The organism is Leisingera sp. CC-HEC093 (assembly GCF_059429195.1).
In genome coordinates this window covers 1064496-1122166 of record NZ_JCAIJR010000001.1, presented here as the reverse complement: position 1 = coordinate 1122166, position 57671 = coordinate 1064496, and the positions used below count along the sequence as shown (strand labels likewise).

Genomic DNA, 57671 nt, shown 5'->3' with positions numbered 1-57671 from the left:
CATCTTGTTCATGTCATAAACCTTGGGATAAGGCGCGACGCCCGGCTCGGAGGTGGTGAGGGAACCGCCGTTTTCGACCGTTGGCTCCCGCCCGGCAGCGGCAATTTCCGCCAGCAGGTCTTCACGGTTCAACCCGAAATCGGAGATCAACTGCGCCTCTTCCTCGGCGGTGATGGCGCGGCTGCGGGAGGCCTCAAGAACCGGCAGCGCCTGATCTGGAATCGCAACGGTGCTGACTCGGACCCCGACGCCGTGCAGCACCGCGTTCACGTCCTCCACGCCGATCGAGGCCGGGCGGCCGTCAGTGTATTCCAGTTTCAGGATGCCGGCAGTGTCCTCTGCGCCGGCAAACCCTTGGGCGGGCAGCCACAGAGCGGCCGCGGCAACGGCAAGTTTCGAAAGCAGTTTCATGATGGAACTCTCCAGTTCTGTTCCCGGGGAAGCGGCCCCGGTCCGGTTGCAGGGTGGTCGGATCAGGCGGGAAGCGTGGTACTGTCCCGCCGGTGCGGCTGGCTCAGATCCTGGTCCGGACCGGCAGAGATGATCCCGTGCGGGTTGATGTGCCGGTGGCTCAGGAAATAGTGCTGGCGGATCGCCTCCATATCGATCGTGCCGGCCAGGCCGGGCACCTGAAAGAGATCGCGCAGATAGGGGCCGAGATTGCGGTATTCGGCGATCCGTTTGCGGTCGGTTTTGAAATGGGTCGCATAGACCGGATCAAAACGGACAAGTGTAGTGAACAAGCGCCAGTCCGCCTCGGTGATCCGCTCCCCGGTCAGATAGCGTCGGGTGCCGAGCAGGGCGTCCAGTTCATCCAGCTTGCCGAACAGGGCGGTGATCGCCTCGTCATAAGCCGCCTGGGTGGTGGCAAAGCCTGCGCGGTAGACGCCGTTGTTGACCGGGGCGTAGATATCGGCGCTGATGCGGTCGATGTCCTGCTGCAGCTCCGGCGGATAGAAGTCCGGGACGGCATTTGTCTGCTCGTCAAAGGCCGAATTCAGCATTCGCATGATGTCGCCGGAGTCATTGCTGACAATGCGGCCGGTCTTCTTGTCGAGCAGCACCGGCACCGTGACCGGGCCGGTGTGGCCGGGATCTGCCCGCTGATAGACCTGATAAAGGTACTCATCTCGCGGCACACCTGCTGCCGGGTCATAGGCCGCGGTGTCGATCTGCCAGCCGTCAGGGCCTGCCAGAGGCACCATCTGGGTGACGGTGATGATCTCCTCCAGCCCTTTCAACGCGCGCAGAATCGTGGTGCGGTGGCTCCAGGGGCATGCCTTGGAGACATAGAGGTGATAGCGGCCCGTCTCAGCCGGGAAATCCGCATCTGCCCGCGGCTCGATCCAGCCGCGGAAGCCGCTGCTCATGCGGCGGAACACTCCGTCGCCCGGTTTCGGCTTTTCGGTGAGCACACCGTCGATCAGCATCTTTGCCATGGCACGTCTCCTTGATGACCCTGCAAAGGTAGGCGGTTTCCAGGTGTGAGATAATCCAGTTAAAGTGAAACCTGATGTTGAGAAAAACTCACCCCGTCCGGAGAGGAAGGAAAATGGAAGGCATGGGAGATATCCCGGTGGTCGTCGCGGTTGCCGAAACGCAAGGGTTTGCCGCAGCGGCGCGGCGGCTGGGGGTGACCAAATCAGCTGTCAGCAAGCGGATCACGCAGATCGAGAAGCGGCTGGGGGCGCAACTGTTTCACCGCTCCACCCGCAATGTCAGCCTGACCGAGGCGGGCGAGCATTTCTATGCCCATGCGGTCCGGGCGCAGGAGGCAGCGCAAGAGGCCGAGGACAGCGTGCTGGCGCTGCAGGAGGCGCCCAAGGGGCGGCTGAGGGTGAATGTGCCGATGGCCTTTGGGCGGCTGCATGTGGCGCCGCTGATCTCCGGATTTCTGGCGCGCTATCCCGGCGTGTCGGTAGACATGGTGATGGATGACCGGGTGGCCGATCTGTTCGCCGACGGGTTCGACCTCGCGCTGCGCGGCGGGACGCTGGCGGATTCTGCGCTGGTGGCCCGCAAGATCGCGCCATTGCACAACGTCCTGGTTGCCGCCCCGGCGTATCTGGAACGCCAAGGCGCGCCGGAAACGGTCAGCGATCTGCGCCGCCACAACTGCCTGCAATATTCCTACAGCCGGGATTTCCAGGAGTGGGTTTTCAATTGCGGCGGCGAGGTGGAGACCTTCCGGCCCGGCGGCAGCTACAGCGTCAATAACGGCGAAGCGCTGCGGGAGGCGATCCTGGGCGGGACGGGGATCGGCCGGCTGCCGACCTTCACCGCCGGTCCGGACCTGGCGGCGGGGCGGCTGGTGCGAGTGCTGCCGCACTGTCTGCTGCCGTCGCAGACGCTTTATGCCATTTATCCCGAGCGCCGTTATCTGCCAGCCAAAGTAAGAGTATTCATTGATTTCATCCTGGAACACCTTGGCGGCGAGACCCCGCCTTGGGACCAATCCGCCTGCGTGTAAAGGCAGCCACTGTGCTGCACACTCTACTCAGGGGGGGGAGCCCACTCGTATAAGCACGACGGCCAATGTCCGATTTCGGGCATCTGGACCAAAGTTCCGTGCTCGCAAAGAAAGGCCGCTTCCCCGAAGGTTTTCGATGCGGGCCGCGGCGCGACGATGGCGGCTGGAAAGGTGAAGACCACGTGGAAATACGCGACCGGCAGCAGATCCTCTGCGCGCGCCTTCATCCAGTCGCGGGCAGCCGGTCCCTGGCACTTTGAGCTATGCCTCCCCCCGCAAAATTGCGCAGAATGCGATGTTTGCGAAGCGTGGACCGCGAATTCAAACGAAACGGCACATCCGGCCCTTACCGGACGGTTGCGGTCAGTATCTGTGTCGCTGGTTGCGCGGGCGCAGCTGTGGTGCGTCGGCAGTACCATTTCGATTTCCTGAATATTTGAAATTTTAGATCGAACATCTGCGAAATGATTCAGATCAAGGTTTTGAACGCTCTACTTTTACATGGTGGCGCTGGCAGGGCTGTGCCGGGCAAGGCAAGACTTGGATCTGACATCAGACTTTGACTGTCATCCGGCATTGCTGGGCTAAGCTGCCACAGTCTGCACCAGTCTATTGCGGGCGTTCCGCGTGGTGTCAGTGCAGAATACACAAGCCAAGGAGGACGCTTATGTCCGAACAGCCAACCAAAGCCGAAGAGCGGAACACCTTTCTGTTCCTCGCGGTCATCCTGGCGCCGGTTCTGGCAGTGGGAATCGTCGGCGGATATGGCCTGATGATATGGATCTCGCAGATCTTCCTGGGACCGCCCACAGGTTGAGGGCCCAGGCCAATGCCAGCACATGCCAGCACAGCCCCTTCGCGCCGCGCCTTCCTGACCGGAAAGGTAGCCCGCCCCGATCCGGAATTCCGCCCGCCCTGGACGGATGAGGCCCGGGTGCAGACTCATTGCAACAGTTGCAACGCCTGCGTGGAAAACTGCCCGGAGAACATTATTGAATTCGACAGCCGGAACCGCCCGCGCATCAATTTCCGCGGCGGCGAATGCACCTTCTGCGCCGCCTGCGCTGAGGCTTGCCCGGAACCTGTGTTCGACCTGGAGCCGGCCGCAGCCTGGCCCGTAACGGTGGAGATCACCAGCAATTGCCTGAATGCGGCAGGTATTGCCTGCCAGCTGTGCACCGACATCTGCGACCCGCGCGCCCTGCGGATGGACCTGTCGGTCCGCCCGGTCGGCGCCATCCAGGTGGACGCCAGCACCTGCACTGGCTGTGGCGCCTGCTTGTCCACTTGCCCCAGCAACGCCATCGCAATCAGCGACCCCCGCCAGCAAAGGATGTCCGCGTGACAGAAGAAATCCATATCTCCAGCCTGCTGGTGCGCAGCAACCCGGCGCAGATGGAGGCCGTTCTGGCCGAAATCAAATCCATGCCCCGGGCCGAGATCTCGCAAACCGGCCCCTCGGGCAAAATCGTCGTTCTGTTCGAAGCGGACAGCGACCGCGCCATCGGCGATGCCCTGGCCAAAATTCAGCTTCTCGACGGCGTCGCCAGCGCGGCGCTTGTCTTTCATCAAGCCTGCGACGCGCAGGACCTCGCCATTGAAGAAGGAGTCTTCCAATGACCGGCCCCAAGACTGGCCTGACCCGCCGTGACGCCATCAAGGCGCAGGCCGCCGCCGCCGCGGCGCTTGCCGCCGGCCTGCCGGTTCCCGCGGCAGCGCAGAACCTTGTTACCGACGCCAATGTCACCGAACTGAAATGGTCCAAGGCGCCCTGCCGCTTCTGCGGCACCGGCTGCTCGATCATGGTTGCCACCAAGGCCGGCCGCGTGGTCGCCACCCACGGCGACACCCAGGCAGAGGTCAACCGCGGCCTGAACTGCGTCAAAGGCTACTTCCTGTCGAAGATCATGTATGGCGCCGACCGCCTGACCCAGCCGCTGCTTCGTAAAACCAACGGCGAATATGACAAGGAGGGCGAATTCACCCCGGTCAGCTGGGATGAGGCCTTCGACATCATGGCCGAGAAATGGAAAAAGACCCTGGCCGAGAAAGGCCCCGAGGGCATCGGCATGTTCGGCTCCGGCCAGTGGACCGTCTGGGAAGGGTATGCCGCTTCCAAGCTGATGAAGGCGGGCTTCCGTTCCAACAACATCGACCCCAACGCCCGCCACTGCATGGCCTCTGCCGTGGGCGGCTTCATGCGGACCTTCGGCATCGACGAGCCGATGGGCTGCTATGACGATTTCGAGAACGCCGATGCATTCGTGCTGTGGGGTTCGAACATGGCCGAGATGCACCCGATCCTGTGGACCCGCATCACCGACCGCCGCTTCAGCCATCCGCATGTCAAAGTGGCGGTGCTGTCCACATTTACTCACCGCAGCTTTGATCTGGCCGACATCCCGGCAGTGTTCACCCCGCAGACAGACTTGGTGATCCTGAACTACATCGCCAACTACATCATTCAGAATGATGCGGTGCATAAGGATTTCGTCGCCAAACACGTCAACTTCCGCCGCGGCAACCAGGACATCGGTTATGGCCTGCGCCCGGAACACCCGCTGGAACAGGCGGCTGAGAACAACGACAAGGTAGGCGGCTCCGAGCCGATGAGCTTTGAAGAGTTCGCTGAATTCGTTTCCGAATACACGCTCGAAAAAGCTGAGGAAATGTCCGGCGTCCCGGCAGAGACCCTGGAAAAGATCGCCAAGCTGTATGCCGATCCCGACACCAAGGTCATGTCGCTGTGGACCATGGGGGCCAACCAGCACACCCGCGGTGTCTGGGCCAACAACCTGCTTTACAACATCCACCTGCTGACCGGGAAAATCTCCACCCCCGGCAACTCGCCGTTCTCGCTGACCGGCCAGCCTTCTGCCTGCGGCACCGCGCGCGAGGTGGGCACCTTCTCGCACCGCCTGCCCGCCGACATGGTGGTCAAGAACCCAGAGCACCGCGCCTACGCCGAAAAGATCTGGAAGCTGCCTGAGGGCACCGTTCCGGGCTGGGTCGGCTCCCACGCGGTGAAGCAGAACCGCGACCTGAAGGACGGCAAGATCAACTGCTACTGGGTGCAGGTGAACAACAACATGCAGGCTGCCCCCAACATGATGGAGGAGGGGCTGCCGGGTTACCGCAACCCCGACAACTTCATCGTGGTGTCGGACGCCTATCCGACGGTGACCGCAGAGGCCGCCGACCTGATCCTGCCCGCCGCCATGTGGGTCGAGAAGGAAGGCGCCTACGGCAATGCCGAACGCCGCACCCAGTTCTGGTACCAGCTGGTCAACGCGCCAGGTGAGTCGAAATCCGACCTGTGGCAGCTGGCCGAGTTCTCAAAACGCTTCACCACCGATGAGGTCTGGCCTGCCGAACTGCTGGACGCCAACCCGGAATACAAGGGCAAGACCCTGTTCGAGGTGCTGTTCGCCAACGGCAAGGTCAACAAATACGAGCTGACCGAGAAGGCAAAGGAATACGGCAACCACGAATCCGAGGATTTTGGCTTCTACCTCCAGAAGGGCCTGTTCGAGGAATACGCCGAGTTCGGCCGCGACCATGGCCACGATCTGGCTCCCTTCGACCGCTACCACGAGGAACGCGGCCTGCGCTGGCCCGTCGTCGACGGCAAGGAAACCCGCTGGCGCTTCAAGGAAGGCTCCGACCCCTATGTGACCCCGGGTTCAGATTACGAATTCTACGGCAAGCCTGACGGCAAGGCGGTGATCTTCGCACTGCCCTACGAGCCGCCGGCGGAAAGCCCGGATGACGAATACCCGATGTGGCTGGCCACCGGCCGTGTGCTGGAGCACTGGCACTCCGGCTCAATGACCCAGCGGGTGCCGGAACTCTATCAGGCAGTGCCCGACGCGCTCTGCTACATGCACCCGGACGACGCCAAGGCCCAAGGGTTCCGGCGCGGCACCGAAGTGCGGATCATCTCGCGGCGCGGTGAAATTCGCACACGCGTGGAAACCCGCGGCCGCAATAAGCCGCCCAAAGGCTTGGTCTTTGTGCCCTGGTTCGATGCGCGCCGGCTGATCAACAAGGTCACGCTGGACGCCACCGATCCGATCTCGAAACAGACGGACTTCAAAAAATGCGCAGTCCGTATCGAAGCAGTGTGAGGCCCGTCATGAAACATCTCCGTCTCGCCATCCTGGCTGTTCCGGTCTTTCTGGCCTCGGCAGTCTTTGCCCAGGACGTTTCCCAGAATCAGGTCGCCACGCTGCGCAACACTGCGCCGCTGGGCGAACAGGGCGAAGCCACCCAGATCCCCGGCATCGTCAACACCGACATCCGCCAGGTGCGCAACTACCCGGATCAGCCGCCGCTGATCCCGCACAAGACCGACAACTATCAGGTCGATCTGAACTCCAACAAATGCCTGACCTGCCATAGCCGCACCGCGGTGGAGGTCAGCCAGGCGCCGATGATCTCGGTCACCCACTTCATGAACCGCGAGGGCCAGACCCTTGGCGCGGTCAGCCCGCGGCGCTATTTCTGTACCCAGTGCCATGTGGTGCAGACCAACGCCCGGCCGCTGGTCGAAAACGAGTTCGTCGATGTCGACAAGGTGCTGGACTACGTCCACTCCAAACAGGGCGGGTCTGACTGATGTGGGGTTTTCTAAAACGTCTCTGGTGGATCATCAGGCGGCCCAGTGCCTATTTCTCGCTCGGCTTCCTGACCATGGGCGGCTTTGTGATGGGGATCATTTTCTGGGGCGGCTTCAACACTGCGCTGGAAGTCACCAACACAGAGGCCTTCTGCACCAGCTGCCACGAAATGCGCGACAACGTGTTTGAAGAGCTGAAGCCGACGATCCACTATTCCAACCGCTCCGGCGTGCGGGCGTCCTGCCCGGACTGCCACGTGCCGCACAACTGGACCAACAAGATCGCCCGCAAGATGCAGGCCTCCAAGGAGGTCTGGGGCAAGATCTTCGGCACCATCAACACGCGGGAGAAATTCCTGGAGCACCGGCTGGAGCTGGCGCAGCACGAATGGGCGCGGCTTGAGGCCAATGACAGCCTGGAATGCCGCAACTGCCACTCGGATGAGTCGATGGATATCACCCGCCAGTCCAAGCGGGCCGCGGACGCGCATGAGCGCTTTCTGTTCACCGGCGAGAAGACCTGCATCAACTGCCACAAGGGCATTGCCCACCAGCTGCCCGACATGGCCTCAGCCGAAGGCGAAGACCACGCAGGCCTGCTGGCCCCGGCTCATGGCGAGGGTCTGCTGGCCAGCACCCGCAGCTATCTGGGCCTGAGCAGCGACTGACGCTGACAGCCCCGCAAATACTAAATAAGGCCGCTGTCCCGATGGGCAGCGGCCTTTTTAGTGACTGCTTATTGGCAGAGTTACAGCGGGATGCTGCCCAGATGCCCCTCGCCGCGCTCCCGCGCCAGCTTCATCTGTTTCTGCCGCTCGCGGAACCGCGCCTTATCTTCTTCTGAGGTCTGATCGATGCACAGATGGCAGCTGACACCCTGCTCGAACTCGGGCCGCGCCTTGTCTCCCGGCAGGATCGGACGGCGGCAGCCGTGGCACAGCTCATGCGGGCCTTCCACCAGTCCGTGGCCGACAGACACCCGGTTGTCGAAGACAAAGCACTCGCCCTCCCAGGTGCTGTTTTCGGCGGGCGTTTCCTCCAGATAGCGCAGGATACCGCCCTTCAGGTGATAGACATCCTCCACCCCCTGGCCCAGCAGGTAATTGGTCGATTTTTCACAGCGGATGCCGCCAGTGCAGAACATCGCAACGCGCTTGTTGTGAAAGCGGTCCTTGTTCTCCTCCCACCAGGCGGGGAAATCGCGGAAGCTTTCGGTCTTGGGGTCGATCGCGCCCTCAAACGTGCCAATCGCCACCTCATAATCGTTGCGGGTGTCGATCAACACAACATCGTCCTGCCGGATCAGGTCGTTCCACTCGTCTGGCTCGACGTAATGCCCGACGGATGCCAGCGGATCCACGTCCGGCTGGCCCATGGTCACGATCTCTTTCTTCAGCCGCACCTTCATCTTGCCAAACGGCGGCTCGGCTGCGGTGGCTTCTTTCCATTCCAGCCCCGCACAACCGGGCAGGGATTTGATATGCGCCAGCACTGCGTCGATGCCTGCGCGCGGGCCTGCAATGGTGCCATTGATCCCTTCCTGCGCCAGCAGCAAGGAGCCTTTGACGCCCTGCGCCTGGCACAGGTCCAGAAGCGGCGGCCGGATCGCGGCGGGGTCGGGGAAACGGGTGAAGTGATAGAGGGCAGCAATCGTGTACATGCCCCGCCCTTAGAACCATGGGGCCGGGTTTTCAAGTCAAAGAACCCACTCCGCAGTGCCAATAAAACAAGGGATTTGGATGCATGTTTTTGCCTTGCGCCCGCGCCGGCATGCAACAACAGTTCCCTAGGCCCGCCTGTACCGCTAGATATTGTGTGCGCAGTATAGGAGGTACCGATGACACAGGCCCTGATCGTTGTAGATGTGCAAAACGATTTCTGCCCCGGCGGTGCATTGGCGGTGCCCGGCGGGGATGAGGTAGTGGCCCCCATCAATGCGATGATGGAGCGGTTTGATGCCGTGATCCTGACGCAGGACTGGCACCCCGCGGGGCATTCCTCCTTTGCGTCCTCGCACCCGGGCAAGACGCCGTTTGAAACCGCGGACATGCCTTATGGCACCCAGGTGCTATGGCCCGACCACTGTGTGCAGGGCACCGAGGGCGCCGCCTTTCACAACGGCCTGCGCACCGATGGCGACCTGATCATCCGCAAGGGTTTCCGCGCCGGGATCGACAGCTATTCCGGATTCTTCGAGAACGACCAGATCACGCCAACCGGGCTGGAAGGATACCTCCGCAGCCGCGGCATCTCGGAACTCACGCTGGCCGGCTTGGCCACGGATTTCTGCGTTGCCTTCACTGCGCTGGACGCGGCGCGTCTTGGCTTTGCAGTAACTGTGGACCTCACTGCCTGCCGCGCCATTGATCTGGAAGGCTCGCTTCAGGCGGCATTATCACAACTGAAAGATGCGGGGGTAAATCTGCAATCCTGAGTTGTGGTTTCTGAAAATTAACAAAGTCCGATTAAGCTTGGCCGGGTGTCCTGGCAGCAAGGCTGGATGATGACTTCAATGGAAGGGCCGGACACCGGCCCGTTGGTCAGCTGTGAACGAAAGTACAGCTCGTTAGAGCTGATGCTGCGCTATGCCAAGGGGCGCTATAAAACGTTCTGGTCGCGTCAGGTCTTTGTATTCGGGGTGTGCCTGTTGCTGGGCCTGGCGACAGATATGACCATCGCCGCCTTTGCCTTTCTGGCAGCATTCATTGGCGACCTTGCCGACAGCTACTGCCTGCGGCGGCTTCCGGCGCTGGCGGCCAAAGGGGCCCCAGAACGGCGGCTGCGGCTGCTGTCGACCGCGTCGGCCACGGTTTATGGCGCCGGGATGAGCGTTTGCGCCACCCTGCCGTACTGGCCCTGGGCGGATACCGGCGTCGACACCGGTCACCACCTTGATATTCTGTTCACCATCGCCTTCCTCGCGGGTATCGCGATGAATGCTGCGATAACTCTGCCTTACCACCGGCAGGCATCGCTGGTTTGGATGGTGTTATTCTGTGCGGTGCCTGCCGCCATGCTCGCCGTCGACCTGATGGCGGGAGGCGGCTTTTCAACTGAATGGCAGCTGCATGCTGTCGGCATCGTGACCCTGACAGGTTTCATGTTCTGGCTGGCGGCCTACGGGCGGCGGACTTTTGAAAACACCCGCCAGTACAACTTTGCCACTGCCACCCAGCAGCAGGAGCTGGAAGCGGCAAACAGCCGCTTGCAGGAGCAGCGGAAAGAGGCCCGGCGCTTGGCGCTGGTCGCCGAAAACGCCAATGACAGCGTGATGCTGATGGACCGGTCCGGCAAAATCACCTGGGTCAACGAAAGTTTCACCCGCATTACCGGCTATTCTTTTGAAGAGGCTCTGGGCCGGATGCCAGGCGACCTGCTGAACAGCGGCGAAACCGATCCTGCCACCATCCAGCGGTTGCAGGACAGTGTCCGCTATGCCCGCCCTGTCCGGGTGGAAATCCGCAACCGGCGCAAGGACGGGCGCCTGGTTTGGATTGAAACCAGTCAGGTTCCAATGCTGAACAGCGAAGGCGAGCTGGAAACCCTGATCGCGGTGGAGCGCGACATCACCGCGGCCAAGGATCACGCCCGCCAGCTGGAAAAGGCGCGCGTCGCCGCAGAAGAAGGCGCCCGCGCCAAGGCCGATTTCCTCGCCACCATGAGCCACGAGATCCGCACCCCGATGAACGGGGTGATCGGCATGGCGCAGCTGTTGCGCGACAGCGGCCTCAACAAGGAGCAGGCGCTTTATGCCGATACCATTCTCAACTCCGCCGACATGCTGCTGGGGCTGATCAATGATGTGCTGGACTTCTCCAAAATGGACGCAGAGGAGCTCACGTTCAGTCCTGTCAATTTTGATCCCCGCGCCTGTTTCGAAAACACGGTTCGCCTGCTTCAGGCCCAGGCGGAGGCCAAGGGGTTGGAGCTGGTGCTGGACATTCAGGACAGCCTGCCCGCGCAACTCTATGGCGATGACCGGCGGATCCGGCAGATTCTGATGAACCTTGCCGGTAACGCCATCAAATTCACCAAGCGGGGACGGGTGGCAGTGGCGCTGGGCGGCACACCGGCGGCAGAGGGGTATGAGCTCACCTTCACCGTGACGGACACTGGCATCGGCATCGCCGAGGACAAGCTGAGTGATGTCTTCGAGCGGTTCTCGCAGGCCGACGCCGCAATCAGCCGCCGCTTTGGCGGCACCGGACTGGGGCTGGCCATCTCCCGCCGCCTGGCAGAGGCGATGGACGGCGGCATCGCGGTGTCTTCGGAATTAGGCACCGGCTCTTGCTTTGCGGTGCGTTTGCACCTGCAGCAACCGCAGAAGCAGAAGGCAGCGCCTGCAGAACCGTCCGGGGCAGCCGATCCGGTGGCGCTGGACGGGCTGCGGGTGCTGGTGGCGGAGGACAACGCCGTGAACCGGCTTCTGGTTGAGAAATTCCTCCACGGCTTGCCGGTCGCACTGGCCTTTGCCCAGGATGGCCGCGAAGCGTTGGAGCGATTAGAGTCCTTTGCGCCCGATATCATCCTGATGGACATGTCGATGCCGGAAATGGACGGGCTGGAAGCCACCCGCGCAATCCGCGCACAGGCCCGGCCGCAGCCGGTGGTTGTCGCGCTGACGGCCAATGCGTTTGAGTCCGACCGCAAGGCCTGCCTGGCCGCAGGCATGGACGACTTCATGAGCAAACCCATCAGCAAGCCCAAGCTGCTGGAGCTGCTGGCCAAACTGGCGCCGCAGGCGCAAAGCCGCCGCGCGGGCTGATCTCCTTGCCCTGGCTGGCGGGCTGTCTTATCAATCAGTGACCCTTACGCATGAGGCCACCGGTGGACATCGCAACCCGCGTCTACAATCATAAGTGGAAGATCGACCCGATTGTCCGGTCGCTGATTGATACTGATTTCTACAAGCTTCTGATGTGCCAGTCGGTGTTCCGCAACAAGCCGGACACCACCGTCACCTTCTCTCTGATCAACCGTTCGGCGCATGTGCCGCTGGCCCGGCTGATCGACGAGGGCGAGCTGCGCGAACAGCTGGACCACATCCGCTCACTGTCTCTCAGCCGCGGTGAAAGCACTTGGCTGCGCGGCAACACCTTCTATGGCAAGCGGCAGATGTTCCGCCCGGACTTCATGGAATGGTTCGAGGGGCTGCGCCTGCCGCCCTACCACCTGGAGCGCAAGGGCGATCAGTACGAGCTGACGTTCGAGGGTAAATGGCACGAGGTGATGCTGTGGGAGATCCCGGCGCTTGCGGTGCTGATGGAGCTGCGCAGCCGGGCAGTGATCAACAGCATGGGCCGGTTTGAGCTGCAGGTGCTTTATGCCCGCGCCATGACCAAGGTCTGGGAAAAGATCGAACGCCTGCGCGAAGTGGACGGGCTGACCATCGCCGATTTCGGCACCCGCCGCCGGCATTCCTTCCTTTGGCAGGACTGGTGCGTGCAGGCGATGATCGAGGGGCTGGGCGACAAATTCACCGGCACCTCCAACTGTCTCATCGCGATGCGGCGTGAGGTGGAGGCGATCGGCACCAACGCCCATGAGCTGCCGATGGTCTATTCGGCGCTGGCGGACAGCGACGCGGAACTGGCTCAGGCCCCCTATGACGTGCTGTCCGATTGGCATGATGAGCATGAGGGTAACCTGCGCATCATCCTGCCGGATACCTACGGTACCCAGGGTTTCCTTGATCGCGCGCCGGACTGGCTGGCGGGCTGGACTGGTATCCGCATCGACAGCGGCGACCCGGCCAAGGGCGCCGAGGTGGCGATCAATTGGTGGAAAGAGCGTGGCGAGGATCCGGCGGATAAGCGGGTGATCTTTTCCGACGGCCTCGACGTGCAGCAGATCCAGGACCTGAACGCGCAGTTTTCGGATCGCACCAAGGTTTCCTTCGGCTGGGGCACGCTGCTGACCAACGACTTCCGCGGGCTGGTGCCCGATGACGCGCTGGCGCCATTCTCGCTGGTTTGCAAGGCGGTTTCGGCGAATGGCCGGCCCACGGTGAAACTGTCGGACAACCCGGAAAAGGCGATGGGGCCGGCGGACGAAATCGCGCGCTACAAGCGTGTTTTCGGGGTCGGAGAGCAGGAGCGGCAGGCGGTAATAGTCTGATAACACTTCGCCGGTTTTGCGGCGGCAATTGCACCCAGCAGTACAATTAGTGGCAGAGCTTCTGTCCCAATGTTTCGCGCGCGAAACATTGGGGTAACTGTGCTGACCTAAATTCCCGGCCTACCCGTGGTGCGCCGCCACGGTCTTCAGCTGCGAGAAACCATACAGCGCCTCAAAGCCTTTTTCCCGCCCGTGGCCGGATTTCCCAACCCCGCCAAATGGCAGCTCCACTCCGCCACCGGCGCCGTAGTTGTTGATGAACACCTGCCCCGCACGCAGGCGTTTTGCCAGCCGCATCTGCCGCGCTCCGTCGCGGGTCCAGACGCTGGCGACAAGACCGTAGTCGGTGGCATTAGCGATCCGGAGGGCGTCTTCTTCGGTCTCGAACGGTATCAGCACCTGCACCGGGCCAAAGATTTCTTCCCGCGCCAGCGCATGATTCTCCGGCACATCGGCAAACAGCGTCGGGCGCACATAGGCACCGCTCTCCGGAGCGTGGGACACAATCGCACCCCGCGCCGCCACCGGCAGGTCCGCCCCCTGTTCCAGATAGCCCTCGACAATCTGTTTCTGCCGGGCAGAGATCAGCGGCCCCATCCGCAGATCCTCTGGTGCCGGCCCCGCGGTCAGCGTGCCATAGGCCGCTGCCATCCGCGTCTTCACATCTTCATAAACCCCGCGCTGCACCAGGACGCGCGAAGACGCTGAGCAGGTCTGGCCCGCGTTCTGAATCCCTGCGTTCACCAGGAACGGCAGGGCCGCATCCAGATCGGCATCGTCAAACACCAGTTGCGGGGACTTGCCGCCCAGCTCCAGCGTCACGGGCACCACGTTGGCCCCCGCCGCCTGCTGTACCAGCGCGCCCGTGCGCACCGACCCGGTGAAAGAGATGTGATGCACGCCAGGATGCCCCGCCAGCGCTGCGCCGGCCTCTGCCCCCAGTCCCGGCACCACGTTCAGCGCACCCGCGGGCAACCCGGCCTCCATGGCAATATGGGCAAAGGCCAGGGCGGTCAGGCAGGCCTCCTCGGCGGGCTTCAGCACGCAGGCATTGCCCATCGCCAGTGCCGCACCCACCGAGCGGCCGATGATTTGCATCGGATAGTTCCACGGTACGATATGCCCCGTTACCCCATGCGGCTCCCGCAGGGTATAGACGGTGTAGCCATCGAGATAGGGGATGGTCTCCCCCATCACCTTGTCTGCTGCGCCGCCGTAAAACTCGCAGTAGCGCGCCAGCGCCACCGCATCGGCGCGGGCCTGGCTCAGCGGCTTGCCTACATCCATCGCCTCAATCGCGGCCAGCAATTCCACCCGCTCCAGCACGAATTGGCCGATGCGGGTCAGGATGCGGCCCCGTTCCAGGGCGGTCATCCGGCCCCAGGCACCGTCCAGCGCTGCCTCTGCCTCCAGCACTGCGGCCTCAATATCCGCCGCACCGCCGCGCGCGATCCGGCAGATCTCGCTGCCATCCGAAGGGTTCACCAGCGGCAGGGTGCCGCCGCTGGCCGCGGGCAGCCACTTGCCGCCAATGAGGCAGAGCGCGGGATCGAACCAGAGGGGATCAGACATGCTGGGGGTTCCTTTCGGGATCGGAGATTTCAGGCAGCACCGGCGCTGCGGCGATCAGCTGGCGGGTGTAGGGATGCTGAGGGTTGGCGAAGACCTGTTCGGTTTTGCCCTGCTCGACGATCCCGCCCCGCTGCATCACCAGGCAACGGTCGGTGACCGTGCGCACCACGCTCAGATCGTGGCTGATGAACAGATAGGTGAGGGAGTAGGCCGCACATAGCTCTGCCAGCAGGTCAAGAATGCGGGCGCGGACAGAGACGTCGAGGGCTGAGACCGCCTCGTCAAAGATGATCAGCTCCGGCCGAGTGATCAGGGCGCGGGCTATGGCGATGCGCTGGCGCTGCCCGCCGGAGAACTGGTGGATGTATTTGCCCGCATCCTCCGGTGTCAGCCCGACGGCGGTCAGGGTTTCGGCAATCAGCTCCCGGCGCGCCGGTCCAGCGGGGGGATCGGGCAAGGTATGGAACGGTTCGGTAATCAGCCGTTCCACCCGGTGGCGCGGGTTGAAACTGCCGTAGGGGTCCTGAAACACCACCTGAATTTTCCGCCGGATCGCCGGATCAAGCTGAGTCGTCACCGGCTCCCCATCCAGGCGAATCTCCCCGCCCTGCAGCCGTTCCAACCCGAGAATGGCCCGTGTTAGGGTCGATTTCCCGCAGCCGGACTCACCCACCAGCCCCAGCCGCTCACCGCGGTTCAGGGTGAAGGAGACATCGTTCACCGCGCGGAAGCTGCCGGGTTTGGCAAACAGAGAGGTGCGCGGGGTCTTGTAGTCGCGCACTGCGTTCCTGACTTCCAGCAGCGGCGCCGGCACGGGTGGTTCCGGCAGAGCCACCTGATGGTTCGAGGCTTCAAACAGCATCCGCGTGTAGGGGTGGCGCATGTTGCGCAACAGCCAGCCGGTATGGCCGGTCTCCACCACCTCGCCGTGGCGCATGACGACGATCCGGTCGGCCAGATCTGCCACCACCGCCAGGTCATGGGTGATGATCAGCAGCCCCATGCCGTAGTCCAGCACCAAGTCCTTCAGCAGCTCCAGGATCTGTGCCTGGGTGGTCACGTCCAGCGCGGTTGTCGGCTCATCCGCGATCAGCAGTTTCGGGCGCAGGGCGATGGCCATGGCAATTACCACCCGCTGGCGCTGGCCGCCTGACAGTTCATGCGGATAGCGGCTGAGCGGGAAGCGTTCCTGAGGCAGGCCGACCCGCTCCAGCACCTCCCGCGCGCGGACCTCGGCCTGCGCGCGCGGCATCGCCTTGTGGATCAGGATGGTTTCCATCACCTGCGCGCCGATGGTCTTCACGGGGTTGAGCGCGGTCATCGGCTCCTGAAACACCATACCGGCGGACTGGCCGCGGATGGCGCACATCCGGTCCTCGGACTGGTCCAGCAGCTGGGTGCCCTCCAGGGTGATGTAGCCGCGGGTCCTCGCCGTGTTCGGCAGCAGCTGCATCACTGCCAGCGCGGTCATCGACTTGCCAGAGCCGCTCTCGCCAGTGACGGCAACAATCTCGCCCGGATCGACATGGAAGGAGACATCCTTCAGCACCTGGAAGGCGCCAATGTTCAGCGACAGGCTGGTGACATCCAAAAGCGTCATGTGCGCGCCACCCTCAGCTTCGGGTCCAGCCAGTCGCGCAAGCCGTCGCCCAGCAGGTTCAGCCCCAGCACGGTCAGGATGATCGTCATGCCCGGCACCAGCGCCAGATGCGGGGCGAAGCTGACCATGGTCTGCGCGTCGGCCAGCATCCGGCCCCAGCTGGGAGTGGGCGGCTGGGCACCCAGGCCGACGTATGAAAGGCCCGCTTCCGCCAGGATGCCCAGAGAGAACTGTATGGTGCCCTGCACGATCAGGAGGTTCATCACATTGGGCAGGATATGTTCGGCTGAGATCCTGGCCGCGCCCTTGCCGGCCACCCGCGCAGCCAGGATAAACTCCCGTTCCCAAAGGCTCAGCGCCGCGCCGCGGGTGATGCGGGCAAAGACCGGGATGTTGAAGATGCCGATGGCGATGATGGCGTTGACGGCACCTGCGCCCAGAACGGCGGTGATCAGGATGGCGATCACCAGCGACGGGAAGGCAAAGACCAGATCGTTGCCGCGCATGATCCCCTCATCCAGCCAAGACCCCTTGCGTGCCGCCGCCGTCAGCCCCAACGGCACACCTGCGCCCATACCAATGCCGACCGCCACCAGCGCCACGGCAATCGATGTGCGGGCGCCAACCATGATCATCGACATGAGGTCGCGCCCGAAATGATCGGTGCCCAGCCAGTGCTGTTCATTGGGCGTCTGCAGCTTGGCGGGGATGTTCATGGCCGCGTGGTCAAACGGCGTCCAGACAAACGACACTGTTGCTGCCAGCAGCACCAGCGAGGACAGAACAGCGCCAAGGATCAGGTTGCGGGTCATGTCCGGCTCCGCAGCCGCGGGTCGACCAGTGCATAGGCAAGATCGACCAGGAAATTCACCGTAATGACGGCAAAGACCAGCAGCATCACCACCGTTTCCACCACGATCAGGTCACGCGACGAAATCGCCTGGAACACCAGCCGCCCGAGGCCGGGCAGATAAAACACCTGCTCAATGATGATGGCGCCTGCCAGCAGGAAAGAAAACTGCAGGCCGATGATGGTCAGCACTGGTATCAGGGCGTTGCGTACACCGTGCCGCCACAGGGCCTGACGGCGGCTGAGGCCCTTAGCGCGGGCGGTGCGCATGAAATCTTCATCCAGAATGTCCAGGAGGGCAGAGCGCATGACGCGGGTCAGGATCGCCGCCTGCGGCAGTGCCAGCGCGATGGCGGGCAGGGTGAGCGCATGAAGGCCGGCCCAGACGCCTGCCTCCCAGCCCGGAAACCCGCCCGCGCCGAACCAGCGCAGGTTGATGGCAAAGATCAGGACCAGCATCATCGCAAACCAGAAGTTCGGCACGGCAACCCCCAGCTGGGTGGCGCCGGTCACTGTCATATCGCCGGGTTTGCCGCGGCGGGCGGCGGCATAGATGCCTGCCGGAAAGGCGATGAGGGTCGACAGTGTCAGCGCATAAAGCGCCAGCGGCAGCGATACCCACAGCCGGTCCGCGATCATCCCCGCAACCGGCGTGCGGTAGGTGTAGGAGGTGCCGAAATCGCCGCTTAGCATGCCCGCCGCCCAAGACAGGTAGCGGGCCAGCTTGCCCTGATCCAGCCCCAGTTCTGTGCGCAGCGCGGCGACGGTATCGGGCTGCGCATTGACCCCCAGCATAAAGGAAGCCGGGTCGCCCGGCGCCACCTCTACCACGAGGAAGATCACCAGCGAGGCAACAGCCAGGCTAAGAACAAGCGACAACAGGCGTTTCAGGGCATAACGCAGCATGAATGCCACGTTAGGAGCGCGCGGCGGGCGGGTCCAGTGGCGGGCATAGGGAAACGAGCCCCAGGCAATAAAAAATGCGCGGCGTCAGAAGGTTGTGCGCAATCTGTCCGGAAACGGGCCAATGGCGCCCGGCGGGCTCTTTGGCAGCGGACGGAAACAGGCTATCACGGTGCCATGCTGTCCCGCCCCTTGTTCATCGGATCGGAAATTTACCGAGGATCGTCCTATGGGCGCACTCATCCCTTGCGGGTGCCGCGGGTTTCAACCGTGATGGACCTGTCGCGCGCGCTGGGCTGGCTGCCGGATGAGGTCTATGTGAACTCACCCCGCGCCAAGCCAACAGCGCTTACCGCCTGGCACACGCCCGAATACGTCGCCGCGCTGCAAGCTGCGGAGGCGGCGCAGGAGGTGAGCGCGGAGGTCCGTTCGCGGCATCATCTCGGCACCATCTCCAACCCGGTGTTCCGGGAGATTTTCCGCCGCCCGGCCACCGCCGCTGGCGGTTCGATCCTGGCGGGGGAGCTGCTGGCACGGGGCGGCATCGTCTATAACCCTGCAGGCGGCACCCATCATGGGATGCCGGACCGGGCCAACGGCTTTTGCTATCTCAACGATCCGGTGCTGGCGATGCTGTCCCTGCGCCATCACGGCGCGCTGCGGATCGCCTATGTGGACATTGACGCGCATCACTCCGACGGGGTTGAGCATGGCTTTGTCGGCGACGCAGATGTTCTGATGATCTCGGTGCATGAGGAAAACCTCTGGCCCAAGACCGGATTGCTGACGGAGGACGCGGGCGGCTCTGCCCTGAACCTGCCGGTGCCGCGCGGCTTCAATGATGATGAAATGGCGCACATCCGGGATGAACTGATCCTGCCGGCGGTGGAGGCGTTTCAGCCGGATGCCATCGTGCTGCAGTGCGGGGCCGATGCGGTGACAGAGGACCCGCTGCCGCATCTGGACCTGTCGAACAATGCGCATTGGGCGGTGGTGCGGGCGCTGATGGGGATGGCACCGCGGTATCTGGTGCTGGGCGGGGGCGGCTACAACCCGTGGTCGGTCGGGCGGCTTTGGACCGGGGTCTGGGCCACGCTGAACGGGTTTGAAGTGCCAGAGCATTTGCCTGCGGCCGGTAAGACGGTTCTGCGCGGGCTGGAGTTCAACGGCAACCGGCTGGGCCGCAACCCGCCGGTGCACTGGTTCACAACGCTGCGGGATCAGCCGCGCGGCGGGGAAGTGCGGCAGGAAATCCGGGAGCGGGTTGCCTTCTTGCGGGCGAGACGGGGGCTTTAGTTCCGCCTGGCCGCAGGCCGGGCAGCGCCTGTCCCGCCCCCCACGGGGCGGGCGCTTCGCTTCCCACCCCGCCGGGACGGGCGCTGCCCTTGGCGGCTAAAAGTAATCGTCATTCCGCCCAGCTGAGCGCGCTGAGGTCGATGGCGGCCGTGGGGGCGTTCTCCCACAGCCCCTGCAGCCCGGCCTTGGCCACCCCCAGTTTCGCCAGCTGGAACAGGTAGCCGTTAACATAATCCGCCGCGATCATCTCCTGCGCCTCCTGCAGGATTGCGGTGCGGGCATCCGGGTCGGTGGTGGTGTTTAGCTTGGCCATCAGCCCTTGGAACGGTTCGCTGCCATACTGGAAGTAGTAGTCAGGCCGGGCATAGATGCCGATGTCCATCGGCTCGGTATGGCTGATGATGGTCAGCCCGAAACTCTTGCCGCGGAACACGCTTTCCAGCCATTGCGCCCATTCGACGTTGATGATCTCTGCCTTGATGCCCACGGCGGCCAGCTGTGCGGCAACGATCTCTCCGCCGCGCCGGGCATAGGAGGGCGGCGGCAGGTGCAGGGTGGTCTCGAATCCGTCAGCAAAACCTGCCTCGGCCAGCAGCGCCTTGGCCTGCTCCGGGTCATAGGCGGAGATGCCGGTCAGATCCTTGTAGGCCGGGTGGTGCGGTGCAAAATGGGTGCCGATCGGGGTGCCATAGCCGAACATGGCGCCGTCGATGATCGCCTGCCGGTCGATGGCATGGGCTACTGCCTGCCGCACCCGGATGTCGTCAAACGGCGGTTGCTTGTTGTTGGTCGACAGGATCGTCTCACCCTCGGTCGACCCCACCAGCACCTGGAACCGCGGATCGGCGTCGAACTGGGGCAGGTTTTCCGGCGCTGGAAAGTTGTCAAAGGCGTCAATGTCCTCGGCCATCATTGCAGCAAACGCAGCGGTCGGATCCGAGATGAACTTGAAGGTAGCAGAGGCCAGCGCAGGCTGATCGCCCCAGTAGTCCGGGTTGCGCGCCAGCGTTATGCGGTCGCCCTGCACCCACTCCTGGAACGTATAGGCACCGGTTCCGATCGGATTAGTCTTGATGTCCTCAACGCTATCCGGCGCCACGATCACCGCATCGCCCCAGGCCAGGTTGAACAGCAGGCTGCCGTTCGGCGCCTCCAGCGTGATCTGCACCGTCTGCGGGTCCACCGCTTCCACCGCTGTGATCCCCTCAAACAGCGCCTTCTGCGCGTTGGTGCTGTCCTCGGCGCGGGCGCGGTCGAGCGAGAATTTCACATCCTCTGCGTCCATGGCGCTGCCGTCGTGAAAGGTCACACCCTCGCGGAGCTTGAAGGTGTAGACGGTACCCTCGCCGGAAATCTCCCAGCTTTCCGCCAGCCCAGGCACCACCGACCCGTCGCCCATGAACCGGGTCAGCCCCTCGAAGATGTTGCTGTAAACCACCGAGTCGATGGCTTGCGCCGCGGCGCTGGTGGGGTCCAGATGCGGCGGTTCCAGCTGCAGGCCGATGGTAACGCTATCCTTGGCCCAGGCGCCGCCCGCCATCAGGGCCAGCGCGGAACCGGCGGCAAAGACAATGGATCTGAAGGCCATCTGAAATCTCCCTCTGTGCAATCTGCGGGCCTGGAAACGGCGCCTATTGGAAACGAGTTTCCCTGTTTCCCAAACGTAATCAAGGCCGGGCGGCATTTCGCGCACTGGAAGCACGCGGCGTTAATTGGTAATCCGGGCGCTATTCGAACTGCGGACAGGAAGCCATGAGCGCAACAGCCAAGAAACAGGCGCCCAACGCCGAAGACATCCGGGCCCGCAAGGGCGGCACCCCTTTGGTGAGCCTGACGGCCTATACCACGCCGATGGCGCGGCTGATGGACAAGCACTGTGACTTCGTGCTGGTCGGCGACAGCGTCGGCATGGTGCTGCACGGGCTGACCTCGACCCTGGGCGTGACGATGGAGATGATGATACTGCACGGCCAGGCTGTGGCACGCGGGCTGAGCCAGGCGATGCTGGTGATCGACATGCCCTTCGGCTCCTACGAGGAAGGCCCGCAGCAGGCGTTCCGCAACGCCGCCCGGCTGATGGCGGAAACCGGCTGCGCGGCGGTCAAGCTGGAAGGCGGCGTCGAGATGGCAGAGACTATCCGCTTTCTGGTCAAACGCGGCATCCCGGTGATGGCGCACATTGGTCTCACGCCGCAGTCGATCAACACGCTGGGCGGCTACAAGGTGCAGGGCCGCGATGCGCAGGCCGACGCTGTGCTGGCAGATGCCCGCGCGGTGGCGGATGCCGGGGCGTTTTCCGTGGTGCTGGAGAAAGTGCCGCAGAAACTGGCCGACAAGATCACCGCCGAGGTGGCGATTCCCACCATCGGCATCGGCGCCAGCGCCGGCTGCGACGGGCAAATCCTGGTGGTGGATGACATGCTGGGCTTCTTCACCGCCTTCAAACCTAAGTTCGTCAAACGCTACGCGGATCTTGGCCCGCTGGCAGAGGCAGGGATTTCCCAATATGCCGCGGAAGTGCGTGCGCGCAGCTTCCCAGCGGCAGAGCATGTCTTCGCCGACCAGGCGCCGTCCAAACGATGACTGCTGACATGACCGCTCCGATCCTGCGCCGCTTGGCCGATCTGCGCGCCCAGACCGGAAATTGGCGCAGCAATGGCGAAACCATCGGCCTGGTGCCGACCATGGGTGCGCTGCACGCGGGCCATCTGTCGCTGGTCGAAGCCGCCAAACAGGCTTGCGACCGCGTGATCGTCACCATCTTCGTGAACCCCAAGCAGTTCAACAACCCGGAGGATCTGGCGAACTACCCGCGCACCGAACATGAGGATGCGGAAAAGCTCGCCCCCTATGGCGTTGACCTGATCTATGTCCCGGACCCGGACCAGATTTACCCGGACGGCTATGCCACCAATGTCTCTGTCGGCGGCAGCATCACCGCTGTAATGGAAGGGCCTTTCCGCCCCGGTCATTTCGATGGCGTTGCGACGGTGGTCGCCAAACTGTTCCTGCAGACCGGCGCCGACAAGGCGTTCTTTGGCCAGAAGGACTACCAGCAGCTGATGGTGGTGACCCGCATGGCCCGCGATCTGGACATCCCGATTGAGGTTATTGGCTGTGAAACCGTGCGCGAGCCGTCGGGCCTCGCCATGTCGTCGCGCAACCTGCGCCTGTCGGAGGACGCGCTGGCCAAGGCCGCGGCCCTGAATGCAGCCATGCGCGAGGCCGCAGCCAAGGCATCGGCAGGCGAGCCCTGGGCACCGCTGGAGGCCGCCGCGCGGCAGGCGCTGGCAGATGCAGGATTCGGTGATGTGGAATACTTCGACCTGCGCTGCGCCGAAACGCTGAAGGCAATGGAGACCCCAACCCGGCCGGCCCGCCTGCTGGCAGCGGCCTGGATGAATGGCATCCGGCTGATCGACAATATCGCAGTTCCTAAACTAAATTCTTAGTAGGGGCTGGTAGCGGTAGCACCTTTGCGTTTATTGTCCCCGGTCAGAGGAGACTGGAGGGCAGCCGATGACCTATATTCTGGCAATTGATCAGGGCACCACGTCGACCCGGGCAATCCTGTTTGATGCAGGCATGCAGGTCGCGGGCACCGCACAGCAGGAGTTCACCCAGCATTATCCGCAAGCGGGCTGGGTGGAGCATGACCCGGAGGAGATCTGGGACACCACCGTCGCGGTCTGCCGCAAGGTGATGGCGGATTTGGATGTCTCCGCCGCGGATATCGCGGGCATCGGCATTACCAACCAGCGCGAAACCACAGTGGTCTGGGACAAGTCTAGCGGCAAGGCGATCCACAACGCCATTGTCTGGCAGGACCGCCGCACAGCATCTATTTGCGAGCAGCTGCGGGACGCAGGCCACGCAGAGATGGTGGCAGACCGCACCGGGCTGCTGCTCGATCCCTATTTCTCGGGCACCAAGGTGAAATGGATCCTCGACACCGTTCCGGGCGCGCGCGACCGCGCCGCGGCGGGGGATCTGTTGTTCGGCACCGTCGACAGCTTCCTGATCTGGCGCCTGACGGGTGGCGCGTCGCATGTGACCGACGCCACCAACGCTGCGCGCACGCTGATGTATGACATCCGCAAGGGCCGCTGGAGCCGCACCATCAGCGATCTTCTGGATGTGCCGCAGCAGATGCTGCCTGAAGTGAAGGACAGCGCTGCCGATTTCGGCACCACCGATCCGGAGATTCTGGGCGGTGCGATTCCGATCCTGGGCGTGGCCGGCGACCAGCAGGCCGCCACCATCGGCCAGGCCTGTTTTCAGCCGGGAATGATGAAATCCACCTATGGCACGGGCTGCTTCGCGCTGCTGAACACCGGAGATGAACCGGTGGTGTCGAAGAACCGGATGCTGACCACCATTGCCTATCAGCTGGACGGCAAGCCGACCTATGCGCTGGAAGGCTCGATCTTCATCGCCGGTGCCGCGGTGCAATGGCTGCGGGATGGGCTGGGGATTATCGAACAGGCGGCTGAATCCGGCGAGCTGGCATTGCGCGCCGACCCGGGACAGGACGTGATCCTGGTGCCCGCCTTCACCGGCCTTGGTGCGCCTTATTGGGAGCCGGAATGCCGCGGCGGTATGTTCGGCCTTACCCGCAACTCCGGACCAGCGGAATTTGCCCGCGCCGCGCTGCAAAGCGTCGCCTACCAGACCCGCGATCTCTATGAGGCGATGCGCGCCGACTGGGAGGACGACAGCCACCACACCGTGACCCTGCGCGTCGATGGCGGCATGAGCGCCAGTGACTGGACGATGCAGAGCCTGTCGGACCTGCTGGGCGCCGCCGTCGACCGCCCGGTTATGCAGGAGACCACAGCACTTGGCGCCGCCTGGCTGGCGGGCATGCGGGCCGGGATCTATCCGGACCAGACCGGCTTTGCCGACACCTGGAAGCTCGACCGCCAGTTCTCGCCGCTGATGCAGCCCGCGGCGCGGCAGGCTGCCTATGCCCGCTGGCAGCGTGCGGTGCAGGCAGTGATCGGGGTCTGAGCGCTGCGAAACAGGGCAGGGCTGGGCACCTCCCGCCTGCTCCGCCGCATTCGCAGAATGCACCTCACAGTTGGGCGTGGCGCCGCGCTTTGCGCGGCGTTTTCGTTTTTGCTGAGAAGCGGTTTAAGTGCAGGCCTGCACCTAAACGCGCCTAGCCGAGTGTGTGGCCGGCTATCCGCGCCTGCGGCACGGCGGCTGCGCCGCCCTTAACCCGCGGCTGGCCGTCGGCGTGCTTCAGCTGACGCATGCGCCTGCGGGGATGGTTGCAGGGCGGGCGTTCAGCTCCTCTATGGAAAAGCCCGCAATCGATTTGTACTTGGCAGCATGGGCGGCCAGCTCTGCCTGCGGGATCACCTCGCTGATGTCTGCAAAGTCGCCGCCGCACAGGTCCTCGACCCGCTGCAGCACCCCGTCCGGCCCGCCGCCTGCGCGGTTGGCGAGGCCCACCGCCGTTGTGACAGGGCGCACCTCTGCCTCGTAAGCCTGGAGCGCGGCGGCGCTGATGCCGTGTTCCAGCAGATTTGCGCCAATCACCCGTGCGTCCACGATGGCCTGGCTGGCGCCGTTCGATCCCACCGGGTAGGTCGGATGCGCGGCGTCGCCCATCAGAGTGACGTTGCCATGGGTCCAGTGCACCAGCGGGTCGCGGTCCACCATCGGGTATTCATAGACCACTTCCGCCCCGTGGATCAGGGCGGGCACGTCGATCCAATCAAACCGCCAATCCTCGAAATCTGGCAGGAACTCCTGGATGTCCGCAGGCCGGTTCCAGTCTTCTTTCCGCCAGGGCGCAGAGGGGTCAAAGCTCTTTTCCGCAATCCAGTTCATCGTGACACAGCCCTCAGCATCCGGTGCGGAGATTGGATAAGCCACCAGTCGCAGATGGTCATGGCCGATCATCGCCATCGCCGCGCCGCCCTTGAATTCGGGCGCCCGGGTGGTGCCCCGCCACAGGATGCGGCCGTTCCAGATGGGGGCGCCCTCATCCGGTTCCATCTGCCCCCGCAGGGCGGAGTGGATGCCATCCGCCGCCACAACCAGCGATCCCTCAATCCGCCGCCCATCCGCCAGCAGCAGCGCCGCGCCGCCGCCCGTATTTTCAAACCCTGCTGCCCGGGCACCGGCCTCGATGCTTTCCGGGCCGGCACGCGCCACTAAAGCGCGATAGAGCATCATCTGCAATTCGCCCCGGTGCACCGAATACTGCGGCCAGGCATAGCCGGCACCGGTGCCGCGCTGCTCCTCCCAGATGGTCTTGCCCAGCTTGCTGTAAAACCCCAGCTGCCGGGTCCGGACGCCGATTGCGTTCAGCTCTGCCTTCAGCCCCAGATCGTACAGTTCCCGCACCGCGTTGGGCTGAAGGTTGATGCCAACCCCCATCGGCTTCAGCTCCCGTGCGGCCTCAAAGATGCGGAACGGCACCCCGATCTGATGCAGCGTCAGCCCCAGGGTCAGCCCGGCAATGCCGCCGCCTGCGATGAGGATGGACATGATAAGTGTACTCCCTGATTGCGTGCGCAGATAACCACGGTGTGTACAGCGGAGCAAGCAGGCAGGGAGGGAGAGTGGTCAGCGCCGCCCGCCGATAATCAGGTCAGGGCCAAAGATCACGTCGGCGTAGTTGTGCAGGTAGATCTTCAGCCAGGGGGTGAAGCGCTCGGGGTGGCGGCTGACCTCGGCCAGCAGGTCGTGATAGTCGACCCAGCGGGTTTCCATCACCTCATCCGGGTTTGCAGCAATCCGCAGCGGCCGGTGGGCGTGGGCCAGAAACACATCCACCGCTTCATGCTCAACCAAGCCGTTGCCGACATCGGCGCGGTATTCCAAGTGGTGGCGGAACTCGGGATAGAGACCGGTCAGGCCCAGCTCCTCATTCATCCGGCGCACTGCGCAGGCCGAGGGCTGTTCATCCCAATTCGGATGGGTGCAGCAGGTGTTCGCCCAGAGGCCCGGGGTGTGGTATTTCCCCATCGCCCGCCGTTGCATCAGGATTTCCAAACCCTTCACCACAAAGACGGAAACCGCCTTGTGCTTCAGCCCGCGCTCATGCGCGGCCAGTTTGTCAACCGGTGTCAATTCACCGTTCACCCAGGCGGGGATCATATGGCTCATGCTGTGTCCGTGACGGTTTTTTGTTCTGCGGCCTGCCGCATTCAGGCGGGCATAGCAACTACCGCTAACGATTGCCGGCACGGAAAGCAATTACGCGAAAAGCCGCGGCGAAAATGCCGCGGCTTTGTGGGGTCAGTCCGGAGGGACCGGCTTATTCGGTGGCCGCTTCCGCACCTTCTTCAGCTGCGGCCTCCTCTGCCGCGGCGTCTTCCGCCGGGGCGGGGCCGTTGCTGGCCAGGAAGGCAAAGATGTCTTCGCCGCCCTTCTTAAGGCGGAAGGACATTTTCGACTTGGCTTTGTCGTCGCCGGTTTCCGCGCGAAGGAATTTGCGCGGATCGGCGGTGAAGGCCACAAATTTCTCTTCATCCCAGACCAGGCCGGCTTCGCCTGCGGCGACCAGGTCATCGCTGTATTTGAAGCCTTCGGCTGTGCCTGCCTGGCGGCCCGCCAGGCCCCACAGGTTCGGGCCGGTCTTGCCGCCCTTAACGATCACGTCGCCCGAGTCGGACACGACCATGTGGCATGACTTGCACTTGTTGAACCCCTTCTCGCCCTTGGCCGGATCGCCTTCGGCAAAGGCAGGGGCGGCGAGGAGGCCGAAAATGGCGGCAGTCAAAAGAGGTTTCATATTGCTTGCTCCAGTCTATGAGTTGGCAGGTGTGACTCATGATTTATTACCCGGCAGTGTCAACCGGCAGTTTGACGCGCATCAAAGTTCCGGCGGGAAGCTGCGGTGTTTCAAGGCGCGGTCCAGCAGGGCAGCAGGTCGCCGAATTCCGGACGGGCGTGATAGACCGCGCGGGCGATGGCGCGGCTGAGGCACAACGCAGCGGCATGGCAGAGGGTTCCCAGTTCCGCGTCTGGTGCGTCCAATGCCCGCGCGCCGGTGCTGGCGGCAAAGACCAGATCACCGTCGCCGGGGGAATGCGCAGGTACGATGGCGCGGCCGATGCCGTCATGCGCTGCGGTGGCCAGCCGCTGGCATTGCGCCTTGGTTAGTGCGGCATCAGTGGCAACGATGGCGATGGTGGTATTGGCGCGCTCCGGTGGCAGCGGCGCGCCGCCCAGTTTCTGGATCGCCTCGATCTTGCGGCTTGGCAGGCTGCGGCCCAGGCCGGCCGCGGGATCAGGGCCAATGCCGCCGAACTCATTGCCGATTTCAAACGGGGCGGCCCAGAAATGCCGCTCCCCAGGGGTGGTGGCGGCGCCCAGCGGATTGGCCGCCACCAGCGCGCCCACGGTGACGCCATTTTCCAGCACCAAGGAGGCAGAGCCCAGCCCGCCCTTCAGCATCGCGGTCAGGGCGCCGGTGCCGGCGCCCGCGGTTCCCAGCTCGAAATCCTCTGCTGCCGATTCAAAGGCTGCGCGGCCTAAGGCCCGGTAGGGGTTTTCACCCCACGTCTTGTCACCGCCGTTCAGCAGATCAAAGATAATCGCTCCGGGCACCAGCGGCACCCGCGCCGGCCCGACCGGAAAGCCGCGGCCCGCCGCGTGCAATGCGTCCATCACACCGGAACAGGCGTCGAGCCCGAAGGCAGAGCCGCCCGACAGCACCAGCGCGTCGATCCGGGCCACGGATTTGTCCGGCGCCAGCAAGTCTGTCTCCCGCGTTCCCGGCGCGCCGCCCATCACATGAACAGATGCGGTAAAGGGCGCGTCCGCGGTCAGCACCGTGGTGCCGGACTTCAGTGCCGCGTCCTGGGCGTTGCCAACCAGAAAGCCGGGGACGTCAGTGATCAGGTTCCTGGGGCCGGGGAGCATGGCGGGATGTCCTTTTTCTGAATGAAGCGCGCTGGCGCGCGCTGCCTCCGGCGGGAGTACTTTCTGGAAAAATGAAAACAGGGGAGCTAGATACAGCGCCCGCCGTCCACTTCCATCGCGACGCCGGTTACCATGCCGGCCTCGTCCGAGCACAGGAAGCAGGCAGCGTTGCCCATGTCCTCCGGCGTTGAAAACCGGCCGATCGGGATGGTGGACAGGAACTTGGCGCGCATTTCCGGGGTGTCCTCGCCCATGAAGGACTTCAGCAGCGGCGTTTCCCCCGCCACGGGGTTGATCGCGTTGACCCGCACGCCGTGAGGGGCCAGTTCCACCGCCATGGTCTTGGTGGCGGTGATCATCCAGCCCTTGGAGGCGTTGTACCAGTTGAGGTTGGGGCGCGGCGACACGCCGGCGGTGGAGGCCACGTTCAGGATCGCGCCGCGTTTGTTTGCCTTCATATGCGGCACCAGGACGCGGGCGGTCAGGTAGACCGACTTCACGTTGACGCCCATCACCCGGTCAAAGTCTTCCTCGCTGATCTCCTCCAGCGGGGCGGGCAGGTGGGTGACGCCTGCGTTGTTCACCAGAATGTCCAACTGCCCGAAGGCTGCCAGCGCCTTCTCTGCCATCGCAGTGACCGAGGCACTGTCCGAAACATCCACGGTTTGCGCAATGGCATTACTGCCCAGTTCCGCCGCCATGTCCTCTGCGGCGGCGCCGTTGATGTCGGCAATCATCACCCGGGCGCCTTCCGTCAGGAACTTGCGGGTTATCCCGGCGCCAAAGCCCGAAGCGCCGCCAGTCACGATGGCGGTTTTTCCGTCCAGCCGCATGATATATCCTCCCGACCTGTTCGGCGTCAGCATGGGCCGCATGCGCGTTGGGCGCAATCCGCGGTGTCAATCCGGGTCGATCTTACCGCGCGTCGCTTTCAGATCGCCGCGCTGCTTCTTGGCCTCCAGCCGCCGCCTGACCGAGCCGCGGGTGGGCTTGGTGGCGATGCGCCGCTTGGGCGCCACCAGCGCCTTGCGCACCAGTTCCGCCAGCCGCTCGCGCACAATCTCGCGGTTCCTCTGCTGCGACCGGGTCTCGTCGCATTGCAGGATGATCGCGCCGTCCTTGGTCCAGCGGCGGCCTGCCAGCCGCTTCAGCCGCGATTTGACCGCAGGCGCCAGCGCGGGCGAGCGGGCGGCCTCAAACCGCAGTTCGACAGCGGTCGCCACCTTGTTCACATTCTGCCCGCCGGGGCCCGAGGCGCGGATAAAGCTCTCGGTCATTTCCCAGTCCTGCAGGGTGATATTCTCGTTGATGCGAATCATGGTCTTGTTGCCTTGCGGGCGGGTCTTTCAAAATCGAAAGGGCTGTTCCACACGCGGGGAACAGCCCTTCGAGATGATAGGAGGTGCACCGGTTAGGTCAGCACCAATTCAGTGGTCTAAACGTACCAAGGGCTGCCTCGGCCGCACTCCTTCTGAACTGTTCCGGTACTGCTCTCCATAGCTTCTCTAGACAATGGGCACCTCCTTTCTGATGTTTCGTGTAAGCCCAGCCTGCCACAGATTCGGCAGATGTCAAAACAAAATCATGTGGTCTTTGCGGAGAGCTTACGCACGATGATGCGGAAGGGCACAAGCGCGAGCATCGCCAGCGTCAATTTGACCAGCCAATCGGCAAACGCCAGCGAGACCCAATAAGGCGCCACCGGCCCCTGCCCGATCAGAGGCAGCATGTCGCCGGCCCAGGAGACATCGTTGGCCGGTTCGATCCAGGCCAGCGAGACGGAAAAGGCGACGGTGAAGAAGATCGCGGTGTCCACGGAGGAGCCGATCAGGGTGGAGGCCAGCGGCGCCCGCCACCACTTGCCGGTCCGCAGGGCAGAGAAGATGGCGACGTCCAGCATCTGCGCTGTCAAGAAAGCGAGGCCGGAGCCGAGCGCAATGCGCAGCGTCACTGCCGGGTAAGAGAAGCCATCGCCCTGCAGCATCACCTGAGTGCCGATGAGCGAGCAGATCACTCCGGTTATGAAGCCCGCCACGACGACCTTGCGTGCGGCGGCGGCGCCGTAGACGCGGTTCATCACATCGGTCACCAGAAAGGCCGCCGGATAGGTGAAGGCGCCCCAGGTCAGCCAATTTCCGAACAGGAATTGCACCAGGACGTTGGAGGCCACCACCACGGCGGCCATGGCAAGAATGCCGGGAATGTGCGAGCGGGTCATGCGCAAGATCCGTTTGTTTCGGGGCCGCAAAGCAGGCTCTGCTGCGGCAAAAGACCGGCCCCTTTATCGCGCGCCGGGCTGCCGTGCAAGTTTTCCGGTCCGGAAGGGGCAGGGAAAGGCTCCCGTCCGCGCCGGGTGCTATCTGCGAATGCCCCTGGCGGTTGGGCAGGGCGCCGCTGCCGCGGTGCCGGGGCAGATGTCAGCGGGGCAGGGCGTATTCCACCAGCTCGGTGCGTTGCACCGGCAGGAAATTGTCGTCTGATACCATGGTCGCGCGCAGCTGCCCTGTGCCGTCGGCCCAGACAGACAGGCCTTCCAGGTTGTCGTGGATGCCGGGGCCGGTTTGCAGCAGCAGCGTTTCATTCACCGGGCCTGCGGCAGCGATGTCCCATCGGCGCAGACGGCTGCGGAAGCCAAGCAGGGTCAAGTCGCGTTCCAGCAGGTAGAACCGCCCGTCAGGGCCAAAATCCGCATCCACCGGCAGGAAGCCTCCGCGCGGCGGCAGGCTGAAGGGGCGCGACCAGCGGCGGCCGTTCCAGCGCCAGACCGGGATCTGACCGTGTTTGTCGAACGCGCGTTCCGGCAGGGTATAGAGGCGGCCGCGGGAATCGATGGCCAGGGTTTCCAGCGACTTGTTGACCGGCAGCTTGCGAAACGCCTTGGGTCTCGGCAGCACCTTGGCCCGGTCTTGCGCCTGACGGTAACGGGCCACCCGCGCGATGCCCTCGAAAGAGATGTAGCGGCTGCCGTCCGGCGCGATGGCCAGGCCCTCGCTGTCGCCGGCAGCGCCGCGCAGGGTCCTGCCGGTAGAGGAGCGCAGCCCATGGGCGGCGCGCGCGGCAATGCCGGAAATCCGGCCCTGATGGCGCTCGATATCCGTTGTCACCAGTGTGGCGCGGTCGCTTAGCACTGTCATCTCGGTGCCGCTCGCGCTGATCTTCAGCGCCGAAAAGCCGCCAAACCAGGGCTGCCTGAGCTTCCAGGTGTAGCTGCCCAGAAATTGCGCCGTCCCTGCCGCCGCCACCGGGCGGTTGGCCGCAAAAGTTGCCGCCGCCACTCCGGCAGCGGCGGCAACAGCCAGGATCAGTTTGATTGCAGAACGGCAGCGCATTGATTGGGCAGGTCCGAAAGGGTGTAATCCCGTCTCGGTTTAGGCTTCGGTGCGTTCGGGTCAACCGGTTTCGGCGGCGGCGGGTTCAGAATGTTGTTCACCCACTGCTGCGCATCGGCGCAGCCGTCTCCCCTGGGCGGCGGGTCCTGATCAACACAGCCGCGCGCGCCCCGCGGGCAGGCCAGCCGCACGTGGAAGTGATAGTGGTGCCCCCACCAGGGCCGGATCTTGCGCAGCCATTTGCGGTTGCCCTTCTCGTCGTTGCACATCTGCACCTTGGCACCGGGAAACACAAAGATCCGGGCCACCCGCTTGTCCTGCGCCGCGGCTTTCAGGATCTCGTGATGCGCCCGCGTCCAGCTGGAGTTCACATAGGCGCCCTTGGCCCGGCGCATGGAGATCGAGGAGATGTTCTCGCGCGCGTTGCGGCTGAGGTTCAGCCGGTCGGGCGGCCGCATCCATATGTCGATGTCCAGCCCGATTTGGTGGCTGCGGTGGCCCGACAGCATTGGCCCGCCGCGCGGCTGGCTGATGTCGCCGATGTACAGCCCCTTCCAGCCGCGCTGACGGGAGGCTGCGCGGCTCAGGTCTTTGATGAAGTCAATCGCTTCCGGATGGCCCCAGTTGCGGTTGCGGCTCAGCCGCATCGCCTGCCAGGTCGGGCCGGTCTCAGGCAGCTGCGCGGCACCGGCGACGCAGCCCTTGGAATAGGATCCGAACGGCGCGGGACGGTGCTGCGACGCATTCGGCTTGGCCCCGAACAGCGCCTTGGCGGGTGTCTGCGCGGTTGCTGGACTTATGAACCCAGCAACCGCCAAACACATTGCAAGTAACAGTCTCAACCCTGATCTCCTTCTCCTTGAACCCAGAAAAACAGTACCAATCCGATCAGAAACAGCCCGATGACAGGCATAATCCCCAGCCGGGCGCTGCCGGTTGCGGTGGTCGCAATGCCGATCAGCGCCGGTGCCAGAAACGCGGTGGCGCGGCCTGACAGGCCGTAAAGGCCGAAACTCTCGGTCGCCTTGGCCGGATCGGTGTGGCGCACCATCAGGCTGCGGCTGGCCGATTGCAGGATGCCGCCAAAACCGCCGATCAGCACGCCGCAGCCAAAGAACACCGCGTCCGGCAGTTTCGACCCGTCCGGCAGGGCAATGCCGTAGATCTGCGCGCGCGACATGCTGACGATGGTCAAGCACACCAAGCTGAGGACCAGGATGGAGACGATGATCACCGGTTTCGGGCCGAATTTGCGATCCGCCTTGCCGCCGATCCAGCAAAAGATTGTGGCCGCCAGCACCGCCACGATGCCAAAGACGCCAATGAGAGTGATCTGCCAGCCCAGCACCAGCTTGGCGTAAACCCCCCCAAAGCCATAGAGCCCGTTGAGTGCATCGCGGTACAGCATGGAGGAGCCGAGGTAGCTGGCGAGGCTGACCCGGTTGCGCAGATTTTTCACCGACTGCACCACCAGCGCCACCGCCTGGCCCACTGTGCCGCGCTGGCCGGTGGCGCGGCCCTCGCGCACCCACAGGAAATAGGGGATCATGAAGACGGCGAACCACAGCGCGGTAAAGGGGCCGACCGCACGGGTGCCTTCGCGCGCCTCTGCGTCCAGCCCGAACAGGGGGCTGAGACCGATCAGCGTTTTGCCGCTTGCCTGTTCGACAAACAGCAAAAGCATGATGAACAGCGCAATCACCCCGCCTAGATAGCCAAAGGCAAAGCCGGAGCCGGAAACATTACCGACGTCCTCCTTGCCGGCCAGCGATGGCAGCTGTGCGTTGACAAAGATCAACGCAAACTCTGCGCCGATGAAGCCAAAGCCGAAGCTGATCAGTACCCACCACAGGTTGCTGCCTGCCGGGTCCATGAACCACACCCCCCAGGCGCCCAGCACGTACATGAGCGAAAAGACAATAATCCAAGGCCGCCGCCGGCCGGAAATGTCGGCCAGTGCCCCCATGAACGGCGCCCCGAAACCGATGATCAGGCCGGTAATGGTCAGGCACAGCGACCACACGGTCTGCGCCTGCGCCTTGGCGGCCTCGCCGTTCAGACCCTGGCCGAGGAAATGCTCTGCCGCCACAGCGGCAAAGAACGGGCTGAATACAAAGGTAACCAGCAGGGTGTGATAGGGCTGGCTGGCCCAGTCAAAGAACCACCACCCCCAGATGCGCTTGCGCATGGATACCTGCTGCATGCCCGCCCTCTTGTTATTGTTGCCTTCAGGTATGGCAGGCGGGCAGGGGCCTAGGCAAGCCCGTCTTGCATCGGTGGCCAGGGCCGGCCGCCATCCGCCGCGCACCAGTCCTTGATCCAGCCGGGCAGCTCGGGCGAGGGTGCGGTGTTCTGCCCCAGCGCCTCCAGCACCTTGGCGGGCGGCACGATGCCGTTCTTGTCCGTTACCGCGGTGCGCAGCATAACATGGCTGGCGCAATCGCCGTTTGTCTTCCACATCGACTGTTCGACATAGATAAACTTGTCGTCCCATCCCGCGGTGCGGCTGCGCATCTCGAACTTCTCGAAACCGCGGATGCGGCGGCGGTACCGTACCGACGAACCGGCCACCGTCAGCCCCCAGCGTTTCTGCCGGAGCGCCTTGATCAGCCCCACCCGCTGCGCCAGCATGGTGCGGCCCAGATCATAAAGCGTCATGGTGCGGCCGTTGTTCAGCTCCATCCACATGTCCAGATCCCAGGGCCAGCAGATGTGGCTGGACACATGCATGCCGGTGATCGGCAGCCGCGCCATCCGGCTGGCCAGAACGGTATCCTTGATCAGTCGGACAATCGGGTACATGCGCGCGCGCTCCTTGATGGCATGTGCCCGTGATGCCACCCGTTTACAGCGCGTCAACCGCAACCTCGCGGAAGCCTTGCGCATTTCATTGCGTCTGCTTACCTGTGAGGCTGTTCGAAAGAGGGAAATACTGATGGTCTCGCTGTTCCAAATCCTGATGCTGATCCTGGACATTATCTGGTTCTTCATCATTGCCCATGTGATCATGAGCTGGCTGATCAACTTCCAGGTCCTGAACCTGCACCAGCAGCTGGTGGCGCAGATCTGGTACGGGCTGAACCGGATTCTGGAGCCGCTTTATGCGCCGGTGCGCCGGTTTATGCCCAACATGGGCGGCATCGACCTGGCGCCGCTGGTGGTGCTGATCGCGGTCTACGCGCTGCGCATCATCCTGGTGAACAACGTCTCGGCGTTTTACTGATCTGAGCGCTTCCGGCCCGGCGGCTTTCGCCGGGCTTTTGCGAGGCAGCCCTTGCCGCCCTATGCCTCCTGTGGGATTGTGCCTGCCAAGACGAGCAGACCACCACTTTGAGGCCCCTTGCCCCCATGACAGCCCCGGCAGCCCTGACAGGCGCGTCCCCGATTCTGCGCGAGATTTTCGGCTTTGACGCCTTCCGCCCCGGACAGGAGGAAATCGTCGACGCCGTGACCGCGGGGGAGAACGTGCTGGCGATCATGCCCACGGGCGGCGGCAAGTCGCTGTGCTTCCAGCTGCCGGCGCTGCTGCGCGACGGGGTGACCGTGGTGATCTCACCACTGATTGCCCTGATGCGCGACCAGGTCCGCGCCCTACAGGAGGCCGGCGTCAACGCCGGCGCGCTCACCTCCGGCAACACCGATGAAGAGACCGAGATGGTCAGGGAGGCGATCGAAGCCGGGCGGCTCAAGCTCCTGTACATGGCGCCCGAGCGCCTTGCCTCCGGTGCGGCCATGGGCATGCTGCGCCGCATCGGCGTTAGCCTGATCGCGGTGGACGAGGCGCATTGCGTCAGCCAGTGGGGCCACGATTTCCGCCCCGACTACCTGCGCATCGGCGAGCTGCGCCGCGCCCTGGGTGTGCCGCTGGCCGCCTTCACGGCGACAGCGGATCAGGAAACCCAGGAAGAAATCGTCCAGAAACTGTTCGATGGCGAGGCCCCCCGCAGTTTCCTGCGCGGCTTTGACCGGCCCAACATCCACCTCGCCTTTGGCGCCAAGGACAGCCCGCGTCGCCAGGTCCTGGAGTTCGCCGCCGCCCGTAAGGGCCAGTCCGGCATCGTTTACTGCGGCACCCGCGCCAAGACAGAGGCCCTGTCGGCCGCCCTGCGCGAGGCCGGCCATTCCGCCTGTTTCTACCACGGCGGCATGGACCCCGAAGACCGCCGCAGCGTCGAGACCCGTTTTGCCCGGGAGGACGGTCTGATCGTGGTTGCCACGGTTGCGTTCGGAATGGGCATCGACAAGCCCGACATCCGCTGGGTGGCCCATGCCGACCTGCCGAAATCGATCGAGGCCTATTATCAGGAAATCGGCCGCGCCGGCCGGGACGGCGCGCCAGCGGAAACCCTCACCTTGTTCGGCCCCGACGATATCCGCCTGCGCCGCTCGCAAATCGACGAGGGCCTCGCGCCGCCCGAACGCCGCGCCGCCGACCATGCCCGTCTCAATGCGCTGTTGGGCCTCGCCGAAGCGCTGCACTGCCGCCGTCAGAAACTGCTTGGATATTTCGGCGAAGAAGCAGCACCTTGCGGCAATTGCGACCTCTGCGATACGCCCGCGGATGTGTTCGACGGCACCACGGTGGTGAGGAAGGCGCTGTCAGCCGTGCTGCGGACAGAAGAATGGTTCGGCTCCGGCCATCTGATCGACATCCTCTTGGGGGCTGACAACGACCGGATCCGGGCCAAGCGCCATGACGAGCTGTCGGTTTACGGCTGCGGCAAGGAGTTTGGTAAGCGCCAGTGGCAGGCGGTGTTCCGGCAAATGATGGGCCACGACCTGCTGCGCCCTGACCCCGAACGCCACGGCGCCCTGCGCTTTACCGAAGCGGCGCTGCCGATCCTGCGCGGCGAGCAGTCCATTGACCTGCGACGCGACACCATTAAATCCGCTGAGCGCCGCCCGGCGGTGAAAGCTCTGGTCTCTGAGGAGGACGCGCCGCTTCTCTCCGCGCTCAAGGCCAAGCGCCGGGCGCTGGCAGAAGCGCAAAAAGTGCCGGCCTATGTGATCTTCCCCGACCGCACCCTGATCGAGATGGCAGAGCAGCGCCCTGAAACCCTCGATCAGATGGCCCGTATCAACGGCGTCGGGGCCAAGAAGCTGGAGCGCTACGGCGATGATTTCCTTGGCGTGATCACCGGCGCAGCTGAGCAGTTGCATCCTGCTAGGCGCAAGCTGGCAGGGCGTGAGTCCGGCTCGGTTTATGACGGGCTATTGGAAGTGCAGGCCCAGCTCGCCCGCGGCGCGTGCGGCACACTCAAGCCGCTCACCTGTTCAGCCTCGCTGCTGGCCAAGGTGGCGCAGCTGCGCGCAGGCGACGAGGGGGGCATCACAAGGCTGTTAGGAGAGCGCCGCGCCGAACGTTTCGCATCGGCGTTTCTGGACGTCCTGCGCGGCGCGGGCTAGGGTCGCGCCAAGAGCAGAAGGGGGCAGATATGCTGGTAGTAACCTCTCCGGCCAAGAAGCTGGACTGGGCGGAACGGGAGCAGGAGATAACCTGGCCCGCGCTGCATGAAGATGCGGTGGCGCTGGCAGAGGTGGCCCGCGGACAATCCGTCGCGGACCTGATGAAGCTGATGCACATCAGCGAGGATCTGGCCAAGCTGAATCACGCCCGCTTCCAGGATTTTGCCGCCGATCCGAAAACCGAGGCCACCCGACCGGCGGCGCTGGCCTTTGCCGGCGATACCTACCAAGGGCTGGAAGCGTCCTCGCTGGATGCCGAAGAACTGGCCTGGGCGCAGGAGCATTTCCGGATCCTGTCCGGGCTTTATGGCGTGCTGCGGCCGTTGGATGCGATGCAGCCCTACCGGCTGGAAATGGGTTCGCGTCTGAAAAATCCGCGCGGCAAGAACCTGTACGAGTTCTGGGGGCGTAAGATCTCAGACGCGCTGAATGCCCAGGCAGACGCCGTGGGCGCGGACGTGCTGGTGAACTGCGCCAGCCAGGAATATTTTGGCGCGGTGGACCTGGCGGCGCTGAAGCTGCGGGTGGTTACGCCGGTCTTCATGGAAGACAAGAACGGCACGCCCAAAGTGGTGAGCTTCTACGCGAAACGCGCCCGCGGCGCGATGGCCCGGTTCATCATCCAGCGCCGGTTGACAGATGCGGAGAGCCTTATGGAGTTCGATGCCGGCGGCTATGCCTACCAGCCGCAGATGTCGGAACCGGACAAACCCGTCTTCCTGCGCCGCGGCTGAGGGCGGCAGAAGCTCCCGCCTGCTCCGGTGCACTCCAGGAAAGCACCGTTCCGGTTGGGCCGCAGCAGAGGCGTTCCGGCGCAGCCGGTGCACCCGCGGACTCGGGAGGGTCCGGCCGGTCTTCTCTGAGAACGGCAGGCCAGCCTTGTCCGGGCACACGGGCACCGCGGCAAATCCGGCGGCAGGCCGCCCCTTTCTTGAGGACTGCTTCTCTTGGCCTTAGTTGCAGAGCCCGGTGGTCACTGCATCTGCCAGCCAGCCGGAAATCCGCTGCTCAGAGGACGCTAGCGGCCGCGGGCGCCGGGTCTGCATCAATGTTCAGCGGCTGGATGCCGGCCGGGGCAAAGGTCCGGATTTTGTCGTGGATCAGGGCCTTGCGCAGCGGTTTGGTCAGGTAGTGGTCCAGTCCGGCCGCAAGGATGCCTTCCGAATCTCCGGCCATTGCATGGGCGGTCAGAGCTACGATCGGAACATGCCCGCCAGTCCCGGCCTCGATCTTGCGAATCTCCGCGGTGGCTTCCTTGCCGTCCATCAGCGGCATGGAGATATCCATGAAAATCAGGTCCGGATGAAAGTTCTTAAATGCGTCCACCGCCTCAAGCCCGTTGCCGGCAAACCTGAGATCGATGTTCAGCTCCTTCACGATTTTGCGGAACACCAGCTGGTTGGTCTTGTTGTCCTCGGCTGCCAGCACCCGCATTCTTCGGGTTTCAGAACCTGCCGCGGGGGCGGGCGGCAGCATCACTGCGGCCGCCGGCGGCTCTGCCGGTCCGGTGGCGGGCACCAGCGCTGACGGGCCGGCCTCCGGCGGCGTCCGCGCTTGCGCCGGATCCTCCGCAAGGCCGCCCAGCCGGGCCAGCTGGCTGAACAGTTCGTCGCGCGGCGCCGGGCTTTGCAGCACGCCGCTGACCAGCAGGCGGGCCTCTGCGGTGATGGCCGTCTGCGGGCTGGAGTTCAGCAGCAGCACCGGCACCCCTTGCCAGCCGCCGGTTTGGAGATCCTGAGCCAGCTGAAGCCCGTCCAGCCCCGGCAGGTTGTGACCGCTGACCACGAGGTTGATGCTGTCCTGCATCGCTGCCAGCGCGGCTGCGGCGGTGCAGGCCGTGGTGACCTGGACCCCCAGCATCAGCAGGTGCTTCTGCAGGATCTCGCAGTTGAGCGGCACATCGTCCACGATCATCACATGGCGCAGGGTGCCAGGCAGTTTCGGCAGCGACTGTTGCGCCTTTCTTTCGACCGGCAGCGGCAGGCGGAAACCGAAGCAGGACCCTTTGCCCTCCTCACTGTCGACCCAGATCTCGCCGCCCATCAGCTCAATCAGGCGCTTGGAGATCGCCAGTCCCAAGCCAGTGCCTTCAAACTTGCGGTTGCGTTCGTCCTCGACCTGGTTGAATTCGCCGAACACGTGCTCGGCCTTATCGGCCGGGATGCCGATGCCGGTGTCCTCGATAGTGACATGCACCGCGCATTGGTTGTTGTCTGCGTCGGTGATGCCGGTCACCCGCAGCGTGACATGCCCTTCTTTGGTGAATTTCACCGCATTGCCCGCCAGATTGGTCAGCACCTGGCGGATGCGGCCAGGATCGCCGGTAAAGCGGGTCGGCAGGAACAGGTCGTAGTCGACCAGCAGCGCCAGCCCCTTGTCCCGGGCCGTCGGCTGCAGCAGCATTACCACCTCATGCAGGCTGCGCTCCAGATCGAAGGATTCCGGATGCAGCTCCAGCTTGTCCGCCTCGATCTTGGAATAGTCGAGCACGTCATTGATAATGACCAGCAGCGCCTCGCCCGAGTTCTTGATGGTATTGGCATAGAGCCGCTGCTCGTCGTCCAGTTCGGTGTCGCTCAGCAGCTCTGCCATGCCGACCACACCATTCATCGGGGTGCGGATTTCGTGGCTCATATTGGCGAGAAAGGCAGATTTGGCGCGGTTCGCCGCCTCGGCGCGGGCACGGGCGTCCTGCAGCTCCATCTCATAGCGCACGGTAGAGGTGATATCGAGCGCAAGGGTGACCATGTCGCCGCCATGGCCGCGCTGGTCAATCAGCCGCAAGTAGCGTTCATCCCACAATTGGACTACCACCGGCTCCGGCGCGTCCGACTGCCAGCGGCTGTTCATCATGCTGCGCCAGCTTTCCGGGTCCAAATCGCCGGTGTTGATCAGCCCTTCCTCAGACAAAAGCTGCAGAATCCGGTCATAGGATACCCCAGGGGTGATCTCCTCCAGCCCGTCGAAGATATTCAGGTATGCGGTGTTCGCGCCGATCAGGATGCCGGCCGCGTCAAAAAAGGCAAACCCGTCCTGAAAGGCCTGGATCGAATGCCACAGCCGCCGTTCGGCTGTTTCGATCTTCTCGTTGGCGGTGTTCAGATCGGATTTGACCTTGGCGTTCTCGTCGCGGACCGTGGCCACCTCCGCCCGGGTCTGGCCTATCTGCTTGGTGAGCGCCAAAGCGTGGCGGCCCAGTTTGCGGTTGGCAGCGGACAATTCGGCCTGCTTCAGCTCAAGCAGCCGTTCGGCGGCCAGGCGGGCGCGCCTTTCTTCCGCTAATTTGTCCGCAAGGCTCATCCCTGCACACTCCGCAATACCTAAACAAGAACGGCGCGCGGCTAATTCCGCACGCGAAGACAGCCGGGCTGCTTTGTCTCATTGTTACGCGGAGGAATCTTGCTATGACGTTAAGCCCGTGCAAGCCTGCCTCCAGTTCTGGAGGATTCCATGCCGCGTCTGTTTGCTTCCATTTTTTTCTATATTATTGCCTTTGCTGCATTTTTACCTGCTGCCTGGGCTGGGCCGGAAGTTCCCGGCTTCCGCTACCAGTCTTATGCGGACACGGATTTTTTCGGCGCCGACCTGCAGCCGCTTTTTGATACGGACGCAGCCTCCTGCGCCCGTGCCTGCTCTGCCCAGGCGGACTGCGCGGGGTTTGTGTTCAACCAAAGGGCCAACGCCTGTTTTCCAAAATCGTTGCTGGCGCAATCCAGTCCATATGCCGGTGCAATATCGGCGGTGAAACAGCCTTCCGCACCCGGTCTCGCAGCAGCGGCGGCATCGCGCGCCGCGCGCCTGGATTTCCTACCGGCGCCAGCTTTGCAGGATGCCGCTGCCCTTGCTCGCGGCCTCGGGTTGGACTACCCGCTGGCCGCCGCGGATGCGGCAGAGGCCCGTGCCGCCGCCCGCGCCCGGCTGCGGGACGGTGAGATCCATGGCGCCCTGCGCTGGATGGCACAGGCTACGGTGCTGAGCGACGGGGCCACGGACTGGACCGCCTTCTCCGGCTATCTGCTGCGCGCCGCCACGGACAACAGCAGCCGCAGCCAGCAGCGCCGGTACCGTTCGCAGGCCTATTCGGCGGCCTTGAACGGGTATTTGCGGGCCGCGGACCCAGCAGCGCAGGCTGTGGCACTGGCCGCCGCCGCAAAGGCGAAGGAACTGCAGGGCAAAGGCCGCGCCATGCTGCCGATTTTGCGGCTGGCGCAGGACATCGAGCCTGATGCCGTCCGCGCCGCACATCTGGAGGATGCGATTGCCAAATACGGCTTCCGCGTGCTTGCCAGCACTGTCGAAAGCGACACTGCTGCGCCGCGGATCTGTGCTGAGTTCTCTGAGGATCTGGAACAGGCCGGCACCGATTACGAAAATTACGTCCGCCTGCCAGAGGCCAGTCTGGCTGTCACCGCCCAGGGCCGCCAGCTTTGCCTTGACGGAGTGGAGCACGGCAAGCGCTACCGTATAACCCTGCGCCGCGGGTTGCCCGCGGCCAGCGGCGAACAGCTGTTCAAGGACGTGGAGCTGACCCACTACGTCCGCGACCGCGATCCTCAGGTTCGCTTTCCGGGCCGCGCTTATGTGCTGCCTGCGGGCGGTCAAGCGGCGCTGCCGGTGGAGACCGTGAACCTGACGGAACTGGACCTGCGCCTGCGCCGGGTCAGCAGCCGCAACGTGCTGCGCACCCTGCAGGAGGGCTATTTCGCCAAGCCTCTGTCCCAGTGGGAGGATGAGCATTTCGCCACTGATATTGCTGAGGAAATCTGGACCGGCAAGGCCGAAGTGGACACCGCCATCAACCAAGTGATGACCAGCCGCCTGCCGCTTGATGAGGCTCTAAAAGGGCAAAAGCCGGGGCTTTTTTCGCTGACTGCCCGGGTGCCGGGTGCTGATCCCTATGACGACGCGGGCGCCACCCAGTGGTTCGTGCTAACCTCCCTGGGCCTGTCCACCATGTCCGGCAGTGATGGCCTGCATGTCCAGGTGCAGAGACTTGCGGATGCCGAGCCGCAGGAAGGGGCCGAGGTCAGACTGATTTCCTCCGCCAACGAAGTGCTGGCAACGCAGACCAGCGACGCCAGCGGGTACGTGCATTTCACTCCCGGCCTCACCCGCGGCACCGGCGGCGCGGCGCCTGCGCTGGTCACTGCGCGGGCAGGGGAGGGCGATCTCACCTTCCTGCCGCTGAATGATGCCGCCTTTGACCTCTCCGACCGCGGTGTTGCCGGCCGCGCCGCGCCGGGGCCGGTCGATGTGTTCCTCGCCACCACCCGCGGGGCCTTCCGCGCGGGGGAAACCGTGCATGTGACCGCGCTGGCCCGTGACAGCAAGGCGCAGGCGGTCGACGGCCTGCCGCTCACCGCAATCCTGCTGCGCCCTGACGGGGTGGAATACACCCGCCAGACCTCTGCTACAGGCCATCAGGGGGGCCATGTCTTTGCCCTCGCCACCGGCCCCGCCGCCCCGCGCGGCACCTGGCGCATCGAGATCAAGAGCGACCTCAAGGCCCCCGCGCTGGCCAGCCGCCAGATCCTGGTCGAGGATTTCCTGCCTGAGCGCATCACCTTCGAGCAGGAGGTCACGAATGCAGACAACCTTCGGCCGGGCAGCGCTGCGCAGATTGAATTGCAAGCGGATTACCTGTTCGGCGCGCCGGGTGCGGGCCTGAAGGTTGAGGGCGAAGTCCGCCTCACCGCCGCAAACACACTGGACCAATGGCCCGGCTTCCGCTTTGGCCGCTATGACGAGGCAACATCTGCCCAGACTGAACACTTCGGCGGCCAGGAAACCGGCGCCGACGGCAGCGCCGCCTTTTTTGTGAATTTCCCCTCCGCCACCCCGGCGGAGGGCAAACCGCTGCTGGCCACCCTCACCACGCGCGTCGCCGATGGATCTGCACGCCCGGTGGAACGCACACTGGAGCTGCCCGTCCGCCCCGCGGGCCCGGTCGTTGGCATCAAGCCGCAGTTTGATGAGGTCGCGGCGGAAGGCTCTGAAGCAGGTTTCGAACTAGTCGCCCTGGGGCCAGACCTGAAACCCCTGCCAGCGCGGGTGAAATGGACCCTGAACCGGATCGAGACCCGCTACCAATGGTATCAGCTTTATGGCAATTGGAATTGGGAGCCGGTCACGCGCCGCACCCGCGTTGCCACCGGCGAGGCGCAGCTGGGCCCCGATCCGCTGCCTTTGTCCCAGCCCGTCGGCTGGGGCCGTTACGAGATGGTGGTGGAACGTATTGATGGCGAATACGCCTCTGCCGCTATTGACTTCTATGCCGGCTGGCATGCGCCTGCAGGCAGCACTGAGACGCCTGCCCGGCTGGAGTTGTCGCTGGATAGCGAAAGCTACGTCCCGGGCGACACCGCCCGCCTGCGCATCGTGCCGCAGGCCGCGGGCACTGCGCTGATTTCTGTGGTCTCAAATCATCTGATTCATCGCGTAGCGGTGGAGGTGCCGGCGGGCGAAACCGTGATCCCGCTGGAGATAACGCAGGACTGGGGCAGCGGCGCCTATGTAACGGCAACCGTGATCCAGCCGGTTGCGGGCGAACGGGGCCGCACTCCGCTGCGCGCCCTGGGCCTTGCCCATGCCAGCGTCACCCAGCCCGGCCAGCAGCTTGAGGTCGCCATTGACGTCCCGGGTGTGGCCCGCCCGCGCGGCACGCAAGTTGCCAAAATCCGTGTGGATGGCGCGGCAGAGGGCGAGGAGGTCTGGCTCACCGTTGCTGCCGTCGATCTCGGCATCCTCAACCTCACAGGCTTCACCAGCCCTGACCCCAGCGCGCATTACTATGGCCAGCGCCGTCTGGGGATGGAGCTGCGCGACGTTTACGGCCGCCTGATCGACCCCGGCAACGGCGCTATGGGCCGGATCCGTTCCGGCGGTGACGACGGCAGCGGCATGAAAATGCAATCGCCGCCGCCAACGCAGGATCTTGTGGCGCTGTTCTCCGGCGCCCTGAAGGTAGATGCAAACGGTGAGGCCGAATTCCCGATGACCCTCCCTGCCTTCAACGGCACCGTTCGGTTGATGGCGGTCGCTTGGTCCGGCCGCGCCGTGGGCCAGGCCGAGACCGACATGCTGGTGCGCGACCCGGTGGTGGTCACCGCCTCCTTGCCGCGCTTCCTGGCGCCGGGCGATGAGAGCCGCGCCCGCATTGAAATCGTCCACGCCGACGGCCCCGCTGGTGAAATGGCGCTGAGCGCCGGCACCGCAGGCGGCCTGATACTCGGCAATCTTCCCGCCTCCATCACCTTGGCAGAGCAGGGCAAAGTGATGCTCGAACTCCCGGTGACGGCGGAAACCGTCGGTGACCATGAACTGACCCTCACTCTCACCACGCCCGACGGCCAGGACCTGCGCCAGATCCTGCGGATGCCGGTCCGCGCCAATGACCCGCTAACGTCCGAGACCCGCCGCTTCACCCTGGCGGCAGGCGACACCTTCCTGTTCAGCAGAGACGTCTTCGCGGGCCTGCGCCCCGGCACCGCCCGGGCCACCATCTCCTCCGGCCCGCTTGCCAAGTTCGACGTGCCGGGTCTCTTGGCGGAGCTGGACCAGTACCCCTACGGCTGCACCGAGCAAGTGACCTCCAAGGCGTTGCCGCTCCTCTATCTCAGCAGCGTCGCCCAAGCCGCGGGGCTGGGCAACGGCCCGGCGGTGGACAAACGCGTCAATGCCGCAATCCGCAAGGTGCTGACCCGTCAGGCCCCCAGCGGCGCCTTTGGTATGTGGCGCGCCGACAGCGGCGAGTTCTGGCTTGATGCCTATGCCAGCGACTTCCTCAGCCGCGCCCGCGCCCAAGGCTACGCGGTGCCGCAGCAGGCCTTTGCCCAGGCGATGGACAACCTGCGCAACCGCATCAACTATGCCGCCGATTTCGACAGGGGCGGCGAGGAGATCGCCTATGCCCTCCTGGTGCTGGCGCGCGAGGGCGCCGCCCAGATGGGCGACCTGCGCTATTACGCGGATGTGAAGGGCGACGCCTTTGCCACCCCGCTTGCTGCCGCCCAATTGGGCGCGGCGCTTGCGGCCTACGGCGACCAGCGCCGCGCCGACCGGATGTTTGCCCGCGCCGCACAGATGATTGGTTCTAAGAGGCAGGGAAAAGTCCGTTTGTGGCGCGCCGACTTCGGCACAAGGCTGCGTGACACGGCAGGCGTTCTGGCGCTGGCAGCGGAGGCCGGATCGGAGACTGTAGACCGCGCCGGCCTGTCTGCGCGGCTCTCCAACGCCAGCGGCACTCGCTCCACGCAAGAGGCTGCCTGGACCCTGATGGCTGCCCACGCGCTTGCCGAGGCTCCGGAAGATTCCGGCCTGCTGGTCAATGGCCAGCCGGCCCAGGGGCCGTTCGTTCAGGCGGCTGACGGACGAAACATGCCGGAGTTCGCCTTGACCGCCGCCAGCGGCCGCACCGCGGAGATCACGCTGACCACGCTTGGCGTGCCAAAGATCCCGCCCGCCGCGGGTGGCTTCGGCTACACCATTGAGCGCAGCTATTTCACGCTGGAGGGTCAGTCTCTGGACGTTGGAACCGCGCAGGCTGGCGCGCGCTTCGTGGCAGTTTTGCGAGTGAAACCGCATGAGAAGACCGGCGCCCGGCTGATGATCAACGACCCGTTGCCCGCTGGGTTTGAGATCGACAACCCAAACCTGTTGCGCTCCGGCGACCTGCGCGATCTGGACTGGCTGAAACCGGCTGAGGCCGAACACGCCGAGTTCCGCAGCGACCGTTTCCTGGCAGCGGTGAATGTGCGCGATTCCGCGCCGGTGACGTTGGCCTATGTGCTCCGCGCGGTGACACCCGGCGTATTCCATCACCCGGCAGCCTCGGTCGAGGACATGTACCGTCCTGCTTACCGGGCGAGAACGGGCACAGGACGTGTGGAAGTCAGGTGAGACGCCTGTTTAACAGAGCTGAGGGCAGCGCCCGCCCCCGCGGGGGGCGGGACGGGCGCTGCCCGGCGGTGCCGCCGGGCGGAAGATGGAAAAGATACACAGTCATACTGGCGGTGCTGATAGCAGCGTCATTCGCCGCATTGCGCAGCTTCGACGCTTGGATCGACCGCACAGACCTCCCTCTCACCCTCACTGAAACCTCCGCCGAGGTGCTCGACCGCAACGGCAAGCTGCTGCGCGTCTATCCCGTCGGCGACGGCCTCTGGCGCCTCGCCTCCCAGCCCGCCGACGTCGATGCGCTTTTCCTCGAAATGCTCCTGCGCTACGAGGACAAGCGCTTCCGCTCGCACGCGGGCGTCGACCCAATCGCGCTCCTGCGCGCCGCGGGCCAGGCGCTGTGGAACACCCGGGCGGTCTCTGGCGGCTCCACCCTCACCATGCAGGTCGCGCGCCTGCTGGAGGATGGCACCACCGGCCGCTGGGCGGGCAAGCTGCGCCAGATGCGTGTGGCTCTGGCACTGGAACGCCGCCTCAGCAAGGACGAGATCCTCACCCTCTATCTGACCCACGCCCCCTATGGCGGCGCGGCAGAGGGCATCCGCGCGGCCACCTACAGCTGGTTCGGCAAGGAGCCTAAGCGCCTCACCCCGGCGGAGGCCGCGCTGCTGGTCGCTCTGCCGCAGTCCCCCGAACGCCGCCGCCCCGACCGCTTCCCCAAGGCCGCCAGCGATGCCCGAGACCGGGTGCTGGCACGGATGCAGAGGCAGGGCCTTCTGGTTGATGAACAGGCCGAGGCTGCCCGCCGCACCCCGCTGCCGCACCGGATGGCCGCCTTCCCGCGCCTTGCCCCGCATTTGGCAGACCGGATGACGGCGCAGCACCCCGGCAAACGCCAGCTGCGCCTAACTGTCGACGCAGCGGTGCAATCACGGATGCAGCAACTTCTGGCAGAGGCTGTGCGCAACACCGGACCGAACCTCTCCGCCGCCATCATCGCCGCCGACCACCAGACCGGCGAGGTTTTGGCGCTGGCCGGTTCCCCCGGCTATTCCGACGCCGCACGCCGCGGCTTTGTCGACATGACCCAGGCAATTCGCTCTCCCGGCTCAACCCTGAAACCGCTGATCTACGGCCTCGCCTTTGACCAGGGGCTGGCGCACCCGGAAACCCTGATCCACGACGGCCCGGTCAACTTCGCAGGCTACGCGCCGCAGAATTTCGATGGTGAGTTCCGCGGCGACATCCGACTGCGCGAGGCGCTGCAGCTGTCACTGAACATTCCGGTGGTGAAACTGACGCAGGAGCTTGGCCCGGCGCGGGTGATGGCGGCCTTGCGGGCAGGCGGCGCCAAGCCTGAGTTGCCCGGCGGGGCGCCGGGTCTCGCGCTGTCGCTCGGCGGGCTTGGCATCAGCCTGCAGGACATGGTGCAGCTCTATACCGGGCTGGCTGCAGGCGGGCAGGGGCCTCGGCTGCGCGTGATGCAGGGCGACGCACCGCAGCCCGCAGGCCGCCTGACCTCGCCTGAGGCCGCCTGGCAAGTCGGTGACATCCTGCGCGGCCTGCCGGTGCCGGCTGGCGCGCGCGCAGGCACCATCGCCTACAAAACCGGCACCTCCTACGGCCACCGCGATGCCTGGGCGATCGGCTGGGACGGTCGCCATGCGGTCGGTGTCTGGATGGGCCGCGCCGACGGTACTCCGGTGCCGGGCATCTTTGGCGGCGACCTCGCCGCACCGGTGCTGTTTGAGGCCTTCGGCCGCCTGAAACCCGCCCTCGACCCGCTGCCGCCGCCACCGCCCTCCACGCTGATCGTCAATTCGGCGGAGCTGCCCCTGCCGCTGCAGCGCTTCCGGCCCCGCGATGCGGCGTTTTCAGAGCCTGCTGATGCACCGGAACTGATCTTCCCGCCCGAAGGTGCGAGGCTGGCGCTGGAGGGCGCGGACCTCACGCTCAAACTCCGCGGCGGCACCGCGCCCTTCCTGGTGCTTGCAGACGGTCAGCCGGTGCTTACAGGTCAGCGCCGCCGCGAGTTCTCCCTGCCCAGCCCAGGCCCCGGTTTCTCCTCCTTGGTGATTGTCGACGGCGTCGGCCGCTCCGACCGGGTTAACCTGCGGATTGATTGACCCCCTGTATTTTCTGAGGCCCTTTCATGCTGAAACCCGTCCTTGCGCCTTCGCCCTCGGTGGCAGCATGGAGGGTGCGCTCTGCACCCAGGCCAAACTTGCCGCTGCGTTGGAGCCGCATCCGGGGGTGGTCATAGGCCAAACGGCTGGCCTCACCAACAAGCCTGTGCAGGAGCGTTTCGGTTTCACTGAAATCGGTTACCGCCGCCCCTCGCGCAGCCAGCCGGCCAGAAGGAAGAAGGACGCCAGCAGCAGCGCCAGCCAGCTCGGCAGCAGTGGGCCTTGGGACACCGACAGCGTCTCGTAAGCTTCCCTTGGGGTCAGTCCGATCCAGCCGCGCCCCGATGCCGGGCGCCCGGCCCGCACGCTGCGCAAGGACGGCATCCCGTCTGCCAGCCGCAGCACGCCGCCGCGCAGGGGCGCCAGCACAGGTGCCAGCACAGCGCCGGTGGCGATGGTTTCCTCGAACTCCCTCGGCGCCGCCGGGCCGAGGCCCACCACCGCGCTCTCGCTGCCTTCTTCCAGCCGGTACAGTCCCGGCTCCGGCCCTTCATAGCGGGTCTCCCATTGACCCGGCGCCGTCTGACGCAGGTCCAGCTCAGCCGTCGAGCCGTCCGGATTGGTCACGGTCACCGGCCCCGCCTGTTCTGCCAGCGTGCGGCGCAGGATGCGCATCCGCTGGCCCGAGGCCTCGGCCCACAACGCCTCTTCCTCCAGCTCTGGCTCTTTCATCATCCAATGCGCCAGCCGCCGCAACAGCTCCAGCTGCGGACCGCCGCCCTCGTATCCGCGGCTCCACAGCCAGGCGTGGTCGGAGGCCAGCAAAGCCACCCGGCCCTCGCCCACACGGTTCAGCACCAGCAGGGGACGTTCGCCAGCTCCGCTCATCAGCACATGGCCCTCCGGCGTGCGCAGCTCGATCTGGCGCAGCCAGCGGCCCCAATCCGCGGCGCCCTCAAGGCCGGAGGTCACCGGATGCTGCCGGCCCAGATCCGTCACCTCGGGGCGGTAGGCCTCCTCCAGCACCCGCGCCGAGGGTTCCGCAGGCAGGATCAGCGACAGCGGCGAGCGGTAGATACTGTCGGCGCTGGCAAAATCCGGCCCCGCCGCCACCAGCACCGCGCCGCCGCCCATCGCGTAATTCGCCACATTGTCCAGATAGACCGCCGGCAGGATGCCGCGCCGCTTGTAGCGGTCAAAGATGATCAGGTCGAAATCCTCAATCTTCTCCAGAAACAGCTCGCGGGTGGGGAAGGCGATCAGCGACAGCTCCTCCACCGGCACCCCGTCCTGCTTTTCCGGCGGGCGCAGGATGGTGAAATGCACCAGATCCACCGCGCTGTCGGATTTCAAGAGGTTGCGCCAGGTGCGCCCGCCCGCATGCGGCTCGCCCGAGACCAGCAGCACCCGCAGCCGGTCGCGCACCCCGTTGATCTGCACCAGCGCCTGATTGTTGCGCGCGGTCAGCTCGCCCGGCTCTTCCGGCACCGAGAACTGGATCACATTGCGCCCGCCGTGCTGCAGCACCATCGGCAGTTCAAAATCGACGCCCACCGGCAGGGTGAACCGTTGCGGCGGGCCATCCGCGACCGAGACTTCGATGTCCGCAAAGCCGCCCTCAGCCGGCACCGCGCCCTGATCCTCGATCCTCAGCGTCAGCCTGACCGGCTCGCCGATGATGGCAAAGCCTGGGGCGTTTTTTACGATCAGGCGGCGGTCCCAGTCGTCTTCGCGCCCGGTCAGCAGCAGGTGCATGGGCGCGGGCAGGCTGACCGGCTGTTCGGCGTCATGCACCTGGCCGTCAGACAGCGCGATGATCCCCGCCACCCGCGCCCGCGGCTCATCCGCCAGCGCCTGGGTGACGGCCGCCATCAGCCGTGTGCCCTCGTCGCCCTCGCCATCCGGCACGGTGATCCAGCGCACATCGGTGCCGGGCCGGTCTGCCAGCGCCGCCTTCAGCTGAGTGCGGGCGCGCGCAATCTGCTCCGGGCGGGTGCGCAGCTGCTGGCTGGCAGTCTGGTCCTCCGCCACGATCACGATGTCGTTCAGGGGCGCGCGGTCCTCGCTCTGATGCACCGGACCGCTGAGGGCGGCCACCAGCACGATCGCCGCCAGCGCCCGCAAGGCCCAGCCCGACAGCCCTTTCCAAAGCCCCAGCAGCAGCGCCGCCAGAGTCACCGTGCCCGCGGCCCAGATCACGGGCCAGGGCACCAGCGGGTCGAACAGGATCGTCTGTGTCATGTAACCGCCCTCATTGCCCCAGCCGGTCCAGCAAGGCCGGCACATGCACCTGGTCGGATTTGTAATTGCCGGTCAGCACATGCATCACCAGGTTGACGCCGAACCGGAACGCCAGCTCCCGCTGCCGCTCGCCGGCATAACCGCGCCCGACCGGCAGCAAGGGCCGGCCGTTCTCATCCACCGCCCAGGCCGCCGCCCAGTCGTTGCCGCCGATCACCACCGGCGTCACCCCGTCGTTCAGATTGCGGAAGGGGATACCCTCGGTCTGTTCCGCGTCCGGCGGCGCCGCCTCGACCCAGAGCGGGCCGCGGCTGTGGCGGCCGGGAAAGGCCTGCAGCAGATAGAAGGCGCGGGTCAGCACATGGTCCTGCGGCACCACCTCCAGCGGCGGAATGTCCAGGGGCAGCGCAATTTGCTGCAGCCGCCGCGCCGCCGGGCTGGTCGCGCCCGAGGCCGCCAGATCCGCGTCGCGGGTGTCAAACAGGATCATGCCGCCCGCCCGCAGGTAGGTGTTGAGCTTGCCGTAAGCCTCGGATGAGGGCAGCGGCTGTTCGCGGGTGATGGGCCAGTACAGCAGCGGATAGAACGCCAGCTCATCCCGCTCCAAATCGACGCCCGCCGGATTGGCCGGCTCCACCGAGGTACGGAAGAACAGCGTGTCCGACAGCCCGCGCAGGCCCGCGGCGGCAATGCGGTCCACCTGTGCGTCTCCCGTCAGCACATGCGCCAGCACCAGTTCCGAGGCCAGTTCCGCCGCCCTAAGCCCCACCTGCGCCTGCGTCTCCTGCGCCCGCAAGTCTTGCGGCATGGCCAGCGCTGCCAGCCCCAGCCCCGCCGCCAATACCGCGGTGCGGGCACGGCCCACCAGGCCGGAAACCAGTAACGTGCCCAGCACATCCAGCGCCAGCAGCATCAGCGCCAGCGTCAGGAGTGCGCCGCCCAGGGGCAGCTCCTGCGGCGCGCCATAACCGCTTACCTCCACCGTGGCCGGCCAGCGCGCCGCCAGCAGCTCATCCTCCGGGCGCAGCACGTTGCGCGCCAGCATCCGCCGCCCGCCGTCATAGACGCCGGGCCGCAGCTCCGGCCCCGCGGGCGCCGCCACCAGATCCGGGCCTGCCACACCGGGCAGCGTCTCCGCCGCCTCCAGATCGCCAAAACCGTCCAGCACCTCGACCGGCGTCCAGGTGGTGCCCTCCAGATCCTCCGCCTTGGGCTGCGCGGCAGAGGACGACACCGCCAGCCGTTCCAGCATCGACACGAACAGGCCCGATAGCGGCAGGCTGCTCCACTCCGCGTTGGCGGTCACGTGAAACAGCACCACCTGGCCTTGGCCCAGCGTCTTGCGCGTCACCAGTGGCGTGCCGTCGGCCAGTTCTGCAATCACCCGCTGCGCCAGCTCCGGGTCCGGCTGCGCCACCACCTGCGAGCTGATCGAGACCTCGCCGGGCACCTCCAGCCCGTTGAAGGGCGAGTCCTCGTCAAAAGGCGCCAGCGTCTTCGGCTCGCCCCAGCTCATGGCGCCGCCGATACTGCGGCCTCCAATGCGCAGGCGCACCGGCATCAGCGGCTCCTCGCCTGCGCGCGCGGTATCGCTGGCGGCCAGCCGCGGCCCAGCAAAACGCAACAGCAAGCCGCCGTTTTCCACCCATTCGATCACCGCTTCTTCCTGCGCCGGTGCCAGCCGCGCCACATCGGCCAGCACGATTACATCCGGATTGGCCGGCAGCAGGTCCCGCAGCGCGCCTTCCAGAAGCTCAGCCGAGGGCGCCAGCGCCTGGCGCAGGTAATGCAGCGGCGACAAGAGTGCGAGACCTTCATCCGCGCTTTCGGAGGAGACCAGCGCCACCTCGCGGCGGCGCAGACTGTCGTCCGTCAGCGCCACCGCGCCCGCCGATTTCACGCCGCTGATTTCAAACCGCGACAGCCGTGCGCGCAACTCTGCCGGCAGCGACAGCCCGGCAGAGGCACTGCGGGCGCCATCCGCAAACCGCACCGGCAGCGCTGCCAGGCTGCGCTCGGTGCCGCCCGGGTCCTTGCCCTGCGCCACCACGGAGACCTCTTGCGCAGGCCCTGCGCGGCTGCGCTGCACCGTGAGCTCAATCGTACCGCCGGTATAGCTGGCGGGCATAAGCCCCAGTACCGGAAGGGGCTGTTCGAATACCTCAATGTTGCCGCGGCGGCTTAGCGCCTCTATCAGACCCTCGCGGCCCGGGTATTCCAGTCCGTCGCTGAACCAGACGGTGTCAAACTCACCCTCGGCGCTGTCAACCGCCTCCATTGCCTGCTGCAATTGCTCTGGTCCGGGCTGCCAGGGCAGGGGCGCCAGCCCGGCTAGTTGCCGCCGCCAGTCGCTGGCGGCGCGGAACTGCAAGGGTTCCGGCGCGCTCAGGCGCAGCACCGCCACCGGGCGCTCTGCCCGTCCGGCCTCGTCCAGCTGTACTTCAGCCTGGGCGCTGGTCTGTTTCCACTCCGCCGCACCGGCCCAGCTGGCATCCATCACAACCAGGAGCGGTCCGCTGCCGCCGGCATCCTCGATCGAGGGGTTCAGCACTGGTCCCGCCAGCCCGATGATTGCCACCCCCACCGCCAAGATCCGCAGCAGGAGCAGCCACCACGGGGTACGGTCCGACAGGCTCTCGTCATCTTTCAAGCCCAGCAGCAGCGTCACCGCCGGGAACGGCTGGCGTTTCGGCGCGGGCGGAATGGCGCGCAGCAGCAGCCACAGCACCGGCAGGGCCAGCAAGCCCAGCAACAGCCAGGGCGCGGTAAAGCCGATGCCTGCAATCATGGTCATGGCGCGGTCCGCTCCAGTGCATGGTAAAGCCACATCAGCGCCGCCTGCGCCGCGTCGCCCGTGTGGTGCTGCCCGAACCGCCAGCCGGCCTTGCGGCACAGCCGCTCCAGCGCGTCCCGCCGTTCCGCCAGCCGGTCCAGATAGCGCTCCTGCAGGGCAGAGGCCTTCAGTGTTTCATGTGTGACACCGCCCGCGATGCTCTGAAACAGCGTGCGGCCCGAGAAGGGAAAGGCCTCCTCCGCCGGGTCCAGCACCTGCAACAACACGCCGCGGACGCCGCGCGCGGCGGCCTTGGACAGGGCCTGTTCCACCGGCTCATACGGCCCCAGGAAATCCGAGATGAACAAGGCCCGCGCATGCGGGATCAGCGCCCGGTGGCCGGGCGGGGCGTAATCCTCCGCGTCGTCATCCATCAGCGCCTCTGCCAGCCGCAGGATCTGAACATTGCCCCGCCGCGGCGGCAGGGTGCCGCCCGTCAGGCCCACGCGCTCGCCGCCCTGCACCATCAGCACTGCGGCGGCGAGGCCCAAGAGCCGCGCGCGCTCTGCCTTCTGCGGCAGCTTGGGCGTGGAGGCAAAGCGCATCGAGGCGCCGGTATCGACCCACAGATGCACGGTCTGGGCAATCTGCCATTCGCGCTCGCGGACATATTGCACATCGCCCATGGCGGACCGGCGGTGGTCGATCATCCTACGGCTGTCGCCGGCCTGCGCCGGGCGGTACTGCCAGAAATCATCGCCCGTTCCAGCCCGGCGGCGGCCATGCTCGCCCATCAGGACAGACCCCGCCAGATGCCGTGCCTGCACCAGGAGCGGCAGCAGGGCGCTGGCCTCCGCCTCCGCCCGGTGCCGCAATCCGGTTGCAGCGTCAGAGGCCGCAGGCCTCGTCACGCGGCGGCCCCGGTCCGGGCCAGCTTGCCTGCGGTTTCCTCGATCAGCGCTGCCAGGCTCTCACCGCGCGCCCGGGCGGCAAAGTTCAACTGCATCCGGTGGCTGAGGACCGGTTTCGCCATGTCCAGCACGTCTTCTGCATTGGGCGCCAGCCGCCCCTGCAGAAGCGCCCGCGCCCTGACCGCCAGCATCAGTGCCTGCGCCGCCCGCGGACCCGGCCCCCAGGCCACGGTCTGCGCCACGTGGTCAGAGACGCCGGGTTCGTCGGGGCGGAAGGCGCGTACCAAGTCCAGGATCATCTCGACGACTGATTCCCCTACCGGCATCCGCCGCAACAGGGTCTGGGCTGCGATCAGCTCGCTGGCGGCAAACACCTGATAGGCCTCGTCTTCCTTCACCCCGGTGGTGGCCAGCAAGATGTCCCGCTCGGTCGCGCGGTCCGGGTAATTCACGTCGATCTGCAGCAGGAACCGGTCCAGCTGCGCCTCCGGCAGCGGATAGGTGCCCTCCTGCTCAATCGGGTTCTGGGTCGCCAGCACATGGAACGGCGCGCCCAGACTGCGGTCCTCGCCCGCCACCGTCACCACCCGCTCCTGCATCGCCTGCAAGAGCGCCGACTGGGTCCTGGGGCTGGCACGGTTGATCTCATCCGCCATCAAGAGCTGGCAGAACACCGGCCCCGGCACGAACCGGAACGACCGGTGGCCGTCCGCAGCGGTGTCCAGAACTTCGGAGCCCAGAATATCTGCCGGCATCAAATCGGGCGTGAACTGAATGCGGTTGCCATCCAGCCCCATTACCGTGCTGAGGGTTTCCACCAGCCGGGTCTTGCCCAGCCCTGGCAGGCCGATCAGCAGCCCATGGCCGCCGCACAGCAGGACCGACAGGGTAAGGTCCACCACCCGCTCCTGCCCGATAAAGCGTTTGGTGATCGACGCACGCGCCTCTTGCAGCTTGGTTTCCAGCGCTTCGATGCCGGCCAGCAGATCGTCCGTTTCAGGCATGACATTCCTCGTTTCCCGGATGTATGCTGTTACTCTATCGTGCTGACAGGAAATGGCAAAAGCAATGAGCGGACAAAAACCTGTGACCCCCGATGCTGACGGCATCGCCGCGGCGGCCAAAGCGGCCAGAAAGGGCAAGGGATTGCCGCCCGTCCACCTGTGGAATCCGCCGTTCTGCGGAGACCTGGACATCCGCATCGCCCGCGACGGCAGCTGGCATTACCTCGGCACGCCTTTCACCCGGTTCGAACTGGTCAAGCTGTTTGCCTCCATCCTCAAGTTGGAGGACGGCAAATACTACCTTGTCACCCCGGTCGAAAAGGTCGGCATCACCGTCGAGGACGCGCCTTTTGTGGCGGTGGACTTCGACGTGGCCGGGCAGGGGCGCGATCAGGTGATCACATTCACAACCAATGTCGAAGACTTTGCCGCAGCCGGACCGGATCATATGATCCGGGCAGAACGCGATGCGGAAACTGGCGAGCCATCTCCCTATGTCATGATCCGCGCCGGACTGGAGGCGCTGATCGACCGCAAGAGCTTTTACCGGCTGGTGGAACTGGGCGAGCATCATGATGGCTGGTTCGGCGTCTGGTCCGGCGGCAAATTCTTCCCGCTGATCCCCTCGGCAGAGCTGGACGCAGAATAGATGCAGGACGCCCTGTAAAGTTATTGCCTGGCCGATAGGCTGGGCAGCGCGCGTCCCGGCCCCGTCGCGCCGGAGGCGTGCTTCCAGCGCGACGGCAGGCGTTTCGCTTTCCACCCTGCCGGGACAGGTTCTGCTCTCTTTGCCTTCTCGCGGGCAGCTGGAGTTTGCGGACAGGCGGCAGAAACGGGCCGGTATGCGGTTAACGAAAGTTTAATAGGAAAATTCTGCACTTTTGACGCCTTGGCTGCCCCGCCGCGCGGCGCTAGACCATCAGTCAACAAGGAGAATCCTATGCCCCGCTTCGCGGCCAATATCTCGCTGCTGTTTGCTGAGCTGCCCTATCTCGACCGGTTCCAGGCCGCCGCCGCGGCGGGGTTCGAGGCGGTGGAGATCCTCTATCCTTACGAACTCGCCGCCAAGGAAACCCAGCGCGCGCTGATGGCCAATGGGCTGCAGCTGCTGCTGATCAATGCGCCGCCCCCGAATTACACCGGCGGCATGCCCGGCTATGCAGCAGTGCCGGATGGCACCGACCGTTTCCAGCGCGACATCCGCCGGGTGCTGCGCTATGCCGAGGCGCTGAAGGCCGGCAAGATCCATGTGATGGCGGGCTATGCCAAGGGCGATGCGGCGCAGCAGACCTTTGTCGAGAACCTGCAATGGGCCGCCGACCGCGCGCCGGACCAGCAATTCACTATCGAACCGCTGAACAGCGGCGACCAGCCGGGCTATTTCCTTGATGATTACACCCTCGCGGTAGAGGTTCTGGACGCGGTGGACCGGCCCAACGTCGGCCTGCAGTATGACGCCTACCACGCGCAAATGATCCACGGCGACGCGCTCACGGTGTGGGAGACCTTCGGCTCCCGTGCCGTGCATGTGCAGATCGGCGCCGCGCCTGGCCGCTGCGAGCCGGGCACCGGGCCGGTGGATTTTCAGCAGTTGTTCGAAGCGATTGACGCCAGCGGTTACAGCGGCTGGGTCAGCGCCGAATACACACCCTCTACCCGGCGCACCGAGGACAGCCTGGGCTGGATGGGCTGAGCCGCCGCAGGCCGCCTTCACATTCGTGAATTGAAATGTGAATGCGCGGCCTGCATAAGGCAGTTGCGACACCTGTGAGGATACCACCCATGCTGCCCGCCCGATTTGCCCCTATTCTGTTCAGCCTGATCCTGTCGGGGCTGATGTCCTTCATCGTCACCGGCGTTGCGACCTGGAAGGCGCTGGGCTTTGGCACGGGCTTCGGCGGTGCCTGGATGCAGGCGTGGAGCTTGAGCTGGCCAATTGCCTTTGCCGTCGCCTTCACAGCCGCACCGATGGTGCGCAGGCTGGTGGCGAAACTGGTCAAACAGCCGTCCGGAGGCTGAGGCAAGATAGAACGGGGCAGGGGTGCTCTCCCGCCCGCCGCAATCTGCATCAAAGATGCAGCAGCAGCCGTTGGGCGTGGCGCCGCTGGCGCGGCGCGAAGGGATTTTGCTGAGAAGCCCCTAAGGGCAGGTCTGCCCTTGAGGGGGGCTGCCAATTTTCTTCTGTTCCGAGCCGCGTCAAGGACAACCCGCGAGAAGGGCGCGGAGGCTGACGCCTTCCTTGACCCGGCGAGGGGAGGGTCCGTCAGTTTAGGCAGAGAAACAGGTCACTGTTTTCATAAGTATTTGGGTTGCCGCGAACAGAAACATGTTCTGCGCGTTTCTTATGACCTTTTTGGCAAATTCGATTTGCTTCTTGAAGTGAGGCTGCAAGTGCCTGGTCCCTAGGAGTAAATTGAGATGTTACAATCGTAACACTGTCGCCGTTGAACTCCGAAACAATCGGGTTTGGAGGAAATGAACAAGCCGCTAACCCTAACAGGGCAGTTGTCAGAAGTACTTTTTTCACCGTGTGTGTCCCAATAAGTTTATTTTTTGCTATCATCGGCTGATGGTATCTTATCTATTCACTTGCGTCAGGGTTGTGTCAATGCGCCTC

Annotated in this window: 48 protein-coding genes and 1 pseudogene (2 of these 49 cut by a window edge); 22 read left to right on the top strand and 27 right to left on the bottom strand. The window is 64.9% G+C overall.

The genetic code is table 11. The annotated features are described in order from the left end of the window. Both AC5STB_RS05350 and AC5STB_RS05345 read right to left on the bottom strand, forming a co-directional pair. A protein-coding gene (locus AC5STB_RS05350) for a hypothetical protein (protein WP_495441945.1) crosses the window boundary here: on the bottom strand, positions 1-411 show its 5' portion. It extends 408 nt beyond the left edge of the window; 411 of the gene's 819 nt are visible here — the first part of the coding sequence; it begins with the start codon at positions 409-411; its stop codon lies off the left edge, out of view. Between the two features lie 62 nt (positions 412-473). Next, entirely contained in the window at positions 474-1439 is a 966-nt protein-coding gene (locus tag AC5STB_RS05345; RefSeq protein ID WP_495441944.1) for a glutathione S-transferase family protein, read from the bottom strand. 122 nt (positions 1440-1561) lie between these two features. Here AC5STB_RS05345 and AC5STB_RS05340 point away from each other — a divergent pair, with 122 nt between their 5' ends. Next, positions 1562-2470, top strand: coding sequence for a LysR family transcriptional regulator (locus AC5STB_RS05340; RefSeq protein WP_495441943.1), 909 nt, complete (start codon positions 1562-1564; stop codon positions 2468-2470). A 155-nt stretch (positions 2471-2625) separates the two neighbouring features. Here the strand turns inward: AC5STB_RS05340 and AC5STB_RS05335 are convergent. Next, a pseudogene (locus AC5STB_RS05335) lies at positions 2626-2814 on the bottom strand (transposase zinc-binding domain-containing protein); the annotation flags it as partial. Positions 2815-3137: 323 nt separating this feature from the next. Here AC5STB_RS05335 and napE point away from each other — a divergent pair. Genes napE through AC5STB_RS05305 form a run of 6 tightly spaced genes read left to right on the top strand, consistent with a single transcriptional unit; the run spans position 3138 to position 7756 of the window. Then, positions 3138-3287: a periplasmic nitrate reductase, NapE protein gene (gene napE, locus AC5STB_RS05330; RefSeq protein WP_039185196.1), complete on the top strand. Its 150-nt coding sequence runs from the start codon at positions 3138-3140 to the stop codon at positions 3285-3287. Positions 3288-3299: 12 nt separating this feature from the next. Further along, positions 3300-3815 (top strand): ferredoxin-type protein NapF, encoded by a 516-nt coding sequence (locus AC5STB_RS05325; protein ID WP_495441942.1) that lies wholly within the window; start codon positions 3300-3302, stop codon positions 3813-3815. Next, a complete protein-coding gene (locus tag AC5STB_RS05320; RefSeq protein ID WP_495441941.1) occupies positions 3812-4090 on the top strand; it encodes a chaperone NapD in 279 nt (92 codons plus the stop codon). Before AC5STB_RS05325 ends, AC5STB_RS05320 begins: the two co-directional genes overlap by 4 nt. Then, complete coding sequence (napA, locus tag AC5STB_RS05315; RefSeq protein WP_495441939.1) at positions 4087-6597, top strand: nitrate reductase catalytic subunit NapA; 2511 nt, start codon at positions 4087-4089, stop codon at positions 6595-6597. The genes AC5STB_RS05320 and napA overlap by 4 nt, the downstream gene beginning before the upstream one ends. Positions 6598-6605: 8 nt before the next feature. Beyond that, on the top strand, positions 6606-7088 hold the full coding sequence (locus AC5STB_RS05310; protein WP_495441938.1) for a nitrate reductase cytochrome c-type subunit: 483 nt from the start codon (positions 6606-6608) through the stop codon (positions 7086-7088). Next, the gene (locus AC5STB_RS05305) at positions 7088-7756 is read left to right on the top strand and encodes a cytochrome c3 family protein (protein ID WP_495441937.1); all 669 of its coding nucleotides are present in this window, start codon (positions 7088-7090) and stop codon (positions 7754-7756) included. Before AC5STB_RS05310 ends, AC5STB_RS05305 begins: the two co-directional genes overlap by 1 nt. A gap of 80 nt (positions 7757-7836) precedes the next feature. Here the strand turns inward: AC5STB_RS05305 and trhO are convergent, their stop codons facing one another. Further along, entirely contained in the window at positions 7837-8748 is a 912-nt protein-coding gene (trhO, locus tag AC5STB_RS05300; RefSeq protein ID WP_495441936.1) for an oxygen-dependent tRNA uridine(34) hydroxylase TrhO, read from the bottom strand. 177 nt (positions 8749-8925) lie between these two features. Between trhO and pncA the strand changes: the two genes are divergently transcribed. The 3 genes from pncA to pncB all read left to right on the top strand — a co-directional run bounded on the left by pncA (position 8926) and on the right by pncB (position 13205). Further along, the gene (gene pncA / locus AC5STB_RS05295) at positions 8926-9522 is read left to right on the top strand and encodes a bifunctional nicotinamidase/pyrazinamidase (RefSeq protein ID WP_495441935.1); all 597 of its coding nucleotides are present in this window, start codon (positions 8926-8928) and stop codon (positions 9520-9522) included. Positions 9523-9588: 66 nt separating this feature from the next. After that, on the top strand, positions 9589-11853 hold the full coding sequence (locus tag AC5STB_RS05290) for an ATP-binding protein (RefSeq protein ID WP_495441934.1): 2265 nt from the start codon (positions 9589-9591) through the stop codon (positions 11851-11853). 62 nt (positions 11854-11915) lie between these two features. Next, the gene (gene pncB / locus AC5STB_RS05285) at positions 11916-13205 is read left to right on the top strand and encodes a nicotinate phosphoribosyltransferase (RefSeq protein ID WP_495441933.1); all 1290 of its coding nucleotides are present in this window, start codon (positions 11916-11918) and stop codon (positions 13203-13205) included. A 120-nt stretch (positions 13206-13325) separates the two neighbouring features. On the opposite strand, the gene AC5STB_RS05280 is transcribed toward pncB, so the two are convergent. Genes AC5STB_RS05280 through AC5STB_RS05265 form a run of 4 tightly spaced genes read right to left on the bottom strand, consistent with a single transcriptional unit; the run spans position 13326 to position 18133 of the window. Next, positions 13326-14777, bottom strand: a complete 1452-nt coding sequence (locus tag AC5STB_RS05280) for an aldehyde dehydrogenase family protein (RefSeq protein ID WP_495441932.1) — start codon at positions 14775-14777, stop codon at positions 13326-13328. Further along, entirely contained in the window at positions 14770-16377 is a 1608-nt protein-coding gene (locus AC5STB_RS05275) for an ABC transporter ATP-binding protein (RefSeq protein ID WP_495441931.1), read from the bottom strand. The genes AC5STB_RS05280 and AC5STB_RS05275 overlap by 8 nt, the downstream gene beginning before the upstream one ends. Beyond that, the gene (locus tag AC5STB_RS05270; protein WP_495441930.1) at positions 16374-17189 is read right to left on the bottom strand and encodes an ABC transporter permease; all 816 of its coding nucleotides are present in this window, start codon (positions 17187-17189) and stop codon (positions 16374-16376) included. Before AC5STB_RS05270 ends, AC5STB_RS05275 begins: the two co-directional genes overlap by 4 nt. Next, positions 17186-18133: an ABC transporter permease gene (locus AC5STB_RS05265; RefSeq protein WP_495441929.1), complete on the bottom strand. Its 948-nt coding sequence runs from the start codon at positions 18131-18133 to the stop codon at positions 17186-17188. Before AC5STB_RS05265 ends, AC5STB_RS05270 begins: the two co-directional genes overlap by 4 nt. 174 nt (positions 18134-18307) lie before the next feature. Between AC5STB_RS05265 and AC5STB_RS05260 the strand changes: the two genes are divergently transcribed. Beyond that, positions 18308-19426, top strand: a complete 1119-nt coding sequence (locus AC5STB_RS05260) for an acetoin utilization protein AcuC (RefSeq protein WP_495441928.1) — start codon at positions 18308-18310, stop codon at positions 19424-19426. A gap of 109 nt (positions 19427-19535) precedes the next feature. On the opposite strand, the gene AC5STB_RS05255 is transcribed toward AC5STB_RS05260, so the two are convergent. Further along, a complete protein-coding gene (locus AC5STB_RS05255) occupies positions 19536-21014 on the bottom strand; it encodes an ABC transporter substrate-binding protein (protein WP_495441927.1) in 1479 nt (492 codons plus the stop codon). Positions 21015-21178: 164 nt separating this feature from the next. Between AC5STB_RS05255 and panB the strand changes: the two genes are divergently transcribed. The 3 genes from panB (at position 21179) to glpK (ending at position 24436) form a co-directional block, all read left to right on the top strand. Continuing rightward, positions 21179-22009 (top strand): 3-methyl-2-oxobutanoate hydroxymethyltransferase, encoded by an 831-nt coding sequence (panB, locus tag AC5STB_RS05250; protein ID WP_495441926.1) that lies wholly within the window; start codon positions 21179-21181, stop codon positions 22007-22009. Between the two features lie 8 nt (positions 22010-22017). Then, a complete protein-coding gene (panC, locus tag AC5STB_RS05245; protein ID WP_495441925.1) occupies positions 22018-22878 on the top strand; it encodes a pantoate--beta-alanine ligase in 861 nt (286 codons plus the stop codon). A 67-nt stretch (positions 22879-22945) separates the two neighbouring features. Beyond that, positions 22946-24436: a glycerol kinase GlpK gene (gene glpK, locus AC5STB_RS05240; RefSeq protein ID WP_495441924.1), complete on the top strand. Its 1491-nt coding sequence runs from the start codon at positions 22946-22948 to the stop codon at positions 24434-24436. 234 nt (positions 24437-24670) lie between these two features. On the opposite strand, the gene AC5STB_RS05235 is transcribed toward glpK, so the two are convergent. The 11 genes from AC5STB_RS05235 to AC5STB_RS05185 all read right to left on the bottom strand — a co-directional run bounded on the left by AC5STB_RS05235 (position 24671) and on the right by AC5STB_RS05185 (position 34440). After that, positions 24671-25927, bottom strand: coding sequence for a flavin-dependent oxidoreductase (locus AC5STB_RS05235; RefSeq protein ID WP_495441923.1), 1257 nt, complete (start codon positions 25925-25927; stop codon positions 24671-24673). 78 nt (positions 25928-26005) lie between these two features. Then, complete coding sequence (idi, locus tag AC5STB_RS05230; RefSeq protein WP_495441922.1) at positions 26006-26548, bottom strand: isopentenyl-diphosphate Delta-isomerase; 543 nt, start codon at positions 26546-26548, stop codon at positions 26006-26008. Positions 26549-26699: 151 nt separating this feature from the next. Next, complete coding sequence (locus AC5STB_RS05225; protein ID WP_495441921.1) at positions 26700-27176, bottom strand: c-type cytochrome; 477 nt, start codon at positions 27174-27176, stop codon at positions 26700-26702. A 110-nt stretch (positions 27177-27286) separates the two neighbouring features. Then, positions 27287-28309: a P1 family peptidase gene (locus AC5STB_RS05220; protein WP_495441920.1), complete on the bottom strand. Its 1023-nt coding sequence runs from the start codon at positions 28307-28309 to the stop codon at positions 27287-27289. Positions 28310-28395: 86 nt separating this feature from the next. Continuing rightward, positions 28396-29142, bottom strand: a complete 747-nt coding sequence (locus tag AC5STB_RS05215) for an SDR family oxidoreductase (protein WP_495441919.1) — start codon at positions 29140-29142, stop codon at positions 28396-28398. A gap of 66 nt (positions 29143-29208) precedes the next feature. Beyond that, the gene (gene arfB, locus AC5STB_RS05210) at positions 29209-29628 is read right to left on the bottom strand and encodes an alternative ribosome rescue aminoacyl-tRNA hydrolase ArfB (protein WP_495441918.1); all 420 of its coding nucleotides are present in this window, start codon (positions 29626-29628) and stop codon (positions 29209-29211) included. 263 nt (positions 29629-29891) lie between these two features. Further along, positions 29892-30527: a queuosine precursor transporter gene (locus AC5STB_RS05205; RefSeq protein ID WP_495441917.1), complete on the bottom strand. Its 636-nt coding sequence runs from the start codon at positions 30525-30527 to the stop codon at positions 29892-29894. 199 nt (positions 30528-30726) lie between these two features. Next, positions 30727-31638 (bottom strand): esterase-like activity of phytase family protein, encoded by a 912-nt coding sequence (locus AC5STB_RS05200; protein ID WP_495441916.1) that lies wholly within the window; start codon positions 31636-31638, stop codon positions 30727-30729. Continuing rightward, positions 31611-32462: a penicillin-insensitive murein endopeptidase gene (gene mepA / locus AC5STB_RS05195; RefSeq protein WP_495444560.1), complete on the bottom strand. Its 852-nt coding sequence runs from the start codon at positions 32460-32462 to the stop codon at positions 31611-31613. The genes AC5STB_RS05200 and mepA overlap by 28 nt, the downstream gene beginning before the upstream one ends. Positions 32463-32476: 14 nt before the next feature. Then, positions 32477-33946 carry an MFS transporter gene (locus tag AC5STB_RS05190; protein WP_495441915.1) on the bottom strand — a complete coding sequence of 490 codons (1470 nt, stop codon included), beginning with the start codon at positions 33944-33946 and terminating at the stop codon, positions 32477-32479. Beyond that, positions 33892-34440, bottom strand: coding sequence for an acyl-CoA thioesterase (locus AC5STB_RS05185; RefSeq protein WP_495441914.1), 549 nt, complete (start codon positions 34438-34440; stop codon positions 33892-33894). Before AC5STB_RS05185 ends, AC5STB_RS05190 begins: the two co-directional genes overlap by 55 nt. Before the next feature lie 133 nt (positions 34441-34573). Here AC5STB_RS05185 and AC5STB_RS05180 point away from each other — a divergent pair, with 133 nt between their 5' ends. From AC5STB_RS05180 to yaaA, 3 genes are all read left to right on the top strand, one after another. Further along, the gene (locus AC5STB_RS05180) at positions 34574-34861 is read left to right on the top strand and encodes a YggT family protein (RefSeq protein ID WP_495441913.1); all 288 of its coding nucleotides are present in this window, start codon (positions 34574-34576) and stop codon (positions 34859-34861) included. Between the two features lie 125 nt (positions 34862-34986). Then, positions 34987-37044 carry a DNA helicase RecQ gene (gene recQ / locus AC5STB_RS05175; protein WP_495441912.1) on the top strand — a complete coding sequence of 686 codons (2058 nt, stop codon included), beginning with the start codon at positions 34987-34989 and terminating at the stop codon, positions 37042-37044. A gap of 29 nt (positions 37045-37073) precedes the next feature. Further along, positions 37074-37838: a peroxide stress protein YaaA gene (gene yaaA / locus AC5STB_RS05170; protein WP_495441911.1), complete on the top strand. Its 765-nt coding sequence runs from the start codon at positions 37074-37076 to the stop codon at positions 37836-37838. A 274-nt stretch (positions 37839-38112) separates the two neighbouring features. On the opposite strand, the gene AC5STB_RS05165 is transcribed toward yaaA, so the two are convergent. Further along, positions 38113-40404 carry a response regulator gene (locus tag AC5STB_RS05165; protein ID WP_495441910.1) on the bottom strand — a complete coding sequence of 764 codons (2292 nt, stop codon included), beginning with the start codon at positions 40402-40404 and terminating at the stop codon, positions 38113-38115. A gap of 150 nt (positions 40405-40554) precedes the next feature. On the opposite strand from AC5STB_RS05165, the gene AC5STB_RS05160 reads away from it, so the two are divergent. Next, positions 40555-46002 (top strand): alpha-2-macroglobulin family protein, encoded by a 5448-nt coding sequence (locus AC5STB_RS05160; RefSeq protein ID WP_495441909.1) that lies wholly within the window; start codon positions 40555-40557, stop codon positions 46000-46002. Between the two features lie 107 nt (positions 46003-46109). Next, on the top strand, positions 46110-48125 hold the full coding sequence (gene pbpC, locus AC5STB_RS05155) for a penicillin-binding protein 1C (RefSeq protein WP_495444559.1): 2016 nt from the start codon (positions 46110-46112) through the stop codon (positions 48123-48125). 198 nt (positions 48126-48323) lie between these two features. Here pbpC and AC5STB_RS05150 read toward each other — a convergent pair whose 3' ends face one another. From AC5STB_RS05150 to AC5STB_RS05135, 4 genes are read right to left on the bottom strand one after another with little or no spacing between them, the layout of a single operon-like run. Then, entirely contained in the window at positions 48324-50366 is a 2043-nt protein-coding gene (locus tag AC5STB_RS05150) for a hypothetical protein (protein WP_495441908.1), read from the bottom strand. A gap of 10 nt (positions 50367-50376) precedes the next feature. After that, positions 50377-53160, bottom strand: a complete 2784-nt coding sequence (locus tag AC5STB_RS05145) for a DUF4159 domain-containing protein (protein ID WP_495441906.1) — start codon at positions 53158-53160, stop codon at positions 50377-50379. Beyond that, complete coding sequence (locus tag AC5STB_RS05140; protein WP_495441905.1) at positions 53157-54050, bottom strand: DUF58 domain-containing protein; 894 nt, start codon at positions 54048-54050, stop codon at positions 53157-53159. The genes AC5STB_RS05145 and AC5STB_RS05140 overlap by 4 nt, the downstream gene beginning before the upstream one ends. Then, the gene (locus AC5STB_RS05135; RefSeq protein ID WP_495441904.1) at positions 54047-55054 is read right to left on the bottom strand and encodes an AAA family ATPase; all 1008 of its coding nucleotides are present in this window, start codon (positions 55052-55054) and stop codon (positions 54047-54049) included. The genes AC5STB_RS05140 and AC5STB_RS05135 overlap by 4 nt, the downstream gene beginning before the upstream one ends. Positions 55055-55118: 64 nt before the next feature. Here AC5STB_RS05135 and AC5STB_RS05130 point away from each other — a divergent pair, with 64 nt between their 5' ends. The 3 genes from AC5STB_RS05130 to AC5STB_RS05120 all read left to right on the top strand — a co-directional run bounded on the left by AC5STB_RS05130 (position 55119) and on the right by AC5STB_RS05120 (position 57073). Next, positions 55119-55703, top strand: a complete 585-nt coding sequence (locus AC5STB_RS05130; RefSeq protein ID WP_495441903.1) for a DUF1285 domain-containing protein — start codon at positions 55119-55121, stop codon at positions 55701-55703. Positions 55704-55994: 291 nt separating this feature from the next. Continuing rightward, positions 55995-56747 (top strand): hydroxypyruvate isomerase family protein, encoded by a 753-nt coding sequence (locus AC5STB_RS05125; RefSeq protein ID WP_495441902.1) that lies wholly within the window; start codon positions 55995-55997, stop codon positions 56745-56747. Positions 56748-56836: 89 nt separating this feature from the next. Further along, entirely contained in the window at positions 56837-57073 is a 237-nt protein-coding gene (locus tag AC5STB_RS05120) for a DUF2798 domain-containing protein (protein ID WP_495441901.1), read from the top strand. Positions 57074-57317: 244 nt separating this feature from the next. On the opposite strand, the gene AC5STB_RS05115 is transcribed toward AC5STB_RS05120, so the two are convergent. After that, positions 57318-57581 (bottom strand): hypothetical protein, encoded by a 264-nt coding sequence (locus tag AC5STB_RS05115; protein ID WP_495441900.1) that lies wholly within the window; start codon positions 57579-57581, stop codon positions 57318-57320. A gap of 78 nt (positions 57582-57659) precedes the next feature. Next, positions 57660-57671 carry the end of a DNA polymerase I gene (gene polA / locus AC5STB_RS05110; protein WP_495441898.1) on the bottom strand. The gene runs 2796 nt beyond the window's last position, so 12 of the gene's 2808 nt are visible here — the last part of the coding sequence; the start codon falls outside the window, past its right edge — the gene reads right to left on this strand; the stop codon is at positions 57660-57662.

Bases quoted from the DNA above. Each gene is read 5' to 3' on its own strand.
- glpK (WP_495441924.1), top strand. From the start codon at position 22,946: ATGACCTATATTCTGGCAATTGATCAGGGCACCACGTCGACCCGGGCA.
- AC5STB_RS05205 (WP_495441917.1), bottom strand. From the start codon at position 30,527: ATGACCCGCTCGCACATTCCCGGCATTCTTGCCATGGCCGCCGTGGTG.
- panC (WP_495441925.1), top strand. From the start codon at position 22,018: ATGACCGCTCCGATCCTGCGCCGCTTGGCCGATCTGCGCGCCCAGACC.
- AC5STB_RS05125 (WP_495441902.1), top strand. From the start codon at position 55,995: ATGCCCCGCTTCGCGGCCAATATCTCGCTGCTGTTTGCTGAGCTGCCC.
- AC5STB_RS05345 (WP_495441944.1), bottom strand. From the start codon at position 1,439: ATGGCAAAGATGCTGATCGACGGTGTGCTCACCGAAAAGCCGAAACCG.
- idi (WP_495441922.1), bottom strand. From the start codon at position 26,548: ATGAGCCATATGATCCCCGCCTGGGTGAACGGTGAATTGACACCGGTT.
- AC5STB_RS05340 (WP_495441943.1), top strand. From the start codon at position 1,562: ATGGGAGATATCCCGGTGGTCGTCGCGGTTGCCGAAACGCAAGGGTTT.
- AC5STB_RS05290 (WP_495441934.1), top strand. From the start codon at position 9,589: ATGATGACTTCAATGGAAGGGCCGGACACCGGCCCGTTGGTCAGCTGT.
- AC5STB_RS05220 (WP_495441920.1), bottom strand. From the start codon at position 28,309: ATGCTCCCCGGCCCCAGGAACCTGATCACTGACGTCCCCGGCTTTCTG.
- AC5STB_RS05145 (WP_495441906.1), bottom strand. From the start codon at position 53,160: ATGACCATGATTGCAGGCATCGGCTTTACCGCGCCCTGGCTGTTGCTG.
- AC5STB_RS05255 (WP_495441927.1), bottom strand. From the start codon at position 21,014: ATGGCCTTCAGATCCATTGTCTTTGCCGCCGGTTCCGCGCTGGCCCTG.
- AC5STB_RS05180 (WP_495441913.1), top strand. From the start codon at position 34,574: ATGGTCTCGCTGTTCCAAATCCTGATGCTGATCCTGGACATTATCTGG.
- panB (WP_495441926.1), top strand. From the start codon at position 21,179: ATGAGCGCAACAGCCAAGAAACAGGCGCCCAACGCCGAAGACATCCGG.
- yaaA (WP_495441911.1), top strand. From the start codon at position 37,074: ATGCTGGTAGTAACCTCTCCGGCCAAGAAGCTGGACTGGGCGGAACGG.
- AC5STB_RS05120 (WP_495441901.1), top strand. From the start codon at position 56,837: ATGCTGCCCGCCCGATTTGCCCCTATTCTGTTCAGCCTGATCCTGTCG.
- AC5STB_RS05135 (WP_495441904.1), bottom strand. From the start codon at position 55,054: ATGCCTGAAACGGACGATCTGCTGGCCGGCATCGAAGCGCTGGAAACC.
- AC5STB_RS05305 (WP_495441937.1), top strand. From the start codon at position 7,088: ATGTGGGGTTTTCTAAAACGTCTCTGGTGGATCATCAGGCGGCCCAGT.
- AC5STB_RS05235 (WP_495441923.1), bottom strand. From the start codon at position 25,927: ATGTCCATCCTCATCGCAGGCGGCGGCATTGCCGGGCTGACCCTGGGG.
- napA (WP_495441939.1), top strand. From the start codon at position 4,087: ATGACCGGCCCCAAGACTGGCCTGACCCGCCGTGACGCCATCAAGGCG.
- trhO (WP_495441936.1), bottom strand. From the start codon at position 8,748: ATGTACACGATTGCTGCCCTCTATCACTTCACCCGTTTCCCCGACCCC.
- napE (WP_039185196.1), top strand. From the start codon at position 3,138: ATGTCCGAACAGCCAACCAAAGCCGAAGAGCGGAACACCTTTCTGTTC.
- AC5STB_RS05160 (WP_495441909.1), top strand. From the start codon at position 40,555: ATGCCGCGTCTGTTTGCTTCCATTTTTTTCTATATTATTGCCTTTGCT.
- AC5STB_RS05215 (WP_495441919.1), bottom strand. From the start codon at position 29,142: ATGCGGCTGGACGGAAAAACCGCCATCGTGACTGGCGGCGCTTCGGGC.
- AC5STB_RS05200 (WP_495441916.1), bottom strand. From the start codon at position 31,638: ATGCGCTGCCGTTCTGCAATCAAACTGATCCTGGCTGTTGCCGCCGCT.
- mepA (WP_495444560.1), bottom strand. From the start codon at position 32,462: ATGTGTTTGGCGGTTGCTGGGTTCATAAGTCCAGCAACCGCGCAGACA.
- AC5STB_RS05150 (WP_495441908.1), bottom strand. From the start codon at position 50,366: ATGACACAGACGATCCTGTTCGACCCGCTGGTGCCCTGGCCCGTGATC.
- AC5STB_RS05260 (WP_495441928.1), top strand. From the start codon at position 18,308: ATGCTGTCCCGCCCCTTGTTCATCGGATCGGAAATTTACCGAGGATCG.
- AC5STB_RS05265 (WP_495441929.1), bottom strand. From the start codon at position 18,133: ATGCTGCGTTATGCCCTGAAACGCCTGTTGTCGCTTGTTCTTAGCCTG.
- AC5STB_RS05280 (WP_495441932.1), bottom strand. From the start codon at position 14,777: ATGTCTGATCCCCTCTGGTTCGATCCCGCGCTCTGCCTCATTGGCGGC.
- pncA (WP_495441935.1), top strand. From the start codon at position 8,926: ATGACACAGGCCCTGATCGTTGTAGATGTGCAAAACGATTTCTGCCCC.
- recQ (WP_495441912.1), top strand. From the start codon at position 34,987: ATGACAGCCCCGGCAGCCCTGACAGGCGCGTCCCCGATTCTGCGCGAG.
- AC5STB_RS05275 (WP_495441931.1), bottom strand. From the start codon at position 16,377: ATGACGCTTTTGGATGTCACCAGCCTGTCGCTGAACATTGGCGCCTTC.
- AC5STB_RS05225 (WP_495441921.1), bottom strand. From the start codon at position 27,176: ATGAAACCTCTTTTGACTGCCGCCATTTTCGGCCTCCTCGCCGCCCCT.
- AC5STB_RS05310 (WP_495441938.1), top strand. From the start codon at position 6,606: ATGAAACATCTCCGTCTCGCCATCCTGGCTGTTCCGGTCTTTCTGGCC.
- AC5STB_RS05165 (WP_495441910.1), bottom strand. From the start codon at position 40,404: ATGAGCCTTGCGGACAAATTAGCGGAAGAAAGGCGCGCCCGCCTGGCC.
- AC5STB_RS05130 (WP_495441903.1), top strand. From the start codon at position 55,119: ATGAGCGGACAAAAACCTGTGACCCCCGATGCTGACGGCATCGCCGCG.
- arfB (WP_495441918.1), bottom strand. From the start codon at position 29,628: ATGATTCGCATCAACGAGAATATCACCCTGCAGGACTGGGAAATGACC.
- AC5STB_RS05185 (WP_495441914.1), bottom strand. From the start codon at position 34,440: ATGTACCCGATTGTCCGACTGATCAAGGATACCGTTCTGGCCAGCCGG.
- AC5STB_RS05325 (WP_495441942.1), top strand. From the start codon at position 3,300: ATGCCAGCACATGCCAGCACAGCCCCTTCGCGCCGCGCCTTCCTGACC.
- AC5STB_RS05270 (WP_495441930.1), bottom strand. From the start codon at position 17,189: ATGACCCGCAACCTGATCCTTGGCGCTGTTCTGTCCTCGCTGGTGCTG.